This is a genomic window from Corallococcus terminator (genome assembly GCF_049194865.1).
Lineage (GTDB): Bacteria > Myxococcota > Myxococcia > Myxococcales > Myxococcaceae > Myxococcus > Myxococcus terminator_A.
This window is the reverse complement of sequence record NZ_JBLZWL010000117.1, coordinates 1-57,671: the sequence shown is the minus strand read 5'-3', so window position 1 is coordinate 57,671 and position 57,671 is coordinate 1. Positions and strand designations below refer to the sequence as shown.

33 protein-coding genes (1 of these 33 running past the window's edge) are annotated in these 57,671 nt (G+C 69.8%); 20 read left to right on the top strand and 13 right to left on the bottom strand.

Going from position 1 to position 57,671, the window contains the following annotated elements:
* Both ACN469_RS35795 and ACN469_RS35790 read right to left on the bottom strand, forming a co-directional pair.
* Positions 1-67, bottom strand: the start of a protein-coding gene (locus ACN469_RS35795) for a glutamine--tRNA ligase/YqeY domain fusion protein (protein ID WP_498775540.1). 1,622 nt of this gene lie to the left of the window's left edge; only the first 67 of its 1,689 coding nucleotides appear in the window; its start codon is at positions 65-67; the stop codon falls past the left edge of the window.
* Between the two features lie 153 nt (positions 68-220).
* Entirely contained in the window at positions 221-1,375 is a 1,155-nt protein-coding gene (locus ACN469_RS35790; protein WP_498775538.1) for a glycosyltransferase, read from the bottom strand.
* 160 nt (positions 1,376-1,535) lie between these two features.
* Between ACN469_RS35790 and ACN469_RS35785 the strand changes: the two genes are divergently transcribed.
* A complete protein-coding gene (locus ACN469_RS35785; RefSeq protein ID WP_498775536.1) occupies positions 1,536-2,435 on the top strand; it encodes an alpha/beta hydrolase in 900 nt (299 codons plus the stop codon).
* A gap of 10 nt (positions 2,436-2,445) precedes the next feature.
* Here ACN469_RS35785 and ACN469_RS35780 read toward each other — a convergent pair whose 3' ends face one another.
* Complete coding sequence (locus tag ACN469_RS35780) at positions 2,446-3,222, bottom strand: arginyltransferase (protein WP_498775535.1); 777 nt, start codon at positions 3,220-3,222, stop codon at positions 2,446-2,448.
* A gap of 189 nt (positions 3,223-3,411) precedes the next feature.
* On the opposite strand from ACN469_RS35780, the gene ACN469_RS35775 reads away from it, so the two are divergent.
* The 3 genes from ACN469_RS35775 to ACN469_RS35765 all read left to right on the top strand — a co-directional run bounded on the left by ACN469_RS35775 (position 3,412) and on the right by ACN469_RS35765 (position 6,107).
* A complete protein-coding gene (locus ACN469_RS35775) occupies positions 3,412-3,660 on the top strand; it encodes a hypothetical protein (protein ID WP_498775533.1) in 249 nt (82 codons plus the stop codon).
* A gap of 144 nt (positions 3,661-3,804) precedes the next feature.
* Positions 3,805-4,656, top strand: coding sequence for a glycosyltransferase family 2 protein (locus ACN469_RS35770; RefSeq protein WP_498775531.1), 852 nt, complete (start codon positions 3,805-3,807; stop codon positions 4,654-4,656).
* Positions 4,653-6,107: a type III PLP-dependent enzyme domain-containing protein gene (locus tag ACN469_RS35765; protein WP_498775529.1), complete on the top strand. Its 1,455-nt coding sequence runs from the start codon at positions 4,653-4,655 to the stop codon at positions 6,105-6,107. The genes ACN469_RS35770 and ACN469_RS35765 overlap by 4 nt, the downstream gene beginning before the upstream one ends.
* 51 nt (positions 6,108-6,158) lie before the next feature.
* Here ACN469_RS35765 and ACN469_RS35760 read toward each other — a convergent pair whose 3' ends face one another.
* Entirely contained in the window at positions 6,159-7,643 is a 1,485-nt protein-coding gene (locus tag ACN469_RS35760; protein WP_498775527.1) for a carboxylate--amine ligase, read from the bottom strand.
* A gap of 199 nt (positions 7,644-7,842) precedes the next feature.
* Positions 7,843-8,661 carry a methylase gene (locus ACN469_RS35755; protein ID WP_498775525.1) on the bottom strand — a complete coding sequence of 273 codons (819 nt, stop codon included), beginning with the start codon at positions 8,659-8,661 and terminating at the stop codon, positions 7,843-7,845.
* Positions 8,662-8,745: 84 nt separating this feature from the next.
* Between ACN469_RS35755 and ACN469_RS35750 the strand changes: the two genes are divergently transcribed.
* The 5 genes from ACN469_RS35750 (at position 8,746) to thrS (ending at position 16,448) form a co-directional block, all read left to right on the top strand.
* Entirely contained in the window at positions 8,746-9,768 is a 1,023-nt protein-coding gene (locus tag ACN469_RS35750) for a hypothetical protein (RefSeq protein ID WP_498775523.1), read from the top strand.
* Between the two features lie 105 nt (positions 9,769-9,873).
* Entirely contained in the window at positions 9,874-11,685 is a 1,812-nt protein-coding gene (locus tag ACN469_RS35745; protein ID WP_498775521.1) for an OPT/YSL family transporter, read from the top strand.
* 114 nt (positions 11,686-11,799) lie between these two features.
* Positions 11,800-12,180, top strand: coding sequence for a hypothetical protein (locus tag ACN469_RS35740; RefSeq protein ID WP_498775519.1), 381 nt, complete (start codon positions 11,800-11,802; stop codon positions 12,178-12,180).
* A gap of 162 nt (positions 12,181-12,342) precedes the next feature.
* On the top strand, positions 12,343-14,901 hold the full coding sequence (locus ACN469_RS35735) for a hypothetical protein (RefSeq protein WP_498775517.1): 2,559 nt from the start codon (positions 12,343-12,345) through the stop codon (positions 14,899-14,901).
* A gap of 344 nt (positions 14,902-15,245) precedes the next feature.
* A complete protein-coding gene (gene thrS / locus ACN469_RS35730; protein WP_498775515.1) occupies positions 15,246-16,448 on the top strand; it encodes a threonine--tRNA ligase in 1,203 nt (400 codons plus the stop codon).
* Between the two features lie 54 nt (positions 16,449-16,502).
* On the opposite strand, the gene ACN469_RS35725 is transcribed toward thrS, so the two are convergent.
* On the bottom strand, positions 16,503-16,919 hold the full coding sequence (locus ACN469_RS35725) for a CBS domain-containing protein (RefSeq protein ID WP_498775513.1): 417 nt from the start codon (positions 16,917-16,919) through the stop codon (positions 16,503-16,505).
* 211 nt (positions 16,920-17,130) lie between these two features.
* Here ACN469_RS35725 and msrB point away from each other — a divergent pair, with 211 nt between their 5' ends.
* Positions 17,131-17,553, top strand: coding sequence for a peptide-methionine (R)-S-oxide reductase MsrB (gene msrB / locus ACN469_RS35720; protein ID WP_498775511.1), 423 nt, complete (start codon positions 17,131-17,133; stop codon positions 17,551-17,553).
* A gap of 60 nt (positions 17,554-17,613) precedes the next feature.
* On the opposite strand, the gene purL is transcribed toward msrB, so the two are convergent.
* The 5 genes from purL to ACN469_RS35695 form a co-directional block, all read right to left on the bottom strand.
* Positions 17,614-21,525 carry a phosphoribosylformylglycinamidine synthase gene (gene purL, locus ACN469_RS35715; RefSeq protein ID WP_498775509.1) on the bottom strand — a complete coding sequence of 1,304 codons (3,912 nt, stop codon included), beginning with the start codon at positions 21,523-21,525 and terminating at the stop codon, positions 17,614-17,616.
* Positions 21,526-21,808: 283 nt separating this feature from the next.
* Positions 21,809-22,987, bottom strand: coding sequence for an NAD-dependent epimerase/dehydratase family protein (locus ACN469_RS35710; protein ID WP_498775507.1), 1,179 nt, complete (start codon positions 22,985-22,987; stop codon positions 21,809-21,811).
* A gap of 89 nt (positions 22,988-23,076) precedes the next feature.
* Complete coding sequence (locus ACN469_RS35705; RefSeq protein WP_498775505.1) at positions 23,077-24,381, bottom strand: phospholipase C/P1 nuclease family protein; 1,305 nt, start codon at positions 24,379-24,381, stop codon at positions 23,077-23,079.
* Positions 24,382-24,452: 71 nt separating this feature from the next.
* Complete coding sequence (locus ACN469_RS35700; RefSeq protein WP_498775503.1) at positions 24,453-25,295, bottom strand: metal-dependent hydrolase; 843 nt, start codon at positions 25,293-25,295, stop codon at positions 24,453-24,455.
* Between the two features lie 39 nt (positions 25,296-25,334).
* Positions 25,335-26,840 carry a hypothetical protein gene (locus ACN469_RS35695; protein ID WP_498775501.1) on the bottom strand — a complete coding sequence of 502 codons (1,506 nt, stop codon included), beginning with the start codon at positions 26,838-26,840 and terminating at the stop codon, positions 25,335-25,337.
* A 913-nt stretch (positions 26,841-27,753) separates the two neighbouring features.
* On the opposite strand from ACN469_RS35695, the gene ACN469_RS35690 reads away from it, so the two are divergent.
* The 8 genes from ACN469_RS35690 to ACN469_RS35655 all read left to right on the top strand — a co-directional run bounded on the left by ACN469_RS35690 (position 27,754) and on the right by ACN469_RS35655 (position 36,523).
* Positions 27,754-29,019: a hypothetical protein gene (locus tag ACN469_RS35690; RefSeq protein WP_498775499.1), complete on the top strand. Its 1,266-nt coding sequence runs from the start codon at positions 27,754-27,756 to the stop codon at positions 29,017-29,019.
* 87 nt (positions 29,020-29,106) lie between these two features.
* The gene (locus ACN469_RS35685; RefSeq protein ID WP_498775497.1) at positions 29,107-29,934 is read left to right on the top strand and encodes a hypothetical protein; all 828 of its coding nucleotides are present in this window, start codon (positions 29,107-29,109) and stop codon (positions 29,932-29,934) included.
* Between the two features lie 95 nt (positions 29,935-30,029).
* Positions 30,030-30,362 (top strand): hypothetical protein, encoded by a 333-nt coding sequence (locus tag ACN469_RS35680; RefSeq protein ID WP_498775495.1) that lies wholly within the window; start codon positions 30,030-30,032, stop codon positions 30,360-30,362.
* Positions 30,359-31,507, top strand: coding sequence for a hypothetical protein (locus tag ACN469_RS35675; RefSeq protein ID WP_498775493.1), 1,149 nt, complete (start codon positions 30,359-30,361; stop codon positions 31,505-31,507). The genes ACN469_RS35680 and ACN469_RS35675 overlap by 4 nt, the downstream gene beginning before the upstream one ends.
* A 25-nt stretch (positions 31,508-31,532) precedes the next feature.
* Positions 31,533-33,770 (top strand): RCC1 domain-containing protein, encoded by a 2,238-nt coding sequence (locus tag ACN469_RS35670; RefSeq protein ID WP_498775491.1) that lies wholly within the window; start codon positions 31,533-31,535, stop codon positions 33,768-33,770.
* Between the two features lie 23 nt (positions 33,771-33,793).
* Positions 33,794-34,744, top strand: coding sequence for a VWA domain-containing protein (locus ACN469_RS35665; RefSeq protein WP_498775489.1), 951 nt, complete (start codon positions 33,794-33,796; stop codon positions 34,742-34,744).
* Between the two features lie 93 nt (positions 34,745-34,837).
* Entirely contained in the window at positions 34,838-35,398 is a 561-nt protein-coding gene (locus tag ACN469_RS35660) for a DUF2378 family protein (protein WP_498775487.1), read from the top strand.
* A 27-nt stretch (positions 35,399-35,425) separates the two neighbouring features.
* Positions 35,426-36,523: a hypothetical protein gene (locus tag ACN469_RS35655; RefSeq protein ID WP_498775485.1), complete on the top strand. Its 1,098-nt coding sequence runs from the start codon at positions 35,426-35,428 to the stop codon at positions 36,521-36,523.
* 9 nt (positions 36,524-36,532) lie between these two features.
* On the opposite strand, the gene ACN469_RS35650 is transcribed toward ACN469_RS35655, so the two are convergent.
* Entirely contained in the window at positions 36,533-37,333 is an 801-nt protein-coding gene (locus tag ACN469_RS35650; protein ID WP_498775483.1) for a hypothetical protein, read from the bottom strand.
* A gap of 236 nt (positions 37,334-37,569) precedes the next feature.
* Positions 37,570-38,007, bottom strand: a complete 438-nt coding sequence (locus ACN469_RS35645; RefSeq protein WP_498775481.1) for a DUF2383 domain-containing protein — start codon at positions 38,005-38,007, stop codon at positions 37,570-37,572.
* A gap of 268 nt (positions 38,008-38,275) precedes the next feature.
* On the opposite strand from ACN469_RS35645, the gene ACN469_RS35640 reads away from it, so the two are divergent.
* On the top strand, positions 38,276-39,703 hold the full coding sequence (locus tag ACN469_RS35640; protein ID WP_498775479.1) for an MFS transporter: 1,428 nt from the start codon (positions 38,276-38,278) through the stop codon (positions 39,701-39,703).
* A 46-nt stretch (positions 39,704-39,749) separates the two neighbouring features.
* Positions 39,750-57,671 (top strand): non-ribosomal peptide synthase/polyketide synthase (locus tag ACN469_RS35635; RefSeq protein WP_498775477.1); only part of this gene is annotated, 17,922 nt, incomplete at its 3' end.

The window sequence follows — 57,671 nt, the reverse complement described above, 5'->3', positions numbered from 1 at the left end:
CGCGCCGGTCTTCCTCGATGATCTCCTGGAGGAAGTTCAGGCCCTGCGTTTCGTTCGTCGTCGTCATGATGGGGGCGAATCCTCGTGAAGCCGCCCGGGGCCGGCAAGCGATTCCTTGCACCCTCGCCGTTCCCAGCGGGCCTCGAAGCAGAACACCCGGGCCGGGCCACCCCTTCCGCCCCCCAGAGCGGAGAGGCGCCCAGGTGCCCTCCCGGGCCCTCTAGAGGGACGCCAGCAGGTCTTCCCAGGCCCCCAGGGCCTTGGACGCGGACAGCTCGTCGGCACGGGCCCGGGCCCGGCGGGACAAATCCTTGCGGTGTACCTCGTCGGTGACGACGCGCCCCAGCGCCTCCGCCAGCGCCTGGGGGTCCTCCATGGGCACCAGGATGCCATGGCGGCCATGCTCCAGGACCTCCGCCGGCCCGGAGGGACAGTCGGTGCTGACCACCGGGCACCCCAGGGCGAGCGCCTCCAGGAGCACCATGGGCAGGCCCTCGAAGCGCGAGGACAGGGCGAACACGGCGGCCCGGCGCATCAGCGCGTGCGGGTTGGTGGCGAACCCCGGCATGAAGACGGTGGACTCCACGCCCAGCGAGCGCGTCAGGGCCTTCAGCTCGGCCTCCAGCGAGCCCACCCCGAGGATGAGCAGGTGCTGGTCCACGCCCCGCTGACGCGCCAGGGCATGGCTCCGGATGAGCACGTCGAAGCCCTTCTGGGGCTCCAGCCGTCCCACGGCGATGACCACGGGCTTCTCGAAGACGGGCGGGGCCCAGTCCGGCAGCGGCCCCTCCGCGGCGGCGCGCACGGTGTCGCCGTCCACGAAGTTGGGGATGACCTGGAGCCGCTCCTCGGGCACGGGCACGAGCGACCGGAAGGAGCGCGCGGTGTCATGGCCGCAGGCGACGATGCGGTTCATGCGCGGATACAGCAGGCGCAGGCCCCACAGCTGACGGCGCGGCTGCTCGCGGTGGAAGGCGCCCCAGTCGAAGTGGATCATCCCCACCACGGGCTTGTCGAGCAGCTTGCCCGCCAGGCAGGCCAGCAGCGCGGCGCGGCCCTCCTGGCCCGCGACGATGACGTCGGCCTCTCGCGCGTGGCGCAGCAGGTGCCAGAGGTACACCGGCAGGCTCTGCCGGTGGTAGTCGTAGGAGTCCGTGGCCCAGGAGATTTCGGTGTTCCGGGGCAGCCGGTCCTCGCGTCCCGGCGGGGGCCGGTGGTGGAAGAACAAGCGGGTGGCGAAGCGGCGCGGGTCCAGCCCCTCCAGGATGTTGCACACCGAGCGCTCGATACCCCCACCGCCCAGGAACACGAGCGTGAAGAGCACTCGCTTCCGGCTGGGGTCTTTCGAGGCTTCTCGTGGCACCGGTTGCAGCATCAGCCCTCCACTCCCCAGAAGGCGGATGCACCGTAACCCAAGGAGCCCTACCCGCCAACAGAAGGCACCGGAGGTCTGTCCGCTCGCGACCCGAGCCGCCGGCCTGACGCAGGCCGCCGGGAGTCTGGACTAGGCTGGCACGTCCTCGCGCCCTCCTCCCGTGAAAATCCCACGCCGCCCGCGCCGTGTCCTCTTCCAGATGTCCCTGCTCGGCCTGGTCGCCATCGCCGGCGCCCTGGCGGTGCGAGGCCACCGCATTGGCCAGGGCCTGCTGCACCCGCCGCACGTGCCGGTGGAGCGGCCCGCTGCATCACCGGACCTCACGGGCATGGAGGACGTGGCCTTCTCCAGCGCGGACGGGTTGACGCTGCGCGGCTGGTACGTGCCGTCGCGCAACCGGGCCGCGGTGGTGCTGGTGCATGGCTTCGCGGACAACCGCGCGCAGCTGCTCTTCGAGGCGCGCGCGCTGGCCCGCGCCGGCTACGGCGTGTTGCTGTTCGACTTGCGCGCGCATGGCGAGAGCGGTGGAGACCACGTGACGTGGGGTGACAGCGAGCGGCGCGACGTGACGGCCGCGCTGGACTTCGTCTCCACGCGGCGGGACGTGGACCCGGCGCGGCTGGGCCTCTTCGGCTTCTCCATGGGCGGCACCACCGCGCTGCTGGTGGCGGAGCAGGACGCCCGCGTGAAGGCGGTGGCCGCGGCGGGCGCGTATCCCGCGCTGGAGGCGGACGTGTACTCGGGCTACGGCCGGTGGGGCGCCTTCAGCGCGGAGCCGGTGCTGTGGACGCTGCGCCACGCGGGCGTGGATGTGGAGGCGGTGCGCCCCATCGACGGCATGTGCCGGCTCCAGGGCCGGCCCCTGCTGCTCGTCAACGGCGACGTGGACCCGGACGCGCCCGCCAAGCTCCAGGCCAGCCTCTTCCGCGCTGCCTGCGAGCCCAAGTCCCTGTGGGTCGTGGAAGGCGCGGGCCATGGCGAGTACGCGCGCGTCGCGCCGGAGGAGTACGCACGCCGGCTGCGTGAGCACTTCGACCGGGCCCTCCTGAGCGCGGGCTGACACGCGGGACCTACGAGGTCCCGCCCGGCTCGGAGGCCGGCTCGGGCACTGCGGGGGGTTCCCACGCGGGAGGCGCATTCAGCGCGGGCCGCCCCACGAGCAGCTCGTGCGGACGAAAGCCGCCCTTGTACCGCAGCGACGCGCACGCCTGGACGCGGTAGCCCAGGTACACGTGGGGGATTCCGCGCGCGCGCGCCAGCTCCACCTGGAACACCACGTTCGCCGTGCCTGGGGACAGGGCCGCGTAGGCCGGGTCGTAGAAGAAGTACACCGCGCTCCAGGCGCGCGGCGTCTCGTCGCAGATGCCCAGCGCCACCAGCCGGGGGCCGCCCTCCGCGCCATCATCGTAGAAGGCGACCTCGCGCGCGGACGGGTGCGGGAAGGAGAACTGGAGCGAGTACTCGCGCGGGGTCAGCGGCGAAGCCTCCCACTCTCGCGAGGACTCGCGCTCCGCATGCCAGGCCCGGTAGAGCGCCAGCCGCTCGTCGTCCACGCGGGGCACGCCCACCTCCACGCGCAGGTGCGCGCAGGCCGCCCGCGCCCGGCGCTGGCTGCGGTTGGGGCGGAAGGACTCCACAGGCAGGCGCAGCGAGACACACTCGCCACACGAGGCGCACGCGGGCCGGAAGTACAGCGGGCCGAAGCGGCGCCACCCGCGCAGCAAGAGGTGTTCGTACTCCTCCGGTGAGACCTCCTGCATCACCAGGTTCTCCAGCGACGCCTGCTGCTCGGGCAGGTAGCTGCAGGGGCGAGGGGCTTCGACTTCATGTGCCAGCAGGAGGGCCATGTCCGTCCACGTTCCTCTCCGGCGGCCCGCCCGGCGTCAAGTCGGCCGCGGGCGTCAGGGTGCCCCGCGGCCAGGGAGCCACGCCCCGCCAGTGTCTCATGTCGAGCCTCCGGCGCATCCCCGACGCGAGGGCATGGCATGGCGACTGCAATCATTCTCCGGTGACTCCCACGCGAAGGCGGTTAGCACATGGCCCGAGACTGCCTGCAGCCCTGGATGGACCGGCTCGCCCACGCCCAACTGGAGACCGAGGCCTTCGAGCCCCACGCCAGCTTCGGATGGGAGTCGTGGGATGACCAGCGGCTGGGAGCTCGGATGCTGGCCACGCTCCCCTCGAACCCGGACAGTCGTGTCCTGCCGGCCGAGCTTTCCCGACAGGTCGTCGAGGACCCCGGGTGGGAGCCGGACGACTCCGATTTCTCGGTGGCGAGCTACTGAGGGACGCCGCTTCTCAACCTCATCCAGTTTGAGAACACGCGGCCCGCACACCTTGCGCGTCGGGCGGGCAGCCGCGCAAGCCGCGCGCGGGCTGGAATGCGAGGTGTCTTCCCGGCCCCCGGCGCCAGCGCGTATAAGTCTGACATGTCCGCAATCGATGTCTCGGTGGTGATGCCCACCCACCGACGAGAGAAGGAAGTGCTGGAGGCCATCCGCTCGGTGCTTTGCCAGGAGGGGGTCCAGGTCGAGGTCATCGTGTTGGATGACACGCCGGAGGGCACGGCTCGGGCGTCGGTGGAGGGGCTGGGTGACGAGCGCGTGCGCTACGTGGTGAACGACCCGCCCTCCAAGGGCCGTCCGGCGGTGGTGCGCAACCACGGCGTGACGCTGGCGCGCGGGCGCTACCTGCACTTCCTGGATGACGACGACATGCTGGCGGACGGCTCGCTGCACGCCATGGTGAGCGCGCTGGACGCGCGCCCCGACGCGGGCGTGGCGGTGGGCTGGGTGGTGCCCTTCGGCGACGACGCGGACTGGCTCAAGGACAAGAGCGAGTACTTCGAGTGGGCCGCCAAGGTGGGCGCCTCCACGCCCAACAGCGCGTGGACGGTGGCGCACATCCTCTTCCGCGGCACGCTGTACGTGAACTCGGCCTGCATGGTGCGCCGGGAGCACTTCTCCGCGCTGGGCGGCTTCGACGCGTCCATCCCCGTCTACGAGGACGTGGACTTCTACCTGCGCGGCATCCGCGCCTTCGGCCACGTCTACGTCAACCGGCCCATCCTGCACTACCGCACCGGCCGGCCCTCGCTGATGCACAACCTGGGCAAGGACGGCACGCTGGTGATGCAGTCCAACGAGATGATTCACGGCAAGTATCGCAAGACGAACGGCGTGCTGGAGTATCGCGCGCTGCAGTTGTTGATGCGCGCGCTGCCTTTTGATGTCGCCAAGCGGCTGCCGCTGCGGTTGCCGAAGCAGGGCCGGGTCTCATGAGCTTGAAGAATCGCCTTGTCGGGACGGCCAAGCGTCAGATGAAGCAGACGCTGCGGCCAGTGCTCCAGCGGGCCATGGCGCCCGCGCGCACGGAGATTCCCGCGTCGTACTGGGGGCTGGAGCACCGCGCCAGCCAGGGCCTGTGCCTGGAGGGCGTGCCGCTCAAGGAGCTGGTGAAGCGCTGGGGCTCGCCGCTGCACGTGGTGCACCTGGCGGCGCTGCGGCGCAACGTGGAGCGCTTCCTGGCCGTGCCTCATGGACGGGCGGGCGGCTGCGAGGTGTTCTACTCGTACAAGACGAACCCGATTCCCGGCGTGCTGGAGGTGCTGCACGGCCTGGGCGTGGGCGCGGAAATCATCTCCGCCTATGAGCTGTGGCTCGCGCTGAAGCTGGGCGTCGCGCCCGAGCGCATCGTCTACAACGGCCCGGTGAAGTCGGAGGCCTCGGTGCGCGAGGCCATCTCCCGGGGCATCCAGCTCCTGGCCGCCAATCACGCGGAGGAGCTGGGCACCTTCGCGCGCATCGCCTCGGAGGTCGGCAAGCGTCCGCGCGTGGCGGTGCGAGTCACGACGGACAGTGGCTGGGCGGCGCAGTTCGGCACGCCCATCGCCGGGGGCGCGGCGCTGCGGGCGTATGCGCAGGCGCGGGCGTCGTCACATCTGGACGTGGTGGGCCTGCATGCGCACCGGGGCGCCACCATCCGCACCGAGGGCGAGTTCACCGCCTTCGTGGAGGCGGTGCTCGCCTTCACGGACACGCTGCACCAGGAGCTGGGGCTCGATTTGGAGGTGCTGGATTTGGGCGGCAGCCTCTGCACCCCGTCGGTGGAGCACATCGCCGAGCGCGACTGGCGGCTCAACCTCACCTTCTTCCGCGACGTGCCCGCGCCGGACCCGGAAGGGGCGCTGGGCATCTCCCGCTACGTGGCGCTCGCGGTGGAGCTGGTGGAGACGCACTACGCGCGGCGGGGCCGCGAGCGTCCGCGCATCTTCCTGGAGCCGGGCCGCGCCATGACGGGCGACACGCAGCTGCTCCTGGGCCGCGTGCACACGCTGAAGGAAGGCGATGACCGGACGTGGGCGGTGCTCGACGCGGGCGTGAATCATGCCGAGTGCGTGCGCAACGAGTACCACCAGCTCTTCCACGTGGACCGGCCGGACGCGCCCGCGTCTCGCGTGTACACGGTGGTGGGGCCCATCTGCACGCCGGGCGACACGCTGTACCACGCGAAGCGGCTGCCGGAGCTGGCCGAAGGCGACACGCTGGCCATCATGGACGCGGGCGCCTACTTCGTGCCGTTCGCCACGTCCTTCTCGTATCCCCAGCCCGCCATCATCGCGCTGGACGACGGGCAGGAGCGCCTCTTGCGCCGGGCGGAGACGTTCGAGGACCAGATTGCCCTCGACACGGCGGGCGGGGCCACGACGCCGGGCAAGCCCGAGGCCGCCTGAGGCGCCTGGCCGCCCGCGCCTTCAGCGGGCGGCCCAGGCTCCGAGCGGGACCTACCGGTTGAGCACCATCATCCGGAGGAACGCGCGAGGGTGGCGCGCGGAGCCGTAGAGAATCTGGGCGACCTCCACCGCGGTGGGCATCATGTCATCCGAGTCGATGAGCGGATCCACCGCCACGTCCCGGTGCTCCCCCAGCCAGCGTCGCCACTGGCGAGCCTCATCGACGGGGAGCGCGCCGGACAGGCGCTGGAGGTTGAGCAGCATCTCCAACGCAATCCGGTTGCAGAACACCTCGCCCTTCCCCGTCCACTCGCGCGCCGCCTTCACCACGCCCTCGAGCGCGGGCTTGTCGCCCAGCGCCGCGTGGTAGGCCATCAGCGGCAGCGGCAGGCCCCGGGCGATATCGAAGCCCATCTGCCCGTAGTAGCGCGGGTTGAAGTCGATGAGCAGGAAGTCGTCCTTCGTCTGGATGAACTCCACCTCGAAGACACCGTGATAGTTCAGCCGCTGGCACAGCCGCTTGAGCCCGTCCGCCAGGTCCTGTCGCACCGGCGCGGACTCGAAGCACACGCCCACGCCCAGCCGGCGCGGACGCTGGAGCACCTTCATGGCGCCTCGCACCTCGAACAGCTCGCCGGACTCGTCCACGAAGCCCGACAGGCTGTAGATGCCCTCCGCAGCCTCCGGATGGAACTCCTGCACCATCGGCCGCGCCACCGCCGGGTCGAACTTCACCAGCATGGGCGCGTAGCCATCACGCGCGAAGGACCGGTACTCCTCCACCAGCTGCGACGGCTCCGCCACCGGCAGGCCCTTGACGTGCGTGGAGTAGAGAATCTGCGTCGTCGGCTTGATGAGGACCGGGAAGCGCGCCTCGCGGGCGATGGCCTCCAGGTCCGCCTCGGACTCGGGGAACCAGGTGCGCGGCAACGTCAGCCCCACCGCCTGGCCCGCCTCGAAGAGCTTGCGCTTGTTGAGCAGCCCGTACACGGCCTCCACGCCCGGGTCATAGAGGTGGAAGTACTTCGACAGCTCCTCCGCATGGACCGACACCAGCCACGCCAGCTCGTCGCTCGTCGGGTACAGCACGTGCCGGCCCGGCTCCCTCCGGCCGAAGTCCAGCAGCCACTCCATGAACGCCTCGGGCTGGGACTCGGGAGGACACTGCACGCGCCGCCCGACGAAGCGGGACCAGCTCGCGGGCCCCAGACGGCCGGGGTCCGCCACCGTGACGTCAATGCCATTGCGCCCGAAGCAGCGCGCGGCGGCGAGCGTGCCGTAGAAGCTCGCGGAGAAGAGCAACGCGGACGGCCGCCCCTCCACGCGCTGGCGCGCCGCCTGTTCCACCTTCACGTCTTCTGCCTCCACCTGAGCCGTCTCCAGTCTCTCCACTTCCTCCAGCCTGCGGGGACGCGGGGGCGTCCTGCGGGCCGTTGCCTGGGCTTGCGCGCCGACACCTGAAGCCTGCGTCGGAGCGGGAATCGAGAGACCCGCGGCGAGCCCGGCGGTGAGGAGTGAGAGGATGTGTCGTTTCATGCCTTGGGGACTCAACATAGCCGCCCCCCCCACCATTTGCCCCTGTCCACTTCGAGTCCCTTGTTCTGAGAACCAACGAACTCGCCACTTCCCGCCCATGAGACCCAGCCGGGTCCGACGCGACGACCCACCCGCGCGTGGCGACCCATGGCGTGAGAAAACCACCTCGGGCCATGGCGCGAGCGGCTGGCCACACGCGTCAGGGACTCACGCCACCCTCCGGCCGCCACACGAGGTAACCCGAGTCGAGCAGCCACGGCTCCGTGGCCACCCCGCTCAGGCGCGCACCCAGGCGTGTGACGGACTCGTGGAACGCATCAGGAGGCGAGGTGTGTCCCGCCTCGCGCGCCTGTCTCCAGGCTTCTGTCCACTCCTGGAAGAAGGTGTGCATGGGCTCGCCAGGACGCACGCGTCGGCGCAAGTCCCGGGGCAGCCAGTCACGGAACAGCAAGGGCGCGAACCCGTTGCGGAAGTCGGTGTGGAACAGCAGCGCCTCGCGCGTGGGAGGGGCCTCCCGGTCCGCCGACTCCCGACGCAGCAGGTGCGCGGTGAGCACTGAACCCTCCGGGTCCGAGCTTCCCTCCACGAGCAGCCCCGACGGCAGCAGGAAGCGACCCAGGGCGTGGTGCACCTCGGAGACGCGCTCGGCGGGCCCCTGACGCAGCAGGTTCATGGCCCGCATGAGCCGGACGGGCTCGTCTTCCGAGAGCGGCAGCTCGAAGCCCCCCTGCCGGAAGGAGGTGCGGGGCCCCGCGTGGGCCTGGGCCGCCAGGGCGCGCGCCTCCTCCAGCTCCACGCCGATGACGGTGAGGTCCGGCTGGAGCGCGCGAAACGCCTCCGCGCTCTCCAGCGTCGTCCACGGGTGCTCGCCGAAGCCCACGTCCACGAAGGAGGCCCGGGCCCAGGCGCCGTCGACGCGCGACAGCAGCTCGCGCTCGAAGCGGCACAGGTAGACATCGAGCGCGCGCAGGCGCCCTGGCGCGGTGCGTCCTCGTGTCTTCGCATCCAGCGTGGACATGGCTCCCACTTCGTCGAGGCGCGGCTCGCGCGTCAAGCCTCTCCCTGTTCCCTCCCGCCCGCACGGGCCGGTAGGCTCCTTCGCGTGCGTCCTGCTTCCGCCCTCACCTGCCCCGGCTGTCAGGCGCCCCGCGTGGAGGGGCCGGAGTGTCCTCGCTGCGGCATCATCTACGCCCGCGCGGAGGCCCGGGCGGCGCGCAAGGCCGAGCAGGAACGCGCGGCGGCGGCATCAGCGCCGCCTCCCGAGCCCGAGGCCTTCGAGGTGGACCCCGCCTGGCTCGTGCCGCCGCCGGACCTGCGCTCGGACGTGCACCCGCCGGAGACGGCCGCGTTCGACGCCGCCGACGAGCAGGCCGTGCACGAGCTGCGGCTGCGCCTCATCGTCGTCCCCGTGGCGCTGTTCGTGGGCTACCTGGGGGCCACCGGCTCGCTGCGCTTCATCGTCCGCCTGTTCACCATGCTCGTGCACGAGGCGGGGCACGCCATCACCGCGTGGCTGTGCGGCATCCCCGCCGTGCCGTCACTCTGGGTGACCTCCATGGGCTCGGAGCGCTGGTACTCGCTGGCGCTGCTGCTCGCGGGTGCGCTCGGAGCGCTCACGTGGCTGGGATGGAAGCTGCGTCGCCCGGCGTGGGTGACCTGGGGCGTGGTGCTGCTCACCGCCCAGCTCGTCTGCACGCTGCTCTTGCCCATGGCGAGCACGACGCCGCTCATCATCTTCGGCGGCGACGCGGGGATGCTGGTGCTGGGCACGGTGCTGATGGGGTGCTTCTACGTGCGGCCCGGCAGCTACCTCCACGTGCGGGGACTGCGCTGGGGCCTGGTGCCCATTGGCGCATTGGCCTTCTGGGACTGCTTCGTCACCTGGTGGGCGGCGAGGACGAACGCGGAGGAGATTCCCTTCGGACGCATGGAGGGCGTGGGCCTGAGCGACCCGAGCCGTCTGGTGGACGAGCACGGCTGGCAGGAGGGCGACCTCATCCGCCGCTATGTGATGCTGGGCGTGCTCTGCCTCGTGGCACTGGCGGTGTTTCACGGCCTGCACCTCTACCGGGGGCGGAGCCGGCTTCGAGACGCCGTGCGAGCGAGGCGCTACCAGGACCCGTGACGCGACGTCGCGGGTTGTGACAGCGGTGGAGGATGCCGGTACCCTTCGCGGCACATGGCCCACTCCGTCCCGCCGCTCCCCTCTCCGGAGCACGCCCCGTCCCCGATGTCCGACGCCCCCGAGCAGGTGCAGCCGCGCTTCGGGTGGCTGCCTCCGGTGGGGACCTGGAAGTACCACCTGCTGTTGAGCGCGGTGGCCCTCTTCATCCTCGGGCCCCTGGGTGGCATCGCCGCGTCGTACATGAACTTCAGCGTGGGCTTCTTCGTCGGCGGGCAGGTGCTGGCGGGCATCCTCGGCAGCGCCGTCACGTACGGCTACGGCGCGGAGGGCAAGCACGGCGCCAACTACATGCAGACGATGGCCGCGTCGGTGGCCTCGCTGTGCGCCATGTCCGTGCTCATCCAGGCCATGGTGTGGCTGGGCATGGAGCTGCCCCCCGCGTGGCACCTGATGCTCTTCGTGGGCTGCGTGGGCATGTTCGCGGTGGGCGTGGGCATGCTCTACACGCCGCTGCTCGTGGACCGGCTCCAGCTCGACTACCCGTCGGGCTTCGCGGTGGCCAACATCCTGCGCGCGCTGACGGACAAGCGGCTGCTCAAGGCGTCCATCTCCAAGCTGGGCGGCGGCACGTTGCTGGGCGCCATCGCCGCGTGGATGACGGAGAAGATTGCCTTCGTCGGCGCCATCGGGACGAGCGCCGCCACGCTGGGCGCGGGCATGATTGTCGGCAGTCGCATCACCGTGCCCGCGGTGCTGATGGCCGTCATCGGCGCGTGGCAGCTGCCCTACCTGCGCGAGCTTGGCTGGCTGGGCGCGGCGGACCCGTTCCGCAAGGTGGGCTTCCTCATCGGTCTGGCCATGATTTGCGGCGCGGCGGCGGTGGACCTCTCGCTGCTCGCGGTCCAGGCCGTCGCGCGCATGCGTGCCCATGCGGACGCCGCGCCGGGCGAGGAGCCGGCGTGGAAGAAGGTCAACATGCCCCGGCTGCTGGCCTGGGTGGTGGGCTGGGGCGCGGCGACGCTGCTGGTGGGCACGCTCGTGCTGGGTCAGCCCCTGGCGTGGCTCGCGTTCGGCCTCGCGCTGGCGCTCCTGTTCGTGCTCATCAACGGCATCTCCTACGGCATCACCGACCAGAACCCCATCTCCAGCGCGTTCGTCATCTCCATCATGTTGATGTCGCTGATGGGCCTGAAGAACCCGCTGGTGGGGTTGATGGCGGCGACCATCCTGCTCATCTCCACGTCCGTGGGCTGCGACATGCAGCAGGACCGCTCCACCGGCTGGCGCCTGGGCACCAACCGCGTCATCCAGTTCCGCTACCAGGTGATGGGCGTCGTCATGGGCGCGCTCCTGTGCGTGGGGTTGGCGAAGGTCTTCATGACGGCCTACCCCGCGCTGACCGTCAACCAGCTCGACAACCCCAACGTCCCGGTGGGCCAGTGGGGCTCCGCCATGACCTACAAGCTGGTGGGCGCCATCCGGGATTTGGGCTCGCTGTCGGACGCCAAGATTCAGGCGATGTTCTTCGGCCTGGGGCTCGGCTTCGGCATCCAGGTGCTGCGCAAGCTGCTCCAGCGCAACCAGGGCTACCAGCGCTACATCAAGAGCTCGCGCGAGGGCTTCGCGCTGGGCTGGACCATGGACTCGCTGGTGCTGGCCAGCCCCTACGCGTCGTCCTTCGGCGCCTTCGTGTCCTTCCCGGTGGCGCTGTGGTTCGGCGCGGGCGGCGTCATCGCGTCCGTGTGGAACACCGTGACGAAGAAGCGCGCCCCCGCCGCCGCGGGCAGCCCTGGACAAGGAGAGGCGCTCCCCGAGGACATGAGCACCATGTCCCTGGCGGGCGGTGGCCTCATCGCGGGCGAGTCCCTCTTCTTCCTCATCGCCGGCTTGATTGGCCTGGCCTCGCTGCTGGCGTGACTTGACAGTTTCGGCCAGAGGGCTGCTGTTGCGCACGAAAGCGCACTCATGAAAGAACCCGCACGGAGCGTCTGAGAACAGACGTTTCACACAAGACTCGAAGCGGGGGTTTCCATGAAGCGCGCAATCGTGATGATGGCAGCGGTCCTCGGTGTCTCGTTGATGGGCTGTGGCGGAGCGGACGTCGGTGCGGAGCCCGCGGAGGTCCAGGAAGACGTCTTGCTGGTTTCGGACGTCAGCCAGGAGCTCACCACGTGTACCGCCACCTGCTTCGACGGACAGTCCGTCTCCTGCTCGGGCGCGACCTGTTCCGCGGCGAATCAGAGCGGGGTGACGTGTGATGGCGTCTTCACTGCTTGCCCTCCAGCGGCCTGTCCGGGGACCTATCCGGCGTGCGCCGATTTGGAAGGAATGCTGTGCAACCGCACGGGGAATTGCTGTGAGGGCACGGTCAAGGCCATATGCCCGTGCTTCAACAAGCGATATCGCTGCTAGTACGACTTGAGCATCTGCTTCTTCAGCGCCAGCCGCTGCCTCAGCTACGAGTCGCTCCAACAGCCGACCAGACATGGCTAGCTTGAAAAAGCTGGAAAGCTGTGAGACACGGGTTCACTGACAGTGATGTTCGTGACCCGTGGTCAGGTGAGGAGTTCATCGATGAGACACCAGGCATTTCGAGCGCTTTTGATAGCAGCGGCCCTTGGCTGGGTGGGGTGTGGAGGAGAGGGGGGCGAGGCCCTGGAAGGGGAGAAGCCGGCGCCCCTCTCGGAGACGAAGTCGGAGGCGCTGGCCAGCAGCGGCCCGGCCGTCCCCTGGGTGGCCCCGACGCTCGTCGTCGACAGCAACTTCCCGACGGGGACGCTCCAGTTCAACTCCGAGACGGACTTCACCAGGTTCCTGCGCGCGTTCGATGCCGCGGAGGCTCCCTCCACCGGCTCCATCACCGGCACGCACGCCTACAGCGCCGCCAATACCAACAGCGCCAGCCAGAACTACGTCACCTTCACCGTCTACCTGCTGGCGGGCCAGGACTTCGACGTCGGTACGTGCGGTGTCGAGGGCTCGGTGGCCTCGGGCGACACCTACCTGCGCGTCCATGATGGCGCCAACAACCAGGTCGCCTACAGCGACGACGCCTGCGGCGGCTCGGGCAGCCGCGCGACCTTCACCGCTCCCTCCACGGGCACGTATCAGGTCCGGATGGGCTGTTACTCCGGCAACTCGTGCAGCGGGACGACGGCCTATGTCGTCAACGACGCCATCGGCGCCGGGGGGACCTCGAGCGGCTTCGTCTCCTACAACACCGCGAACACCAACAGCGCGACCCAGAACTACGCAACCCTGTCATTGCGGCTCGAGCAGGGGCAGACCTTCAGCCTCGGGACGTGTGGCCTCGTGGGGTCTGCCTTCACGGGTGACACCTACCTGAGCGTCCTCAACGGCAGCAACGCGGTGGTCGCCAGCGGCGACGATGCCTGTGGTGGCCGGGGCAGTCGCATCGACTTCACCGCCAGCACCAGCGGGACGTACGAGGTCCGCCTGGGGTGCTACGCGGCGGTCGCCTGCACCGGCACCCTCGCCTACACCGTCACCGCGCCGCTGACGCAGGCGCAGATGATGCCGGTGGGCTTCAACAGCGCGTACGCGGCGCTCAAGGCCGCTTCGTTCAGCGACCCCGCGGGTGATGCCATCGTCGACGTCACCGAGGCCGAGTACCTGAACGACCTCAAGCTCTACCTCACCGACGACGACTCCATCCGCAAGCTCGTCGACCCCGAGCTGCAGGTCGTCGTGGGCAGCACGCTGCGCCACATCACGAACCTGGGTGTCTTCACTGTCGAGCTGTCTCAGCTCGCGGCGTACCGGAGCTGGTACAACGCGAACAAGTACGCCATCAACGTCGACCCGAACTACACCTCGGTGCCGGGCGAGACGTCCCTGGGCAATGGCAGGTATCAGGTCATGCCGGGCGTCACGCGCGCGGTGGGCCGGGACTACGGCGTGCCCGACATGAAGCTGCTGGGCAATGACGAGGAGGGCGGCGGCGCCCAGACCCTCACCCAGAAGCGCGAGGCCCAGGAGGGGGAGCCGTCCGGGTCCGACACCCTGGCTGAGAAGAGCGAGGTCCAGGAGTCGAAGACGTCCTGCTCCGACGCCCTGACGGAGAAGGGCAACAAGGGCACGGAGTACGGCCGCATCGCGTACTGGTGGGGCAAGGTCAACCTGCACACGACGTCGTCCGGGGCCTGGACCCACGACACCGACTGCACCTCGGGCGCGAACCTCGACCCGCTCGCCTACTGCCGCAAGTTCTGGCCGGGCACGGCCTCGGTGCTGGAGGTCCCTGTGACGCAGAAGCCGGGGGCCCCCTGGCTGTCCGCGGGTTGCACGGGCCCCACCGCCTACAACGGGCTGCGCGAGTTCCTCTGCCAGGACACCCTTGCGTGCAACACGACTCCGCCCGCCAACCTCAACTATTCGTCCTTCCCCGTGGGCTCCAACTTCCGGCGCTCGGAGGACGTGGGTGTCACCGACAACCGGCGCTTCGTCTTCAAGGCGCAGCACACCTGGCAGCCGCTCAGCATCGTCTACGAGCGCATTGGCGTGAAGGCGAAGCTCCAGCGCAAGAAGCGCTTCCTGTTCGTCAGCTACTGGGGCCCCTCGAACGCCGACGAGATGGTGATTTCCATCGACAACATGTACCTCTGGACGGACTACATCTTCCCGGCTCCGCAGCAGTTCAACAATCTTGCCCAGCCGAAGTTCGATGGCCTGGCGGACTACAAGATTGGCAACTGGGTCGTGAAGACGATGAACATCAAGGTCAACGCGAGCGCCCTGGGCTACCGGGTGACGACGGCCCAGGTGGGGCAGTGGCTCAACAGCCTGTTCAACTCGCTCATCGGCAACACGTACCAGAACCTCTATGAGAGCATCGTCAAGAACATGATCGACTCGATCGATTCAACGTTCAGCCAGCGCTACAAGGAGTACGCCAAGCGCGTGATGCAGCTCGCCGAACAAAATCGTCTCAAGTGGACCATCGGCGAGGCCCGCAAGCCGCAGTGTTATGGAGAGTCCAACCGCTGGACCTTCGACTGGAACATCGGGTTCGGTGACGCCACGTACGACTACCAGATGAAGACAGGCGCCTTCTCCGCGCGCGCCCGCGTCGGCAACAACTGGTACGGCATCCGTTTCGTGCGCCAGGATTAGAACCGATTTCGGTAGGGCAGAAACCGGCACCGAACGGGGCGCCGACGCTCGATTCATCTGACCGGGTAGTACGAGGCCGACAACGCATCGGCTGACAGGCTGTCCGGCGGGTCCGGTTGACAATCATCGGGCCCGCCTGCATTTTAGTCCTCGTGAGCTTCGTCAACTTCTCCACGACCACCGGCACCACGACTCGCTACGGCGGGTGTGGAGCGGTGCGCGTCGCGAAGTAAGCAGACGACCGCACGGCTTTCCGCCCCGCCTTTTCGGCCGGGGCAGCCGTGCACTCGCTCAGTGCTCCGTCCGGCAAGGCATTCAACCCTTCCGTCTCTGGAGTCACTGCAATGCTCGACGAACAAGACCACCGCTCCCTGGGCCATCGCATGGACCTCTTCCATTTGCAGGAAGAGGCACCGGGAATGGTCTTCTGGCACCCGCGTGGCTGGAAGCTGTACCAACTGCTGGAGGAGCGCGTCCGCCAGCGCATGAAGCGCGAGGGCTACCTCGAAGTCCGTACGCCGCAAATCTACGCGCAGCCCCTGTGGGAGCGCAGCGGCCACTGGGAGAACTTCCGCGAGAACATGTTCCTGCTCGAGGACGGCGACCGCCACCTCGCCGTGAAGCCAGTGAGCTGCCCGGGCCACATCGAGCTCGTGCAGCGCATGGCGCCCAGCTACAGGGACTTGCCCCTGCGGCTGGGTGAGTTCGGGCTGGTGCACCGCAGTGAGCCGGGAGGCGCGCTGCATGGCCTGTTCCGGCTGCGCCAGTTCACGCAAGACGACGGGCACATCTTCTGTGCCCCGGAGCAGGTGGTGGACGAAGTCGTCCACTTCGCGCGCTCCCTGAAGGAGTTCTACGCGAGCTTCGGCTTCGACGAGGTCCAGGTGGCCTTCTCCGGCCGACCGGCGTCCCGAGCAGGAAGCGACGAGGTCTGGGACCAGGCCGAGTCGTGGCTGGCCGCCGCGGCGAAGCAGGCTGGACTGGACTGCAAGCTCCAGCCGGGCCAGGGCGCCTTCTACGGGCCCAAGCTGGAGTTCGTCCTGAAGGACAGGCTGGGGCGCGAGTGGCAGTGCGGGACGATTCAGCTCGACCTCGTCCTGCCCGAGCGCTTCGACCTGCGCTACCAGGATGGCTCGGGTGCGCGGGTCCGTCCGGTGATGCTTCACCGCGCGCTGCTGGGCAGCCTGGAGCGCTTCATCGGCGTGTTGCTGGAGCAGCACGGGGGCGCGCTGCCCGCGTGGCTCTCGCCGGAGCAGGTGGTGGTGGTGCCCGTGGGCGAGGCGGCGGTGGACTACGCGGAGCGCTTCGCGGCCAGCCTGCGCCGAGCGGGCTGCCGCGCACGGGTGGATGCGCGCAACGAGTCGCTGTCGCGCAAGGTGCTGGACTCGCACCAGGCGGGAGTCCCGTGGCTCGTCGTGGTGGGCGGGCGTGAAGTGCAGGCGAACGGCGTCAGGCTGCGCCAGCGGGACGGGGCGCAGCGGGACGTGTCGTGGGACGCGGGGCTGGCGGAGCTGGTGGCCGCCTGCGGGCCTGCGTCGGACGCCTGATGAAAGCCCGAGGGGTGGGGCCGGACCTCCCGGCGTCCCGCCCCTCGGGGGTGCCTATCCGCGCATCAGGTGCTCCAGCACCGCGCCTGCGCGCACCACCTCCGCGGGCACGGTGGCCAGGTCATCCAGGCTGAGGATGCCCAGGGGCCGGCGGGCCTCGTCCACGACGACGAGCCGCCGCACCATCTTGTCCTCCATGAGCTGCTCGGCGGCGCTCAGTGACGCGCCCGGCTCGCAGGTGATGAGCGCGGTCGTCATGACCTCGCGCACCCGCGTCTCGTTGGGGTCCTGTCCCAGGGCCGTGGAGCGGACGGTGATGTCCCGGTCCGTCAACATGCCCACCAGCTGCCCCTTCTCGGTGACGGGCAGCGAGCCGATGTTGCACGTGCGCATCCTCAGGGCCGCGACGCGCAGCGACTCGTCGGCCTCGATGGTCTCCACATTCTTCGTCATCAGCTCGTCAATCCGCATGGCGTCCTCCGCTGATGGGGTGAACGATGGGCTACAGCCTAACGTGGCGTCAGCGGGGACATCCTGCTCGCCCCGCCCCTGGGCCCGGAGGAGGGGCGGACGAGCGGACAGGGGGCACCATTCCGGGTTGGCCAGCAGGCGCGACGATTGGGCAGGATGAGCATCCAAGAGAAACCCCGGGCGTGGACCCGGGCAAAAGGAGCGTGATGGCATGGTCGACAAGCTCACCCTCAGCGATGCCCAGTGGCGCGAGCGCCTGACCCCGGAGGAGTACGACGTCCTGCGCAAGCACGGCACGGAGCGCGCGGGGACGGGGTGTTTCCTGGGAACCAAGACGCCGGGCACCTACGTGTGCGCCGGCTGTGGCAATCCCCTCTTCAAGTCGGGGACGAAGTTCGAGTCCGGCACGGGCTGGCCCTCCTTCACCCAGCCGGTGAGCGCGGACTCGGTGGCGGAGATCAGCGACCGCTCCTACGGCATGGTGCGCACCGAGGTGCGCTGCGCCCGCTGTGATGGCCACCTGGGCCACGTCTTCCCGGATGGACCACCGCCCACCGGGCAGCGCTACTGCATGAACTCGGCGGCGATGAAGCACGTGGAAGAAGGCCAGCCGCTGGAGCTGGTCCGCGCGTAGGCGGCACGTGTTGCCCCGGCCTCGGCTGAGTCTCCGAGGTCGGGGCACCGCCCGCGTCGCTCAGCCCAGCCAGGCGCGAGCGTTGCGGAACATCCGCATCCACGGGCCGTCGTCGCCGGTCCACTCCCGGGGCCGCCACGAGTGCTGCACGGTGCGGTGGACGCGCTCGGGATGCGGCATCGTCACGGTGAAGCGGCCATCCCGCGTCGTCACCCCGGCGATGCCATGGGGCGAGCCGTTGGGGTTGGCGGGGTACGTCGCCGCCACCTGGCCCCGGTTGTCCACCCAGCGCGTGGTGATGTAGCCCTGCGCGTTGACGCGCGCGGCCTCGGCGACGTCGGAGAACTCCGCGCGGCCCTCACCGTGCGCCACGGCGATGAGCATCCGGCTGCCCTCCATGCCCTGGTAGAAGAGCGAAGGCGTGCGGGCAATCTCCACCGTCCCCAGGCGCGCCTCGTACTGCTCGGAGGCGTTGCGCACGAAGCGCGGGAAGTGCTCCGCGCCCGGGATGATGTCCTTCAAGCCGGACATCATCTGGCAGCCGTTGCAGATGCCCAGGCCAAAGCTGTCGGAGCGCGCGAAGAAGCCCGCGAACTCATCGCGTGCGCGCGGGTTGAAGAGGATGGACTTCGCCCAGCCTCCGCCCGCGCCCAGCACGTCTCCGTAGGAGAAGCCGCCGCAGGCCAGCACGCCGTGGAAGTCCTTCAGCGACACGCGCCCGGCGAGGATGTCGCTCATGTGCACGTCCACCGCCAGGAAGCCCGCGCGGGTGAAGGCCGCCGCCATCTCCTGCTGGCTGTTGACGCCCTGCTCGCGCAGCACCGCCACGCGAGGACGGGCGCCCTTCGCCACGAACGGCGCGGCGACGTCCAGCCTCACGTCGAACGTCAGCTTCGGCGAGAGGCCCGGGTCCGCCGCGTCGCACTTGGCCGCGTACTCCTGCTCCGCGCACACGGGGTTGTCGCGGCGCTTCTGCAGCTCGTGGCTCACGCGGGACCAGATGCGCCTCAGGTCCATGGTGCCCTCGGAGAGCAGCGCCTGCGCGCCATGGCGCACGCGGACCTCCAGCGCGGCCGTCGGCCGCCCCAGCTCGTGGCAGGACGTCGCGAGGCCGTGCTGCCCCAACACCTCACGCACTCGAGCCACGTCCGCCGAGCGCACCTGCACCACCGCGCCCAGCTCCTCGTTGAAGAGGGCCGCCGTCGGGTCTCCGCCCAGGGCCGCGACGTCCACGTCCACGCCGCAGTGGCCCGCGAAGGCCATCTCGCACAGCGTGGCCCACAAGCCGCCGTCGGAGCGGTCGTGGTAGGCCAGGAACCGGCCCTCCGCGTTGAGTGACTGCATCGCCGCGAAGAAGCCGCTCAGGAGCGCCGGGTCCTCCACGTCGGGGACCTCGGGGCCCACCTGCGAGTGCGTCTGCGCGACGATGGAGCCGCCCAGCCGCTGCTTCCCCTTCGCCAGGTCGATGAAGAGCAGCCGCGTGTCCTGCTCCAGCTCCACCAACTGCGGCGTGAGCGACTGGCGCACGTCCAGCACCGGGGCGAAGGCGGAGATGATGAGCGACACCGGCGACGTCACGGCCTTGCGCGCGCCGCCCTCCTCCCAGACGGTGCGCATGGACATGGAGTCCTTGCCCACGGGGATGGTGAGGCCCAGCGCCGGGCACAGCTCCATGCCCACCGCGTGCACGGCGGCGTAGAGCTGTGCGTCCTCGCCAGGGCTGCCGGCCGCCGCCATCCAGTTCGCGGAGAGCTTCACGTCGGACAGCTTGTCGATGCGCGCCGAGGCGATGTTGGTGAGCGCCTCGCCCACCGCCATCCGCGCGGAGGCCGCCGCGTCCACCACCGCCAGCGGCGTGCGCTCGCCCATGGACATCGCCTCGCCCGTGGTGCTCGTCACCGTGGACAGCGTCACCGCGCAGTCGGCCACCGCCACCTGCCACGGTCCCACCATCTGGTCTCTCGCCACCTGGCCCGACACCGAGCGGTCGCCGATGGTGATGAGGAAGGACTTGTCCGCCACCGTGGGGTGGCTCAGCACGCGCTCGGCCAGCACCTTGACGTCACTGGACAGCACCAGCGGCGCGTGGGTCAGCGGACGCGACGTCGCGTCGCGGTGCATGCGCGGCGCCTTGCCGAACAACACGTCCATCGGCAGGTCGATGGGCGGCGTGCCCAGGCGCGCGTCGGACAGCTTGAGCACCTGGGCCTCGGTCGCATCTCCCAGCACGGAGAAGGGCGCGCGCTCGCGCTCGCAGAAAGCGGCGAAGCGCGGCAGGTCCTCCGGTGCCACGCCCAACACGTAGCGCTCCTGGGCCTCGTTGCACCAGATCTCCAGCGGAGACATGCCCGGCTCCGCGTTGGGCACCGCGCGCAGCTCCAGCCGGCCACCCAGCTCGTTGTCGTGCGCCAGCTCCGGCAGCGCGTTGGACAGGCCGCCCGCGCCCACGTCGTGGATGGAGCGGATGGGGCTCTTCTCGCCGAGCGCGCAGCACTGGTCGATGACCTGCTGGCAGCGCCGCTCCATCTCCGCGTTGTCGCGCTGCACGGAGGCGAAGTCGAGGTCCGCCGCGCTCGTGCCCTGCGCCATGGAGGACGCCGCGCCGCCACCCAGGCCGATGAGCATGGAGGGGCCGCCCAGGACGATGAGCTTGTCTCCCGGCCGCAGCTTGCCCTTCTGCACGTGCGGCGCGCGGATGTTGCCGAGCCCGCCGGCGATCATGATGGGCTTGTGGTAGCCGCGCACCTCCACGCCCTCGGGCGTGGCGACCTGCGACTCGTAGCTGCGGAAGTAGCCGCACAGGTTGGGACGGCCGAACTCGTTGTTGAAGGCGGCCCCGCCCAGCGGACCCTCAATCATGATGTCCAGCGCGGAGACGATGCGGTCCGGCTTGCCGTAGGGCTGCTCCCAGGGCTGCTCGTAGCCAGGGATGCGCAGGTGGCTGACGGTGAAGCCCGTCAGGCCCGCCTTGGGCTTCGCGCCGCGTCCGGTGGCGCCCTCGTCGCGAATCTCTCCGCCCGCGCCAGTGGCCGCGCCGGGGTACGGCGAAATCGCCGTCGGGTGATTGTGCGTCTCCACCTTCACCATGATGTGAGACGGCTCGCGCACCGTCCCCCACTCGCCCGTGTCCGCGTCCGGGAAGAAGCGGTCCACCTCGAAGCCCGCGATGACGGCCGCGTTGTCCTTGTAGGCGGAGAGCACGCCCTCCTTGTGCTGGGCGTAGGTGTTCTTGATGGCCTGGAAGAGCGAGCGCTCCTTCGGCTTGCCATCCACCGTCCAGCTCGCGTTGAAGATCTTGTGTCGGCAGTGCTCGCTGTTGGCCTGCGCGAACATCATCAACTCGACGTCGGTGGGGTTGCGCTTCAGCTCCAGGAAGCGCGCCACCAGGTAGTCGATTTCGTCCTCCGCCAGCGCCAGGCCCAGCATGCGATTCGCCGTCACCAGCGCCGCGCGTCCACCGCCCAGGATGTCCACGGTGGTGAGGGGACGGGGCGCGTGCTCGGAGAAGAGGACGGCGGCGTCCTCCATGCGCTTGAGCACCGCCTGCGTCATCCGGTCATGCAGCACCGGCGCGAGGCGCTCCACCTGAGCGGGCTCCAGCGCGCGGCCCTCGGGGCCGGCCACGTAGTACGCGAGGCCGCGCTCCAGGCGCTTGAGCTTCGCCCCCAGGCCGCAGTTCTGGACGATGTCCGTCGCCTTCGAGGACCAGGGGGAGATGGTTCCCGGACGAGGCACCACGAGCAGCAGGCTGCCCGCCCGCTCTCCCGAGGGCACCTTGGGGCCGTACTCCAGGAGGCGACCGAGCATCGCCTGCTCGTCCTCGGAGAGGGCGCTCGGGGCGTCGAGGAAGTGCACGTGCTCCGCGTAGACGGACGACACGCCGGGCACCTGCTCGCGGCACTGCGCGAGCAGCTTGGCGAGCCGGAATTCAGAGAGGACAGGAGCGCCGCGCAGGAAGTGCATGCTGGACATGGGGAGTAGGTGTGGCCCTGGGTAACAGCCGGGGCGTCCTTATCACCGTGCGTCGCGTGGGCGAGGACAGACTTCGCCGCGGCCCGCTCGCTGTCCAGGCGGACAGGGGCCACGGTGGGAGCCGCTCACACGTCAGAGCTTGCGCGGCGCTCGTGACAGGCGGGGAAACTCGGCAACCCCACGGAGGGCTCCGCACGGCGCGCGAACGCCCCCGGGAACGACGGCCCGGGGTGCGTCCAGCGTGCGGGGAGTCATCCCCCGTGCACGCCATCAACGAAGGGCGCTACCCGTCCTTGCCAGAAGCCGAGGGGACCGGAGTCGCGGCGGGCTTCTCCTCCGGGGCCTGGGCCTTGCGCCACAGCGCCAGCAGCTCCGCCTCACGCTCGGCGGGCAGTCCCGCGCGTGGCTTCTTCCGGCGCTCCTCGGGCAGCCCCTTGAAGTACGCCAGCGTGTCGCGCACGGTGACGTCCACGGGGCGGAACTTCAGCCCGGCCTTCACCGCCTTCGCGTTGCTACGCAGGTGCGTGCCCAGGCTGGTGCCCGTGGGCGGCATGTAGATGGGGAGGCGGACATCGCCTGTCTCGCCGTGCTTCTCCAGGAACTCCGCCGGCACCCACGTCACCTTCGTGTCCCGTCCCGTCACCTGCCGGCACGTGTCCAGCATCGCGCCCATCGACCACGGCTCCGCGGGGCCCACCGCGTTGAAGACGCCGTTCACCTGGCCCTCGATGAGCAACACCAGCCACTCGGCCAGGTCTCGCACGTCGATGATCTGCAGCGGGTCCTTGGCCGTCCCGGGCGCGAGCATCTCCCCACCCTGGTCGAAGCGCACCGGCCAGTACGTGAAGCGGTCCGAGCGGTCATCCGGCCCGACGATGTAACCGGGACGGATGTTGGCCACGCGCCCCGGCAGCGCGGCCTCGGCCGCCTCCTCGCACGCGCGCTTGAGGCCTCCGTAGAACTCGAAGTCCTTGCCCATCGTCTCCACGGCGGGGTCCGCCAGCGTCGCAGTGGGGCCGCTCTCGTCCTCGCGAGGCGTCTTGTCGCTGGCGTACGCGGACACGCTGGAGATGAAGACATACTGCTTCACGTTCGGCGCCAGCAGCGCGGCCGAGGCGCGGACCATGCGCGGGTAGTAGCCGGACGTGTCCACGACGGCGTCCCACTTCTTGCCCTTCAGCGCCTTGAGTCCCTCGTCCTTGTCCGGGTCTCTGTCCCCGCGCAGCTTCTCCACGTCGGGGAAGAGCTCGGGGCGCGTCTTGCCCCGGTTGAAGAGCGTCAGTGAATGGCCCCGCGCTCGCGCGGCCTCCACCACGGCGGGGCCCAGGAACCCCGTGCCGCCCAGGATGAGGATGCGCTTCTTCACGCCCTTCTTCGGCGCGGCCATCACCTCGGGTCCGAGCGCGAGCAGCGACGCACCCGTAGCGGTGTACTGCAGGAACTTCCTTCGCGAAGTCTTCATGACAACGGCTCCAGGGGCCGTGGTGCACTCGGGGGGGACGCGCGCGAGAACGCGGCGTCTGGCGTTTCATTCCCGAGACAACCCGCTGCTCAGCGGTCACCCAGCGCGACACCGAAGCCGAGTGTCCACGCGAACCCATGGGTCCACTCCTGGGTGAACGGGTGCACTCCCTGGTAGCGCAGCTCGGTGCTCGCGATGAAGGGCCCACCGAGCAGGGCACTCGCGCGCAGTCCCACCGGGACGCCGAAGCGAGTCCCCTCCTCCCGCGAGAACAACCCCACGCCCAGCGAGGCCCGCACATCCACGCCCACCGCATAGGCGGGACGCCACGCCCACAGCGGCGGCGACAGCACCGCCAGGCTCCACCCACCCGCTGGCAGCGGCCTGTTCCCCAGCCCCAGGCCCCGCGTCCACTCCACCGACAGGCGCAGCGCATGGGGCAAGGGCAGCCCCGCACGCAGCCCGGCGACGGGCGTCGCGCCTCGCGAGTCCCGGGCCATTCCTCCCAGCGCCTGGAGCGACAGCTCCGGTGACGGGATGAAACCTCGCGCCGTGGAAGGAGGTGCGTCGGGCGCCGAGAGGGCCTCGAAGCGCGAGCCCGCCCACGTCAGGAAGGCCTGCGTATATGCCACCGCGGCGGCGGCCCGCTCCGCCATGAAGGCGTCATACGTCTCGGGCGACACGCGGTGCGCGCCGTCCTTCCAGCGAGGCTCGGCCTGACCGAAGGCATTGCCCACGCTTCCGTAGACGCCGAAGGAGCCAGGACGCCGCGCATCCGGCTCCGCCCAGAACGTGCTCCACGGAAGCTCGACGCCGTCCTCCGCGCGCAGGAACTGGGAGCGCACCACCTCCAGCGTCTCGCGCGCGAGCGCATGCTGCGCCGCGGGCCCCGGCAGCGGCTCGACCTCCCGCGAAGGCAGCCGCGTCAGCACGTCGCGCAGGCCCCACCGCTCGAAGCCATCCGCGAAGCTGTGATTCACCGGCACGACATGCGGCGGCGAGGCCACGTCCTGGATGTGGTGCGCCAGGTGCCCGGCCCTGTCCCACGCCCGCCCCAGGTCTCCCCCGCGCGCGGCGTCGAGGGCCTCCTCCCACAGCATCTTCACCCGCGCGTCGGAGCCCGCGCGCAAGGAGGAGTCCAGCGAGCCCTCCGGCCGGTAGAAGTGGTGCCACCCCGTCCACTTCACGTGGAGGTTGAGGTCCTCCGCGGTGGCGCCGTGCAGCACCGCGTCCCGGTGCGCGGCCAGGGAGCTCGGGCCTCCCGCCACCAGGGTCCGCTCGAGCGCGGCCTCGGTCAGCGCGTGGTGGTCCTTCACCCAGAAGGCGCTCGCGTCCGACGGAGCGGCCACGGACAGCAAGGCGGCGGCGAGCGCGAGGCGCGGCGGGGTCGGCATCGTGAGCAGCCTCAACCGGCGAGGACGCCCGTTGCTTCCAGGAGTCCTCGCGGCGGGCGCGACGTCACGTCTCAGGCGGCCTCCGCCCGGGGAGGCTCGTCGAGCGTCGCCAGGTGGGCGCGGGCGATGTGCAGGTTGTCATTGTCCAGCGGATGGAAGGAGGGCCGCAGGTACTCCTTGAGGCCTCGCCAGAGCACGCGCACCAGCACCGGGTCCTTCTTGTGGGCGCTGCGCAGCTCCCGCCACATCCCCCTCCAACCCAACCCGGGCTCCTGGCGCAGCAGCGTCACGGTGGCCGCGAACCACAGGCCGTACAGCGCGATGATGCCCGCGAACATCCCCGTCACCCGCAGCGCGTAGCCGGGCGCCACCTTCCGCAGCACGTCGAAGGCCACGGCCTTGTGCTCAATCTCCTCGGCGGCGTGCCACTCGATGAGCTGGCGCATGGCCGGGTGGCCATCCGCGAACACGCCGAGCGTCAGCGTGTTCTCCCCCATGATGGCCGTGTAGTGCTCCAGCGCGGCGGTGATGGCCAGCCGCACGGACGGCGGGAAGTACTTGTCGATGTAACCCCAGACGATGCGCTGGTAGGCGCGCATGAAGCCGGTGATGACATACCCCTGGGACTCCAGCAGCTCGATGTAGTCCTGGTGCTCCCGCGCGTGTTGGCCTTCCTGGGCGAAGAACGCCTTCACCTGCGCGCGCAACACCGGCGCGTCATCCAGGTCATGAAGGTAGTGATTGACGCTGCGGACGAAGAAACGCTCACCCTGGGGGAAGAGCATGTTGAGCCCGTTCCACAGGTGCGTGGAACCCAGCCCGTTGTGATGCCACACCCGGGGGAACGTGGCGTCGAAGTGAAACTTCAGGTGCGGTCGCGGGACGATTCTGCGGGGGTCGGGGGGATTGACCATGAGTGGGGGGAACTCGCTTTCGCCGGAGGGGACGGCGGGTCAGGGGGAACAGGAAACCGGGGAGCGGAGCGATACCTCGCGCTGGAGCTCCGTGCGAAAAGCCGTGAGTCGCTCGCGGGAGGTGAAGGGGCCGCTGCCAGCGATAGCGCCAAAGAAGCGCTTGCGCACGCCCTTGCGCGTCGCGCACAGCACCTCCGTCACGCAGAGCGCCACGCCGCCCCCCACGGCGGGCAACGGCCGCATGGTGTTGAAGTAGAGGGGGAGGTGCCGCTCCAGGGCCGCCTCGTCCTCCACCTCGATGGTGATCTTCGACAAGAGCGCATTGCCACACAACGCCGTGGCCACCTGTCTCAATCCCGGCGTGAAGGCGAAGCCATGGGTGGTGAGCGACGGCATCCACCAGGGCAGCGCGGGCGAATACAAGGTGGAGAAGACATCCTCCAGCACCCCACCCTCCCCCCGCGTGCGCGCCAGCAGCGCGGAGACCTGCTCGGGCGTCACCGGCCCCTGGCTCGTCCGCGAGGGAATCACCGCGATGCGGATGCGCCGCCAGGGCCTCGCCACGGACGAGGGCGCATCCGGCAACACGGGCACCAGCATGGTGGGGTTGTCACCGCGCAGCAGGCCCGCGCCGGAGCGCTCCAGCGCCAGCAGCGAGGCGCACGCGAGGTTTCGGAAGTCCAGCCGCTCCGGAAGCTCCACGTGCAACAGCGGCGTGGGCTCCTCCGCCCCCGTGAGCCACTCGTCGGTGGCCGGGCCGCCCCGCCGGGGCATGGCGGCGGCGATGGCGCGCGACACCTCCATCATCGCGGTGCCATCCATCACCAGATGGTCGAACGCCAGCTCCAGCGAGCCCGTCCCCGGGTCCACCCGGGCCCCCATCCAGGTGCTCGTCGTCAACAGATGCGAGGTCCAGGCGCTGCGCCCCCGCCCCGCCGCGTCCACCACCACCTGGGGGTGCAGCCCGGCCCGGCGCGCCTCGGAGAGCGTGCACGGCGCGGACGCGGCCAGCAGCCCCGCCACCGCCGCCGGGTTCAGGTGCGAGTCCTCCAGGGGCAGCCGCGCGATGCGAAACCCGCCGCCCTCGTGGGTGACGGCCACGATGAGCACGCTGTCATCGGAGACGCGCTGTCGGGCGTCCAGCCCCTCGCGGCCCAGCCCCGCCAACCAGACATCCGTGGGCTGGTTGTAGCGGCGGCCCCGCGTGTCACGGTGCCATCGGGCCACCTGGGCGAGCAGCGCGGGCCCCCAGGCCCCCGCCGCCGTGTCGACGCCCAGGGGCTGCACCGTCAACATGATGCGGCGCGAGCGAGGCTCGGTGGAGAGGAAGCGCTCCCACGTCGTCAGCTCCCGCACCACGCCCGAGGCCCGGCTCGCCGGGAAGGTGCGCTGCCAGCCATCACAAAAGCCCACCAAGGCGGAGAGCGACTGGCGCGCCACCGGCAGGAAGTGGGGAAACTTGTGCGCCATCGAATCCCGCACGCGAGACAGCACGTCCTCGCCACGGCGCACAGCGAAGGAAGGAAAGGAAACAGAGCCGTCCATGGCACGTGTCCCGCGCAAGCCCACCGGTGAGGTGACCCACAGCATTGGCCGTGCAGTGTACCGGACACTTCTCCGTCGCGGTGACGCTGTTGTGCCCTTCCAGACGCAGGCCCCACGCACTCATACGGGTGGTGAACGACTCACGCTCCCATCCACACCCACCTGTCGCCCAGGTGCACCGTGAATCACCGCACCGAGTCGTAGGATCACGCACGCGGAGCGAGAGTCTCCCCCGGTGAGGATGGCTGGACAGCAGACTTCCACTCCCAGCGGCCCTACCTCCTGGAGCGTGCCCGGTCAGCAGCCGGCGAGGCACGGCGCCACCGGGACTTCCCGCCGCTCCGGACAAGGCCCCGCCCGCTGGAGCCCTTCAGCGCCCGTGTCCAGGTGCTCGCGTCGCGACGCATGCCGACGTGCGGTTTCCACGCAGTCCTTCGCGTGACAAGGCTTCAACCCTTGCAAGATTGCGCCACGTGGTCCCAATTCGTGGCGCCGTAATGACAACCAGCGCGCGCCATCGCCGTGACGTGACTGCCATCACCCGGGGCGAGCACGCTTTCATTGATACGCATGCGTCACGAAACGACGGGTGATTCAACAAGACCCCTCGGGAACCCCCAAACAAAATCAAACCAGATTTCACCGACAGAATAACCTTTCAAGACAAAGTCGATTTGACCTGACCCGCACTGGCAGTCTGGCCCGCAATCGGTAGGATGGAACTGTCCAAGTTCAATCATCGCCCTTGGACGCATGAGGGGGAGTCCAGCCACACAGCACACGGAACGGCCCACGGTACCCACGCTTCTTCGGTGGGGAACCTGGACGCCGGTATGCGTTCGCGAGCCCTCGGCTCGTGGGCACGGGAAGAGTGCGCCCTCCAGTCATCACGCCACGCAAAGGAATGCAACTCATGAAGAAGTTCCTGTCTGCTACCGCCGCGGCCGCGCTGTCGCTCACCGCGACGCAGGCCCTCGCCGCGCCGATGTCCCCGTCCGCCAAGCCCATGGCGCAGCACTTCACGCCCACCGTGCAGGATGCCTTCACGCTGATGGGCGACACGGACAACAACAACCTCGTCTATTACGTCCCGCGCCGCGGCGGCATCGCCGTCCAGTCGCCCGCGTCGGCCCAACCCATCCCCCGCTTCCAGATCTCCGGCTTCACCCCCATCTACGGATGGTTCGCGGGCCTGGAGCTGGCGAACCTGGGTGGCTCGTTCTCCACCACCAGCGACCTGGGCGCGCTCAACCGGCTGTCCACCGAGGCCGCCGCGAAGGGCTTCCAGATCGCCCCGGCGCCCGCCGCCCGCTCCACCACCCAGTTCCTGCTCTCCGGCTTCGCGCCGGTCAACGGCCGCGTGGAGATCGACTGCGAGTTTGAAATCCTCGTCGTCAACGGCCGCGAGGTGAAGGTCCCCAACTGCTTCACGCACCTGGACCCGACCGCGCCGTACAACCTCGACACGAACGTGATGTACAAGTTCAACACGCTGCCCACCCTGGGTGGCAGCGTCGTGGCGCAGGACATCGCGTTCCAGGCCACCACCCTGCCGACGTGGAGCAACCAGCTCCGCGCCCTGATGGCCACGGGCGCCCAGTGGGACAGCATCATGACGGCGCAGGTGGACTGGGACATCAAGACCCACAACCTGACCCGCCAGGCGCGCTTCACGGTGAACTGGCGCTCGCTGTTCGAGCAGGCCAGCGCCTTCGCGGCCTTCCACCTGAGCTCCTGCGTGGACATCGAAGTTCGCGCCTTCTTCCAGCGCCTGGTCACCTGTTCCTCCGAGAACGCCTGCGGCATCCGCATCGAGTACCTCGGCGCCAACGGCGTCTGGGGCCCCACGGCGCCCAACGACGCCAACTTCATCAACGTCGTGAACGCCGTCCAGGCCCGCCTCCAGGACGAGCTGTTCAACGAGGTCCGCCGCTACACGACGCCGGTGAACGGCCAGGTCTCCAACCAGACCAACTCCATCTTCACCATGCGCGCCAACTACGAGAAGCTCATCCTGGAGCGCAACGAGGTCACCTACATCCAGTACAACCCGGGCCCCACCGACTTCCAGGTCAAGACCAACCTGAACGTCACGTGCCTCATGGACGGCTTCGAGCTGGGCCGCGTCAACTGGAACATGAATGACGCGGGCTGCAGGGCGCTGCTGGGCCAGCCGTAATCCCACCTCGCTTTGATTTCAGGGCGGAGGCCATCTTCTGGATGGCTTCCGCCCTTCCTTTCCTTTCTCGAACCAGGCCCTCTCTCCATGCGATTGCTCTCGCTCTGCCTCGCCGTCGTGTCATGTCTCGCCGCTGTTCCCGCCCAGGCCCAGTCAGACACGCCGCCTCTCGACTATGCGCGCACCATCCGCGAGTCTGAGATGGTATTCGTTCCCTACATGGGGATGAATCGCGGTCCCGTCTTCTATACCCAGTACCAGCAGGTCCCGACCGACTCCGCCGCCTCCGTGGCTGGCATGAGGCGGTTCTTCGTCAACCTGTACCCCACGGCCCACCAGCAGGACCTGTACAACGGCTTCATCTCCCGCCACGGCATCACCGACGCGCGGCTGCTCCCGCTTCCCTCGGCCGGCTCGTGCCAGCCCTCGGCGGGAATCGCGGACCTGCTGCGCACCATGCCGACCAACTACCGGCCGACCGTCGTCGGCGGCAACTATCCGTTCGTCTGCGGCCTCAGCGTCTACGTCTTCCCCGCGGAGGAGGCGGCGGTGCGTGCCTATATCGCCGCGAACTCCGTCATCACCCTGCGCGCCTCGGTGCCGCTGTGCGCGACGAACAGCCCCCTGCTGAACGTCCCCGCCATCAACCAGCGGCTGGTGACGGACGGCGTGCTCCAGACGGCGCCCAACCTGGGCCTCCAGGGCAACAGCTGGGACGTGCTCTTCGAGTCGGCCAAGCTCGCGCAGCTCAGCCCCTCCTTGTTCGTCTCGTCCGACCCGCAGGTCGGCTGGGAGACGTACATCAAGTCCTTCACGCTGAACCTGACGGCGCAGACCGCGACGATGTCTCCCGCCGCGGCCAGCAACTCCGCCGCCATCTGCACGCCCACGCCGCTGGTCATCAACTTCGGCTGAGCCGGCCCGCGTCGCGAAGACGAACCCTCACACATCAGCAGCCGGGGGCGACCATGGCGACGGCCATGACGCTCCCGGCTCGGGAGTTTCATCAGATGAAGCCAAGGGTCTGGGTCCTGGCGGGACTCGTGGGATGGACGGCCTGTGCCTGCTCGGGCGAAGACCCGGACGAGCCAGGCCAGACACCGGAGCAGCGCAAAAAGCAGGTCCAGGAGTGCATCGTCACCCGCGTGCCACCTCCGGCCGGCTCCACCGAGGCGGGGTGGTCGGTGTCGGGGTATGCCCTGGTGAGCGCCTATCGGGCCTGTCAGGCGAAGCAGGAGGACGCGACGTCCGAAGACTTCCGCCACGTGCTCCAGGGCCTCGCCGAACCCGAGGAGGACCCCTCGCGCGTGAGACTCACCCCGCCTGGCGGGAGCACGCCGTGAGGTGGCTCGCCTTCCTCGTCCTCGTGCTGGGGGGCCTCGCCTCCGCCAAGGGCGTCGTGGCCCAGGAGTGCACCGGCTGCCACACGCCCAAGCGAACCGAACCCCAGACGCGCTTCGCCAACGGCCTGGGCCGGTGGACGGACAGCCAGTGCTATGGCTGCCACGCCGAAATCAACGACGTCGCGGTGAAGCGACAGAAGCGCGAGCCGGACCCGCGCTACTTCGCCATCCCCGTGCGCGAGGACAAGCTGGCGCACCTGGCCAAGAAGCCGCTGGCCTACATGAACGCCCCGGAAGTTTTCGAGCATCCGGGACAGAAGACTCCCCGCATCTCCGCGCGCGGGCTGGCCGCCTTCCTCAAGCGCCCCAGCACCCTCTCCCACCACGAGGGCAGCCGCGCGCCCCGGATGATGGCCTATCCCAACCTCCAGTCGGGCGACTTGAAGGACGTGGCCGCGCTCCTGTCGGTGCGGCTGCCCGCGCGCGCGGCCCCCGCCGCGAAGCTGACCCCCGCCGAGCGCAGGGACGCCGACGGGCTCTGGAAGGCGCGCTGCGCCAGCTGTCACGCGGGAGAAAGGCCCCTCTCCGGACGGGACGCGGTGTCGCTGGGGCTCTACACGCCCGAGTGGACGTATGAGTACTCCCGCGAGCAGATGCCCTACGCGCGCGAGGACCGGCGGATGCCGGAGGTGCCCCTGTCGCTGGACGAGGCGAAGCTCCTGCACCGCCTGTTCGACGAGCTGCGCGTGGAGAAGGAGCGCGAGCTGGACGCGCGCGTGACGAAGCTCGCGCTGAAGGACGCCGCCCTGCCCGGCGCGGTGCCTCCCGCGATGCTCGCCTATCTCTGGGGCCCCTTCTTCCGGGACGCCACCTGCGTGCACTGCCACGCGACGAGCCCTCGGGCGGCCAGCGCCTTCACCGCGGACGCGGAGGGCTTGAAGAAGTACCTCACGAAGAAGTCCGGCGAGGAGTACTGGCGCAGGCTGGAGACGCGCGCGCTGGAGGCCGAGCACGGCCTGGTCGCCGCGAAGCCCGGCATGCCCATGGCGGGCCTGGAGCTGCCCGTGGAGCTGCGACGGCTCATCGCCCGGTGGGTGATGGACGGCTGCGAGGATGCCGAAGGCAAGGCCTGGTGCCGTCGCTGACGGCTCACACCCAAGGGGGATGTCCATGAGCCGGAATGTGTCTCACCTGTCGTCGAGGATTGGCTGGACGTGGGCGCTCTTCGTCGGCCTCTGGCTTTGGACGGGCTGCGGCGGCCAGGGCCCTGCCTCCGAGGACAAGGCCCTGCGACAGGCGCTCGCGGGCCGCGCCTCCGCCACCCGGTTGTCGATGGGCCAGTACCACTCCGTGGGCGTCCACTCGGACGGCTCGGTGTGGGCCTGGGGCTACAACCGGCAGGGCCAGCTGGGCAATGGCCTCTTCACCGACAGCCCCACGCCGGTGAAGGTGAGGAACCTGGAGGACGCGGTGGCGGTGGCCTCGGGTGACTACCACTCGATGGCGCTGCGCTCGGATGGCACCGTCTGGTCCTGGGGGGACAACTACTCGGGGCAGCTCGGCAACGGCACCGTGCTGGCCAGCAACGAGCCGGTGCGCGTCCAGAACCTGTTTGGCGTGCTCTCGGTGGGCTCGGGCTTCTCCCACTCGGTGGCGCTGCGCTCGGACGGCACCGTGTGGGCCTGGGGCGACAACCGCTCCAAGCAGCTCGGCACGCTCGCGGCCACCAGCAGCACCCTGCCCGTCCAGGTGCCGGGCCTCAGCGGCGTCATCGCGGTGGCGGCGGGCGGCAACACCTCGCTGGCGCTGCGCGCGGACGGCACCGTGTGGGCCTGGGGCGACAACCGCAGCGGCCAGCTTGGCGACGGCACGACGACGACGCGCGGCACGCCCGCGCAGGTGCAGTCGCTGGCGGGCGTGGTGACCCTCTCCGCGGGCGCGTCCCACTGCGTGGCGCTGCGCTCGAATGGCACCGCGTGGACGTGGGGGCTCAACTCCACGGGCCAGCTGGGCGACGGGACGAAGATCAACCGGCCTTACCCGGTGCAGGCGGTGCTGACGGACGTGCTGGCCGCAGTCGCCGGCAACTACCACTCGCTGGCGGTGCGCTCGGACGGCGCGGTGTGGGCCTGGGGCGACAACCGCTATCGCCAGCTCGGCAACGGCACGCTGACGAGCAGCGCGCTGCCGATTCAAGCGGGCCTCAGCGGCGGCGTCACGCTGGTGGCGGGCTTCAAGCACTCGCTGACGCTGCGCGCGGACGGCACCGTGTGGGCCTGGGGTGACAACGCCTTCGGCCAGCTGGGTGACGGTACGTTCCAGCCGCGCATGTCGCCGGTGCGCGTGGGCAATATGACGCTGGGCAACCCCGGGGTGGCGTCCGGCCAGTTGCACTCCGTCTACCTGGACGCGGCGGGGAACCTGTGGAGCTGGGGTGACAACGAGGACGGCCAGCTGGGCAACGGCCTGGGCGCGGACCGGCTCGTGCCCGCGCGCACGGGGCTGACGTCCAGCGTGGCCGTGGCCGCCGGACACCGCCACACCGTCGTCCTGAAGGGCGACACCACCGTGTGGTCCTGGGGCGTCAACACGCGGGGCGAGGTGGGGGATGGCTCCAACACCAACCGCACCCAGCCCGTGGCGGTGTCGGGCCTGGCTGGCATCTCCGCCATCTCCGCGGGGGCCTACCACTCGCTCGCACTGCACCACGACGGCACGGTGTGGGCCTGGGGCTTCAACCGCTACGGGCAGCTGGGTGACGGGACGACGGTGGACCGCAACCAGCCCGTGCAGGTGACGGGCCTGGCGGGGGTGACGGCGATTGCCGCGGGGCACAGCCACTCGCTGGCGCTGCGCTCCGACGGCACGGTGTGGGCGTGGGGCTACAACTTCGATGGCCAGATTGGCAGCGGGACGAACTCCTGGCACATCCTGCCGGTGCAGGTGGTGGGGCTGTCGGCGATGACGGCCATCACCGCCGGGGGCTACCACTCCATGGCGCTGCGCTCGGACGGCTCGGTGTGGTCCTGGGGCTACAACGGCTCGGGACAGCTGGGCAACAACTCCACGCTGAGCCAGAACGCGCCGGTGCTCGTGTCGAACCTGAGCGGCATCGTCTCCATCACCGCCGGGGACTACCACTCGCTGGCGCTGCGCTCGGACGGCACGGTGCGCGCGTGGGGCTTCAACTTCGACGGACAGATTGGGGATGGCTTCCTGGAGAACCGCCACGTGCCGGTGATGGTCGCGGGCATGACGAACGTCGTGGCCGTCATCGCCGGAGACCACCACTCCATGGCCTTGCGCTCGGATGGCACGACGTGGGCCTGGGGCGCCAACGCGGAAGGCCAGCTCGGCGACGGCACGCGCGACGACAGCGTCATCCCCGTGAAGGTGGAGCTGTTCTGATGCAACTCGACAAGGAGACACCCATGTTCGCTCGTACCCTGAATCGCTGGGCCCCCCGTGCTGTCGCGGGCGCCGCCCTCGCGCTCGCCCTGCTGTCCGGCACCGCCGCCCACGCCTTCACCGAAGAGCACGTCATCATCCTGATTGACCGCAGCGGCTCCATGAAGACGACGCGCGCCAACGGGCAGACGCGCTTCGCGGATGCGCTCGTGCGTGGCCGCGACTTCGTGAACATGACGAACCCGCTCCCGCGCCTGTTCGCCATCTGGACGTTCGAGGGCGGCAGCTACCGCCGCGAGCAGGGCTTCGAGGACGCCCCGACGACGGTGGCGAGCCTGGGCCGGTTGAGCCCCGGTGTGGGCGCGACGCCCCTGGCGCTCGCCGTCTGTGATGCCGCCGACGAGCTGCTCCAGTTCGGCCCCGGCATCGACGCCCGCAAGGTCGTCCGCCTCATCTCCGACGGCGAGGAGAACAGCACGCCGGAGACCACGCTCTGCTTCGGCCCTCCGAGCGCCACGCGCTTCCCCACCCTGGAGGAGGGCTCGTGGGAGTGGAAGGTCCGCAACATGCTCAAGACGGGCGACCCGCTGCGCGACAGCCCCAACCCCTTCCAGCTCATCCTCGACGCGGATGTCTTCTTCAACCACGTCACGCTGGCGGCACCCGAGCCCTTCTTCATCTCGTTCGTCCAGGGAGTCGCCAAGGCGTCGGGAGGCCGCTACACGCCCATTGACGACGTGCGCCCGCTCCCCATCCCCGGCGACGCGGATGGGAACGGCTGCGTCGACTCCGTGGACTACCGCCTCATGCTCGCCAACTACGGGCTGAGCGTTCCCCCGGCCAACCCGGCGGCGGACTTCAACGGGGACCGCGTCGTCGACTTCACGGACTACGCCATCGTCCTCGGCAACCTGGGCCGGGGCTGCAACGCGGTGCTTCCGCCCCTGCTGCCCGTACACGAAGTCCGCGAGTAGTCGTCAACGGGACTGGCCTCCGGAGGTCGGCTCCGGGGAGAATGCGCGTCCGCCGGCCTGGGTAGGCCGGCGACACTCGGGGGGCACGAGCGCATGAGCCAGGAGCGCGTCATCTTCGGCAACACGGTGGACAGCCTCTACCTGAAGACGCTCGACAGGGACCTGTCCTACGAGCTGCGCAACCAACTGCGCGCGCTGGGCATGGACCTGGACGCCCCCCTCCAGGCCGCCTATCCCCACACCGTCTGGGTGAGCTGCCTGGACGAGGTGGGCCGCGCGCTCTACCCGGAGAAGCCCCTGGAAGAAGCCCGGCGGCGGCTCGCCCGGCGGATGATTGAGGGCTACGCGCAGACCGTCATGGGCTCGGCGGTGCTCACGCTGGCGCGCGTGCTGGGCCCCATGCGCTCGCTGGGCCGCATGACGCACAACTTCCGCAGCGGCAACAACTTCACGCAGACGCGGGTCACGGTGGTGAACCCCACCACCGCGGAGCTGTGGTTCAACGAGCCGGAGGTCACCGAGGGCTTCGTCGAGGGCGTGCTGGAAGAGGGCCTGCACCGCATCGGTGTCCGGGGCCTCACCATTTCCCGCACCCGTCACGACGCGGAGTCCTGTACCTATCGCATCGAGTGGTACGACCCCTCCGCGCGCTGACCCCACCTCAGAGAGCCCCCGAGCCCCATGACCCGCCTCCTCGACAGCCTGCCCGAGCTCTACCGCGACGTCCTCCCGGACTTCTTCCGCCAGGACGTCGTCCCCGAGGAGACCAAGGCCACATGCTCCAAGTGCGCCATGTGCAAGGAGAACGCGGAGGGCGCCGTCGACTCCGTGGACGGCGTCAGCCGCTTCTTCCGTCCCGACACCAAGTGCTGCACGTACTTCCCGCGCCTGCCCAACTACCTCGTCGGCGCGCTGCTGTCGGATGACCGCCCGGAGCTGGCCGAGGGGCGCCGGCGCATGGAGGCGCGCATCGCCGGCCGCATCGGCGTGACGCCGCAGTGGGTGAAGCCTCCGGCGAAGTTCAACTTCCTCTACAAGAACGGGCACCAGTTCTTCGGCCGGGCCGCGTCGCTGCGCTGCCCCTACTACGGCGAGGAGAGCGGCGGCTGCACCATCTGGCCGTACCGCGAGGCCGTCTGCTCCACCTTCTTCTGCAAGTACGTCGCGGGCGCCGACGGCCGCAAGTTCTGGATGTCCCTCAAGACGTACCTGACGCTGACGGAGATCCAGCTGTCGCGCTGGACGTCGCTCCAGCTGCTGCCCGACTACGTCCTGTCCGGCAAGGACCGCCCCGAGCTGAACCCCGTGCCGCTGGGCGTGGAGGACCTGGACGACGCGCCGCCTCCCGCGAAGGCCTACGCCGAGCTCTGGAAGGAGCACGTGGGCCGCGAGGTGGAGTACTTCCGCGCCTGCTACCAGCTGGTGCGCGGGCTGACGGCGGAGGGGCTCGACAAGCTGCTCGGCCTGGACGGCATCATCGAGCTGAAGGCGGTGGAGAAGCTGCTCGCGACGTCCACCTCACCCAAGCTGCCGGCCACGCTGCGCTTCAACCCGGACGCCACCGTGCAGTGGCTGCCCGACGGCGGCGTGGCCCTGGGTGCGTACAGCGACTTCGACGCGATTGCCCTGCCCGGAGAGGCCTACGGCCTGCTCGTGGAGTTCACCGGCCGGCAGCCCGTGGAGGCCGTGCGCCACCACCTGCGCGAGCACAAGCAGGCGGACCTGTCCGAGGACATCCTCGCGGAGTTGTACCGGCACCGCATCCTCGTGGAGGCCTGAGGGCCCCGCCTACGGAGGACCGGACAGCGCGCCCAGCTCCTGGAGGAGCCGGCTGGAGGCATGCGCGTCGCGCCAGGCGGGCACCGACGCGGAGAGGTGCTCAGCCAGCCACGCGCAGAAGCCGGGGTCACCCGCGCCCAGCCACTCGGCGGACTCGGACAGCTCCGCCTGCGTGGCCTCCCAGGCGCGACGGTACGCGCTCGCCGCGGCCATCACCTGCGTCACCGAGTGGGTGAAGGCGTCCAGCGCGGCCCGCAGCTCCAGCGCGGCGGAGGGCTCCATGCCCCGCGACTCGCGCAGGCGCCCCAGGTGCAGGAGCAACCCCTGCTCCAGCGCGGCCGTCGTCCCCAGCCGCGCCTGCGCGCCACGCAGCAGCAGCTGCAGGTCTCCGTTCAGCTCGCGCAGCAGCTCCTCCGTGGAGCGCGCCACCGGGCGCCCCAGTCGGGTGCAGACGGCCTGCCACAGGTTGCTGAACGCGAGCAGCTCGCTGACGCCCCGGCGCACGTGCGGAGGAATGCGGTCCAGGAACTCCAGCGCGGCGCCGCGCGCCTCGGCGGACAGCACCCCGGCGCCCTTGGCCAGCTGCAGCAGCTTCCACGCCCAGGGGAGGGCCTGCTCGGTGCAGCGGAAGAGCGCCTCACAGCTCGCGCTCAGCGCGCCCGCATGGCTGCTTTCCTTCAACGCGGAGGGAGCCTGGGACATCTTCTCGCGCTCCGGTTCTCCTGGCTCGGACACCACGGCCCGCTCGTCACCGCGCCGCGCATCACCGGAGACCTCGTCGCGTTCCGAAGAGCTGTCGTCCAGCCACATTCATCTCCTCCAGCCTCGTCGGCGGACCCCCGGTTATCGCACGCCGCACCCTCAACCTCCAGGCCCCATCCGTCCGCCGTGAAACCCCCGACGTCCGGACCCCTCCCTGGCGTTCTATTTACGCCTCGCCATTCACGCCGCGCTCATTCCCGGAGTTTGAGAGTCCCAACACGAGCGGCCCGGAGCCACGACGCGCGCGGCCCGGGCCCCGGGAGCTTCCCACCTGTCACGTCACCTCAGTGGAGGGTGTGCTTCAGGTGGCTGAGCTTCTTGTGGGTGCTCTTCTGCGCGGGCAGCAGCTCCATGCGCACGAAGCGCCGCAGGTCGCCGTTGACCTTGTCAGCGTCGCGCTCATAGTCGCGCAGGCCGTGGTCCTCGCCTTCCTCCAGCGCGGAGATGGCGGCCTTCTCGCCCAGCACGTCCGCGCCCGCTTGGACGATCTTGGAGAAGGCGCCCCAGACCCCGGAGCCCTCCGCCGGTTTGCCTTCGAGCTTGAGGATGCGTTCGCGCAGCTTCTCCACGCGACCCTCATGGTCCAGCCGACACTCCTCCAGCGTGCGCCGTCTCACGTCATCTTCGATGTGCCCAATCGCCTGCCGGTAGGTCTCCACCGCTGAAATCTCGCCCCGGAGGAAAGAATTGAGCGTCTCGACGTCCTTGTCGGTTTGCGCCATGAAGGCCTCCTGGAAGTGGTGAACGGGTTGCTGAGCAAGAAGGTGCGACGTCCCCGCCCACCCGCAACGAGGGCTCCCTCCCCCGCCACCTCCCTTGGGACACACCCACCGTCCGTGTTTCAGCAGGTATCAGCGCGACTGTCCGGGTAGTCTGTTTGCAAGAATGCGTCAGGGCTGTGAAGCTGATCTGGGAGTGCCCCAGTTCCTGTGCCGTGCCCCTGGCCAGTGGGAAGCTCGCCAGCCAACCCAGCTCGCACCTTCACGACGAATGACCGCCCCGTCGCCTGCTTCGCCGTCGCGCCCGCTTTTCACCTTCGGCCTCGTGTGGCTGGGGCAGTTCATCTCCCTGTTCGGTTCGGGGCTGACGTCGTTCGCGCTGGGCGCGCACGTCTACCAGCTCACCGGCTCCACGACGCGCTTCGTGCTCATCTCCTTCTGCGCGACGCTGCCCTTGGCGGTGCTGTCGCCGTTCGCCGGCGTGCTGGTGGACCGGTGGGACCGCAGGAAGGCGATGTTGTGGAGCGACGTGGGCTCCGGCGTCACCACCGCGCTCATCTGGCTGCTCCTGGTGGCGGACGACACGGGACGGCTGGAGTTCAAGGCCTGGTACCTGTACCCCATCGTCCTGTTGGGGGGCTGTTGCACGGCGTTTCGCTGGCCGGCATGGACGGCCACGACGCCGCTGCTCATCCCCAAGCGGCACCTGGGGCGGGCCAGCGGCATGGCGGAGCTGGGCGCGGCGCTCAGCCAGATTGCGTCGCCGGTCTTCGCCGGGGTGCTGGTGGGCAGCATCGGCCTGCACGGCGTGCTCTTCATCGACGTCATCAGCTTCCTGTTCGCCGCGGGCGTGCTGGTGGCCGTGCGCTTCCCGCCGACGCCGGGCGCCTCCGCGCGGAGCACGGGGCCGCGCTCCATGCGCAAGGAGCTGGCGGAGGGGTGGCGCTTCCTGAGGGAGCGGCGGGGCCTGTCGTACATCCTGGCCTTCACCACCTTCACCAACGCGAGCCTCGCGCTGGTGCTGCTGCTCTTCACGCCGTTGGTGCTGGCCTTCACGGACCTGAAGAACCTGGGTGTCATCGGCTCCATCTCCGGCATGGGCATGCTGGCCGGAGGCATCCTCACCAGCGCGTGGGGAGGCCCCAAGCGGCGCATCCTCGGCATCGCGGGCTTCCCGGCCATCGCCTCGCTGATGCTGCTGCTGGCCGCGCTGCCGCCCAGCGTGCCGTTGCTCGCCACGGCGGCGGCGCTGTTCCTGTTCTCCATGCCGCTCACCACGGCCAACGCCCAGGTCCTCTGGCAGCTCAAGGTGCCGCTGGAAATCCAGGGCCGGGTGTCCGCGCTGCGCAAGACGGTGGGGCAGTCCGCGGTGTTGCTCGTCACGCTGGTGGCGGGTCCGCTGGCGGACCGGGTCTTCGAGCCGTGGATGGCGCCAGGCGGCGCGTTCGCCGGCAGCGTGGGCCGCGTGCTGGGCACGGGCACCGGGCGCGGCATCGCCTTTCTCTTCGTCGTCCTGGGGCTCACGGTGCTGGGCGCCGTCTGTCTCCTTCTGCTGTCTCCTCGCGCGCGGCGCGTCCAGGAAGAGCATCCGGACGTGATTCCCTCCCATCCGCTCGCCATCCCTCTTTCCTCAGAACCGCCCCCGGCAGGCGCCGTGTCCGGGAGTCCGCTCCCGGCGACGGGAAACTCCCCGTCCTGAACACGCAGCGCCCCGGCCCCGCGCAATGAATTGACTGGAGTACCTCGTGAGCAAGCGCAACGACTCCCCGACGTCCGTCGGCCCCGTCACCCCATCCGAGGCGAGCCCGTCCGCCTCGCCTCTGGTGCCCCTGCGAAAGGGGAACGACACGACCCGCCCGCTCTATCTGGTGCATCCGATGGATGGCGGCCTGGACTGCTACGCGGAGCTGGTCCGGCGGGCCCCCGCGACCCAGCCCGTGGTCGGCATCCAGGCGCGCGGCGTGGACGACGGGCGCGCGCCCATGGAGTCGCTGGAGGCGATGGCCGTCGTCTACGTCGAGGCCCTCCGCGCCGAGCGCTCCGAGGGGCCGTATCACCTGGTGGGCTGGGCACTGGGCGCGGTCATCGCGTGGGAGATGGCGCGCCTGCTCCAGCGCGATGGTCATGTCGCGAGGCTCACGCTGCTCGAGCCTCCGCCCGCCTCGCCCGACCGGAGCGTCTCCGCCACGGCGCTGGCCGCGCATGCCGCGCTCTTCGCGAAGGAGCTGGCGCTGCAGGCGGGCCTGGCCCCGCTGGAGCTGCCCGCCGCGCTCACCACGGGCAAGGACCCCGAGCCCCTCCTGCTGCACCTGCACACCGAGGGCACGCGACAGGGGCTGCTGTCTGAGTCCATGACACTCGAGCTGCTGCGCGCGCGCTTCAAGGTCTTCTCCGCGCACGTGCGCGCCGCGCGTCGCTACGTCCCCGAGGCGTTTGCCTGCACCGCGCGCATCGTCCGCGCCGCCGAAGTCGTCGACGCCGAAGGCGTGGAGAAGGACAAGGGCTGGGCGGTGCTCGCGGAAGCAGGCGCCCAGGTGGAGGACGCGCCCGGAGACGGGCACTCGCTCTTGCGCGAGCCCCACGTGAAGGAGCTGGCGGCGCGACTCTTCGAGTCCGCACTGGAGAAGAAGCTCGCCGCGCTCTTCGCCGATCTCCTGCGCGTGCCGAGCGTGAGCGTCACCGACAACATCTTCGCGCTCGGGGGGCAGTCGCTGCTCGCCACCCAGGTCGTGTCGCTCGTGCGGGCCGCGCTCGGCGTGGAGCTGCCGCTGCGCACCGTCTTCAGCGCGCCCACCGTGGCCGCGCTCGCGGCGAGCATCGACACCCTGATGTCGAGGTCGCGGGACCGGCAACCGCCCGCGCTGACTCCGGTGCCGCGCACGGGACCGCTGCCGCTGTCCTACGCGCAGCAGCGCCTCTGGTTCCTGGACCAGCTCCAGCCCGGGAGCGCGACGTACAACATGCCCTCCTTCGTCCGGCTGGACGGGCAGATCCATGTGTCCGCGCTCCAGCGGGCGTTCGATGAACTGGTGCGGCGCCACGAGGCCCTGCGCACCACGTTCCTCGAGCAGAACGACGAGCCCGTCCAGGTCATCGCCCCGCACGCGGAGCTGCCTGTGGGCGTGGTGAAGCTTCAGGGCCTGGAGCCAGACGCCAGACGCGCGGAGGTGGAGCGGCTGCTGAACGAGGAGTACCTGCGCCCGTTCAACCTCTCCACCGGCCCGCTCATCCGCGCCATGCTGCTGGAGCTGTCCCCCACCGAGAACATCCTCGCGCTCAACATGCACCACATCGTCTCCGACGGTTGGTCCATGGGCGTGCTCATCCAGGAGGTCGCCACGCTGTACGCGGCCTTCTCGGCGGGAGCGCCGTCGCCGCTTGCTCCCATGTCCCTCCAGTACGCCGACTACGCCGTCTGGCAACGTGACTGGCTTCAGGGCGACGTGCTGGAGCAGCAGCTCGCGTGGTGGCGCGGCCGACTCACGGGCGTCGCCACGCTGGACCTGCCGCTCGACAAGCCGCGCCCTCCGGTGCAGACCTTCATCGGCGCCCAGGTGCCCATCACCTTGAAGCCGGAGGTCTCCAGGCGACTCAAGACGCTGTGCCAGCACGAGGCCACCACGCCCTTCATGGCGCTGCTCGCCGCGTGGCAGTTGCTCCTGTCCCGACACAGCGGCCAGGACGACATCGCCGTCGGTTCGCCCATCGCGGGTCGTCAGCGAGCGGAGCTGGAAGGGCTCATCGGCTTCTTCGTCAACACCCTCGTCTTCCGGGCGCGCATCGACCCGAGCGCGACGTTCCTCCAACTCTTGCGACAGGTGAAGGAGACCTCCCTGGGTGCCTATGCGCATCAGGACGTCCCCTTCGAGCGGTTGGTGGAAGAGCTTCAGATTCGTCGAGACCTGAGCCGCGGTCCGCTGTTCCAGGTCCTCTTCGCGCTTCAGAGCACGACCGCGTCGGCCCTCGAGAAGCAGGACCAGGCACTCAAGCCGGTGGAGATGGAAAACACCGTCATCAAGTTCGAGCTGGAGCTGAACTTCGTGGACGGGCCCGACGGCCTCTTCGGCGCGCTGACCTACAACACGGCCCTGTTCGAGCGAGCCTCCATCCAGCGGATGACGCGACACTTCGAGCTGCTCGTCGAAGCCGTCGTCGCTCGGCCCGACGCCCCGCTCACGGCTCACTCCATGCTGACGGAGCAGGAGCAGCGGCAGGTCCTCCTCGACTGGAACGCGACGCGCATGGACGTCGCCACCGAGCCCTTCGTCCATCGCCTCGTCGAGCACCAGGCCCGCCTCACGCCCGAGGCCCTCGCCGTCCTCTCCGACGACGAGTGGCTCTCCTACGGACAGCTCGACGCGCGCGCAAATCAGCTCGCGCGGTTGCTGGCTTCTCGCGGCGTGCGTCCCGGCGACTTCGTTGCCCTGCTCACGCACCGCACGGCCCAGCTCCCGGTTGCCCTGCTCGCCATCCTCAAGGCCGGCGCCGCGTACCTGCCGCTCTCGCCCGACTACCCCCGTGAGCGCCTCGCGTTCATGGTGCGCGACAGCGGTGCGCGCCTCGTGCTGTCCCAGGAGGCGCTCGTCTCTCTCCTGCCGGAGGGACTGGACGTCGTGTGCCTCGACTCCGCCTCCCACGCGGAGGCACTCGCTCGCGTCTCGACGGAGCCACTCGCGTCGACGCCGGAGCCCGAGGCTCCCGCCTACGTCATCTACACCTCCGGCTCCACGGGGCAGCCCAAGGGCGTCCTCATCCCCCACCGGGCACTCGCCAACCACATGGCCTGGTTCCTCCAGGCCTTCCCGCTCACTCCCCAGGACAGGGTCCTCCTCAAGACGCCGCTCGCCTTCGACGCGTCCGTCTGGGAGTGCTGGGCGCCTCTGCTCGCCGGTGCGCCGCTCGTGCTCGCGCCCACCGACGCACACCGCGACGCCGCGATGCTGCTCGACTGCGTCGTCCGGCACGGCATCACCGTCCTCCAGCTCGTGCCGTCCATGCTGCGCTTCGTCCTCGACGAGCCTTCGGCGGCACGCGCCACGTCCCTGAAGTGGTTGTTCTGCGGTGGTGAGGCGCTCTCCGCTTCGCTCGCGTCCCTCGCCCGCGAGCGACTCCCCGAGGCCCGCCTCGTCAACCTCTACGGCCCCACCGAAGTCACCATCGATTCGACGTTCACCGTCGTCGAGGCCGACTCCTCGGGCGTCTCCATTCCCATTGGCCGCCCCGTCGCCAACACGCGCGCCTACGTGCTCGACGACACCCTGCGGCCCGTCCCGCCGGGTGTCCCGGGAGAGCTGTACCTGGGCGGTGCGCAGGTGGCATTGGGCTACCTCGGCAGGCCCGCGCTCACCGCGGAGCGCTTCATCCCAGACCCGTTCTCCTCCACGCCCGGAGCGCGTCTGTATCGCACCGGTGACAAGGCCCGGTGGCTGGCGGAAGGGCGCCTGGAGTACCTCGGCCGCACCGACTTCCAGGTGAAGCTGCGCGGTCTGCGCATCGAGCTTGGGGAGATTGAAGCCGCCCTCCGCGCGCAGCCGGGAGTACGTGACACCATCGTCCTCGTTCGCGAGGACGTCCCCGGCCAGCACCGCCTCGTCGCCTACCTCGTCACCGCGCCGCTCGACGCTTCTTCAGTCTCCGCGCCGCCCGACACCGATGCGCTGCTCGCCTCGCTTCGGGAGCGGCTGCCTGAGTACATGCTGCCCACGGTCTTCGTGCGGCTCGACGCGCTGCCGCTGACGCCCAACGGCAAGGTCGACCGTCAGGCGCTCCCTGTCCCCGAGCAAGGCGCGGAGGAGGCCCCCTTCGTCGCCCCTCGGAACGCCACCGAAGAGTCTCTCGCCGCCATCTGGGCGGAGGTGCTCCAGCTCGCCAAGGTCAGCGTCACCGAGAACTTCTTCTCCCTCGGCGGCCACTCCCTGCTCGCCACGCAGGTCGTCTCCCGCGTGCGCAGGATTCTGGACGTGGAGCTGCCGCTCCGCGCTCTCTTCGAGACACCCACCATCGCCTCGCTCGCCTCCCGCATCGGTGAGGCTGGAGGCACCTCTCCGCGCACCCGTGCGCCCGCGCTCGTTCCCGTGCCTCGCACGAGCGAGCTGCCGCTGTCCTTCGCCCAGCAGCGCCTCTGGCTCATTGATCAGCTCGAGCCTGGAAGCGCCACCTACAACATCCCCCTCGCTCTGATGCTCCAAGGGCCGCTCGATGTGATCGCGCTCGAAGGCGCCTTCACGTCGCTCATCGAGCGCCACGAGTCGCTGCGCACGACGTTCGTGACGCGCGACGGAGAGCCGCGTCAGCACATCCACGCGCCCGCGCCGGTGAAGGTGTCGGTGAGGGAGCTCCAGTCTCTCTCCGAGGACACGAAGCTCGCCGAGGCTCAGCGCCTGGTGAGCGAGGAGGCCGCTCGGCCCTTCGACCTGGAGCACGGCCCCATCTTCCGCGTGCTCCTCTTGCGGCTGGATGAGCAGCGCCATGTCCTCGTCGGCACCGTCCACCACATCGCCTCCGACGGCTGGTCCATGGGCGTCCTGCTCCGCGAGCTGGCGGAGTTCTATTCCGCGCACGCCGCCGGGCAGACGCCCCGGATGGAAGCGCTTCCCGTGCAGTACGCGGACTACGCCGTGTGGCAGCGCGCATGGCTGAGTGACGAGGCGTTGGAGCAGCAGCTCTCCTATTGGAAGCAGCAGCTCTCCGGGGCGCCTCCCTTCCTGGATCTGTCCACCGACCGGCCGCGTCCTCCCGTCCAGTCCAACCGGGGTGGGTCCTTCCCCGTCCACCTGCCTCGCTCCTTGAACGAGCGGCTCCTCGCCCTCTGCCAGCGCGAGGGCGTGACGCCCTTCATGGCGTTGCTCGCCGTCTGGCAGCTCCTCCTCTCCCGCTACTCGGGTCAGGACGACATCTCCGTCGGCTCTCCTATCGCGGGACGCACGCGCTCGGAGACCGAGGGCCTCATCGGCTTCTTCGTGAACACGCTCGTGCTGCGCACGCACGTCCAGCCGGGACTGCGCTTCCGCGAGCTGCTCGCCCAGGTGAAGCGCACCACGCTCTCGGCCTACGAGCATCAGGACGTCCCCTTCGAGAAGCTCGTCGAGGAGCTCAACCCGCAGCGCACCCTGAGTCACTCGCCCCTGTTCCAGGTGATGTTCGTCCTTCAGAACGCGCCCACGACGAGCATGGAAGTGCCTGGGAGCACGGTGGAGACGTCCCCGCTGCGCCTGGAGCCCTTCGACTCGGGAGCCCCGAGCGCGAAGTTCGACCTCGCCCTGTCGCTGGGCGAGGGACTGGAAGGCGAGCTGGGCTACCGCACGGACTTGTTTGACGAGTCCACCATCGCCCGGATGGTCGAGCACTTCTCCAGGCTGCTCGAAGCCGTCGTCACCACACCGGAGTCGCGGCTGAGCGAGCTGCCGATGCTGTCGGCCGAGGAGCGCCGTCAGGTCCTCGTCGAGTGGAATGACACCCGCGCGGACTACCCGTCCGAAGCCACCCTGCCCCAGTTGTTCGCCGAGCAGGTCCAGCGCACGCCCGAGGCCATCGCCCTCCAGTTCGAGGGACAGCGCCTCACGTACGCGGAGCTCGACGCGCGCTCGAACCAGCTCGCCCGACATCTGCTGGCCCTGGGCTTGAGACAGGAGTCGCGAATCGCCGTGTGCATCCCGCGCGGCCTGGAGCTGTACGTGGCGCTGCTCGGCATCCTCAAGGCGGGCGGCTGCTACGTCCCGCTCGACGCGGCCCACCCGTCGCGGCGAATCGCCTTCATGCTCGAGGACTCCAGCGTCGCCGGTGTCCTCACCGTGAGCGCGGTCGAGGACGTGCTGCCCTCAGGCCCTTGGCCCGTGGTGGCGCTCGACACCGACATGGCGAGCATCACGAGCCTGTCCGCGGAGCCGCTCTCCGTACCGCTCGGCTCGGACAACCTCGCCTACATCACGTACACGTCAGGCTCCACGGGGACGCCCAAGGGCGTGGCCATTCCCCACCGGGGCGTGCTGCGACTCGTCTTCGGCGTGGGCTTCGCGTCCCGCGAACCGGGCGAGGTCATCCTCCAGGTGGCTCCGCTGACGTTCGACCCCTCCGCGATGGAGATCTGGAGCGCGCTGCTCACGGGGGCTCGGCTCGCCGTGTATCCGCCAGGTACGCCGGAGGTGACGGAGCTGGGCCGTGTCATCGCCGAGCACGGCGTCACCACCGCGCAGCTCGCCACCGCCCTCTTCGACGTCATGCAGCAGCATGAGCCGCGGGCCCTGTCCCGACTGCCCCGGCTGTGGGTGGGTGGCGACGTGCTGCCCGTCCCAACGGCTCGCGAACGGCTGGCGCGAGGGCTCCCGCTCACCAACGCGTATGGCCCCACGGAAACCACCGTGGTGGCGGCGCAGCAGATGCTGCCACCGGGCACGCCCCTGGGCGACTCCATCCCCATCGGCCGCCCCATCGCGAACACCCAGGTCTATGTCCTGGATGCATCGCTGCGGCCCGTCCCGGTGGGTGTGCCGGGCGAGTTGTTCATCGGAGGCGCGGGGCTCGCGCGGGGCTACCAGGGACGTCCGGCGCTCACCGCCGAGCGCTTCGTGCCCCATCCCTTCGCCACCACGCCGGGCGAGCGCCTCTATCGCACGGGCGACCGCGTGTGCTGGACGGCGGACGGTGTGCTCCGCTTCCTCGGACGCATCGACCTTCAGGTGAAGTTGCGAGGCTTCCGCATCGAGCTGGGCGAAGTCGAGTCCTCCCTGCGCACGCATCACGAGGTGCGCGAGGTGGTCGTCGTCATCCGGGAGGACGTGCCCGGCGACAAGCGACTGGTGGCCTATGTCGTCACGGCTGACGGAAACGCCCCCACGGGCGAGGACCCGAGAGCGTGGCTGCGGCAGCGGCTGCCCGAGTACATGGTGCCCGCGCACGTGATGTACCTGTCCGCGCTGCCCATCAACACCCACGGCAAGCTCGACAGGAAGGCGCTCCCGGCTCCCGACTCCGGCCCTACCGCCTCCTTCGTCGCGCCTCGCAACCCCACCGAGGCTCGCCTCGCCGCCATCTGGGCCGAGGTCCTCCACGTCCCCCAGGTCGGCGTCTCCGACGACTTCTTCGCGCTCGGCGGTCACTCGCTGCTCGCCACGCAGCTCGTCTCGCGCATCCGCGACACCTTCCAGGTGGAGCTGGCGCTGCGGGAATTGTTCGAGGCGCCCACTGTCGAAGCGCTGGCCCGGCGACTGGATGCGGCGACCCTCGCGGGCAAGGGCTCGGTGCGGCCTCCGCTCGTCCTGGTGCCTCGTGACGGCACGCCGCTGCCACTGTCCTTCGCGCAGCAGCGCCTCTGGTTCCTGGACCGCTTCCAGCCCGACAGCCCGTTCTACAACGTGCCTTCCGCGATGCCGCTCGACGGCGCCATGGACACTGGCGCGCTCGAGCGGAGCATCCAGGTGCTCGTCCAGCGCCACGAGGCCCTGCGCACCACCTTCCACGCCCAGCCCGACGGCGTGCCCTTCCAGCGCATCCATGCGGAGGCGGAGCTGACGGTTCCCGTGGTGGACCTGAGCGCGCTGCCCGAGAGTGAGCGTGAGCAGGAAGCGCGGCGACTGGCCGGCATCGAGGCCCAGAAGCCCTTCGACCTGAGCCGCGCCCCGCTGCTGCGAGCCTCCGTGCTGCGTCTCTCCGAGCAGCGCCACGTCCTGCTCGTCACCGTCCACCACATCGTCTCCGACGCCTGGTCGCACGGCATCATCTCGCGCGAGATTGGGGCGCTCTACGACGCGTTCGCGCGCGGACAGCCGTCGACGCTGCCGCCGCTCGCGTTGCAGTACGCGGACTACGCCGTGTGGCAGCGCGGCTGGCTGCAGGGCACGGTGCTCGCGACGCAGGTGGACTGGTGGCGCGAACAGCTCGCCGGTGCGCCCCAGGTGCTGGAGTTGCCCACGGACCGCCCTCGACCGCCCGTGCAGACCTCCCACGGTGCCACGCTCTCCCTCAGCCTGGGGCGCGAGCTCACCGCGCGGTTGCAGGCCGCGTGCAAGCGAGAGGGCGTCACGCCGTTCATGGCGCTGCTCGCCTCGTTCCAGGTCCTCCTCGCCCGGTACTCCGGCCAGGACGACATCGTGGTGGGCTCGCCCATCGCCAACCGCCACCAGTCCGAGGTGGAGGGCATCGTCGGCTTCTTCGTCAACACGCTCGCCCTGCGTGCCCGGCTCACGCCCGGAATGACCTTCCGGGAGCTGCTGGCGCAGGTCCGGAACAGCACGCTCGGCGCCTACGCCCACCAGGACGTCCCGTTCGAGAAGCTGGTGGAGGAGCTGCGTCCCGAGCGCGACCTGAGCCGCTCGCCCCTCTTCCAGGTCCTGCTCGCGCTCCAGACGTCCGAGCGCGCCGCCCCCTCCGACGGTGACCAGAGCGACTCCGACTCCTTCGACGTGGGCAGCGGCACCGCCAAGTACGACCTGTCGTTCCTGCTCTTCGATTCCGGGAATGACATCGGCGGAATGCTCGAGTTCAACACCGACCTCTTCGACCGAGCCACCATGGAGCGGATGCGCGCGCACTGGACGCGCCTGCTCGCCTCCGTCGTGGAGTCGCCTGAGCAGCCCCTTTGGAGCGCTCCCCTGCTGGCGGAGGACGAGCGCAAGCAGCTCCTCGTCGGATGGAACAGCACCGCGCGCGAGCCGCACACCGCCACGCCCATCCACGTCCCCGTGGAGGCCCAGGCCGCACGCACGCCGGATGCCATCGCCGTCACCGACGGGACGCACGCGCTGACCTACTCGCTGCTCGACGCGCGCGCCAACCAGCTCGCCCGTCACCTCCTTGCCCTGGGTGTCTCGTCTGGTGCGCCGGTCGGCATCTGCCTGGACAAGTCACTCGACATGGCCGTCGCGGTCCTCGCCACGCTCAAGGCGGGCGCGTCGTACCTCCCGCTCGACCCGACCTATCCGGCCGAGCGCCTCGCGTTCATGCTCGAGGACTCCGCGGCGCCCGTCGTCCTCTCGCACTCATCCCTGCGCGCGGCGATTCCCGCGTCGGGAGCGCGGCTCGTCCTGATGGATGAGCAGACCGAAGCGTTGGCGGCGCTGCCCACGCAGGCGCCCGGTGTCTCCGTCTCGCCCGAGTCTCCCGCGTACATCATCTACACCTCCGGCAGCACCGGCCGGCCCAAGGGCGTCGCGCTGCCGCACCGCGCGCTGAGCCACCTGATGACGTGGCAGTTGCATCAGTCGGAGAAGCCCGCGGCCACGACGCTCCAGTTCGCGTCGCTCAGCTTCGACGTCTCCTGCCAGGAGCTCTTCTCCACCTGGTGGGCCGGAGGCACCCTGGTGCTCCCCACCGGGGGTCTGCGCCAGGACATCTCCGCGCTGCTCGACTTCATGCACCAGCAGCACGTCGAGCGGCTCTTCCTGCCCTTCGTCGCGCTCCAGGCCATCGCCGACGCCGTCGCTCACGGCGCCACCCTGCCTGGCTCCTTGCGCGAAGTCGTCACGGCCGGTGAGCAGCTCCAGGTCACCGCCGCGCTCGTCGCCCTCTTCGAGAAGCTCCCGGGCTGCGTCCTGGAGAATCAGTACGGCCCCTCGGAGACGCACGTCGTCTCCGCCCACAGACTCCAGGGCCCTCCCGCGTCCTGGCCCCGGCTGCCGTCCATCGGCGGCCCCTTGCCGCACACGCAGCTCTTCGTGCTGGATGCGCTGGGCCAGCCGGCCCCCATCGGCGTGCCGGGAGAGCTGCTCATCGGCGGCGCGCACCTGGCCCTCGGCTACGCGGGCCGGCCCGAGCTGACGGCCGAGAAGTTCGTCCCCCATCCCTTCAGCACCACGCCCGGCGCGCGCGTCTACCGCACTGGCGACTCCGCGCGCTGGAAGGCCGACGGCACCGTCGAGTTCCTCGGTCGCCTGGACGGACAGGTGAAGCTGCGCGGCTTCCGCGTCGAGCTGGGCGAGGTCGAGGCCGCTCTGCGCGCCATCCCCGGCATCCGCGATGCCGCCGCGACGGTGCGCGAGGACGTCCCCGGGCTCAAGCGCCTCGTCGGCTACCTCGTCCCGGTGTCCGAGTCGGAGACGCCGGGGACGGAGAGCCTGCGGGCCCTCCTGCTCCAGCGCCTGCCCGAGTACATGGTGCCCACGGCCTTCGTCTCTCTGGAGACGTTGCCGCTGACGCCCAGCGGAAAAGTCGCGCGCCGCATGCTGCCCGCGCCCGACGTGCGTGACGAGGAGCGCGAAGACTCGTTCATCGCACCCAGGACGCCGAAGGAAGAGAAGCTGGCCAAGGTGTTCTGCGGCGTCCTGCACCTGCCGCGCGTGAGTGTCACCGACAACTTCTTCGCGCTCGGTGGACATTCGCTGCTCGCGACCCAGGTCATCTCCCGCCTGCGCTCCGACTTCTCCGTCGAGCTGCCGCTGCGCGCGCTCTTCGAGTCGCCCACCGTCGCCGCGCTCGCGGCCCGCATCGAAGACGAGGGACACGCGGAGCTCCTCGCGCCGCCCATCGTCCCCGTGCCTCGTGAAGGCCTGGTGCCCCTGTCGTTCGCGCAGCTCCGGCTCTGGTTCATCGACCAGTTCCAGCCCGGCGCCGCCGCGTACCACATGCCGTCCTTCGTGCGCCTGGAGGGAGCGCTCGACACGGCGGCGCTCCAGCGGGCCTTCGACGAGCTGGTGCGTCGTCACGAGGCGCTGCGAACCACCTTCTTCCAGCAGGACGACCAGCCCTACCAGCGCATCGCGCCGCACGGCGAGCTGCCCCTGGTGCGGGTGGGCCTGCGGCACCTGGAGCCCTCCGCCGCGCGAGACGAAGTGAAGCGACTGCTCCTGGAGGAGCTGGCCCGCCCCTTCAATCTTTCCACGGGACCGCTCATCCGCGCGCAGCTCCTGGAGCTGAGCGACACCGAGCACGTGCTCGCGCTCAACATGCACCACATCGTCTCCGACGGTTGGTCCATGGGCGTACTCATCCAGGAAGTCGCCGCGCTCTATGACGCCTTCGCCCACGGCAGGCCGTCACCGCTTCCCGCCCTTGGCATCCAGTACGCCGACTACTCCGTCTGGCAGCGCACCTGGTTCCAGGGTGAGGTCATCGAACGTCAGCTCACCTTCTGGCGCAATCAGCTCTCCGGCGTCGCGCCGCTGGAGCTGGCCATCGACCGCCCTCGTCCGCCCGTCATGTCCTCGCGCGGCGGCAACGTCGGAGTGTTCCTCCCCTCGGCCACCGCCGAGAAGCTCAAGGCGCTCTGCCAGCAGGAGGGCGCCACGCCCTTCATGGCGCTGCTCGCGGCGTGGCAGGTGCTCCTCTCGCGCTACTCCGGGCAGGACGACCTCACCGTCGGCTCACCCATCGCGGGTCGCCAGCGCGCGGAGCTCGAAGGCCTCATCGGCTTCTTCGTCAACACGCTCGTCTTCCGGGCGCGCATCGACGGACAGGCCTCCTTCCAGCACCTGCTGCGACAGGTGAAGGAGACGGCGCTCGGCGCCTACGCGCATCAGGACGTGCCCTTCGAGCGACTGGTCGAGGTCCTCCAGCCCGCGCGTGACTTGAGCCGCAGCCCGCTGTTCCAGGTCCTGTTCTCCCTCCAGAACACGCCCGCCTCCGCCATCCAGAAGCAGGAGCTGACCCTCAGCCCCGTCGACGTCGACGACGTCACGTCCAAGTTCGAGCTCAACCTCAACCTCGTGGAGCTGCCGGACGGCTACGCGGGCTCGCTCGGCTACAACTCCGACCTGTTCGAGCACGCCACCGCCGAGCGGCTCGCCCTCCACTTCGCCACCCTGGTCGAAGCCCTCGTCTCGCGGCCCCAGGCCTCCATCGCTTCCGCCTCGCTGCTGACCGAGCAGGAGCAGCGGCAGGTCCTCCTCGACTGGAACGCGACGGACGCGGACTTCGCCACCGAGCCCTTCGTCCATCGCCTCGTCGAGCACCAGGCCCGCCTCACGCCCGAGGCCCTCGCCGTCCTCTCCGACGACGAGTGGCTCTCCTACGGACAGCTCGACGCGCGCGCCAATCAGCTCGCGTGGGTGCTGGCTTCTCGCGGCGTGCGCCCCGGCGACTTCGTTGCCCTGCTCACGCACCGCACGGCTCACCTCCCCGTCGCCTTGCTCGCCATCCTCAAGGCCGGCGCCGCCTACCTCCCGCTCTCACCCGACTACCCCCGTGAGCGCCTCGCGTTCATGGTGCAAGACAGCGGGGCCCGCCTCGTCCTGTCCCAGGAGGCGCTTGTCTCTCTCCTGCCGGAGGGACTGGACGTCGTGTGCCTCGACTCCGCCTCCCACGCGGAGGCACTCGCTCGCGTCTCGACGGAGCCACTCGCGTCGACGCCGGAGCCCGAGGCTCCCGCCTACGTCATCTACACCTCCGGCTCCACGGGGCAGCCCAAGGGCGTCCTCATCCCCCACCGGGCCCTCGCCAACCACATGGCCTGGTTCCTCCAGGCCTTCCCGCTCACTCCCCAGGACAGGGTCCTCCTCAAGACGCCGCTCGCCTTCGACGCGTCCGTCTGGGAGTGCTGGGCGCCTCTGCTCGCCGGTGCGCCGCTCGTGCTCGCGCCCACCGACGCACACCGCGACGCCGCGATGCTGCTCGACTGCGTCGTCCGGCACGGCATCACCGTCCTCCAGCTCGTGCCGTCCCTGCTGCGCTTCGTCCTCGACGAGCCTTCGGCGGCACGCGCCACGTCCCTGAGGTGGCTGTTCTGCGGCGGTGAGGCGCTCTCCGCCTCGCTCGCGTCCCTCGCCCGCGAGCGACTCCCCGAGGCCCGCCTCGTCAACCTCTACGGCCCCACCGAAGTCACCATCGACTCGACCTACACCGTCGTCGAGGCCGACTCCTCGGGCGTCTCCATTCCCATTGGCCGCCCCGTCGCCAACACGCGCGCCTACGTCCTCGACGACTCCCTGCGGCCCGTCCCGCCGGGTGTCCCGGGAGAGCTGTACCTGGGCGGTGCGCAGGTGGCATTGGGCTACCTCGGCAGGCCCGCGCTCACCTCGGAGCGCTTCATCCCAGACCCGTTCTCCTCCACGCCCGGAGCGCGGCTGTATCGCACCGGTGACAAGGCTCGATGGCTGACGGACGGGCGACTGGAGTACCTCGGCCGCACCGACTTCCAGGTGAAGCTGCGCGGTCTGCGCATCGAGCTTGGGGAGATTGAAGCCGCCCTCCGCGCGCAGCCAGGGGTGCGTGACAGCATCGTCCTTGTTCGCGAGGACGTCCCCGGCCAGCACCGCCTCGTCGCCTATCTGGTCTCCGAGCCGCTCGACACCGACACGTTGCTCGTCGCGCTGCGGGAGCGACTGCCCGAGTACATGCTGCCCACGGTCTTCGTGAGGCTGGATGCGCTGCCGCTGACGCCCAACGGCAAGGTCGACCGTCAGGCGCTCCCTGTTCCCGAGCAGGGCGCGGAAGACGCTCCCTTCGTCGCTCCTCGGAGCGCGACCGAAGAGGCGCTCGCCGCCATCTGGGCGGAGGTGCTCCAGCTCGCCAAGGTCAGCGTCACCGCCAACTTCTTCTCCCTCGGCGGCCACTCCCTGCTCGCCACGCAGGTCGTCTCCCGCGTGCGCAGGACGTTGGACGTGGAGCTGCCGCTTCGCGCCCTCTTCGAGACGCCCACCATCGCCGCGCTCGCCACCCGCATCGGCGAGTCCGGAGGCACCTCTTCGCGTGCTCGTGCGCCCGCACTCGTCCCGGCGCCTCGGACTGGCGAGCTGCCGCTGTCCTTCGCCCAGCAGCGCCTCTGGCTCATTGATCAGCTCGAGCCTGGGAGTTCCACGTACAACATCCCCCTCGCCCTGATGCTCCAAGGGCCGCTGGATGTGGCCGCGCTCGAGGGTGCCTTCACGTCGCTCGCCGAGCGCCACGAATCTCTGCGCACGACGTTCCTGACGCGCGACGGAGAGCCGTACCAGCACATCCATGCGCCCGCGCCGGTGAGTGTGTCGGTGAGGGAACTCCAGTCCCTCTCCGAGGACACGAAGCTCGCAGAGGCGCAGCGCCTGGTGAGCGAGGAGGCCACTCGGCCCTTCGACCTGGAGCACGGCCCCATCTTCCGCGTGCTCCTCTTGCGGCTGGATGAGCAGCGCCATGTCCTGGTCGGAACGGTTCATCACATCGCGTCCGACGGCTGGTCCATGGGCGTCCTGCTCCGTGAGCTGGCGGAGTTCTATTCCGCGCACGCCACCGGGCAGACGCCCCGGATGGAAGCGCTTCCCGTGCAGTACGCGGACTACGCCGCGTGGCAGCGCTCGTGGCTGCGTGACGAGGCCTTGGAGCAGCAGCTTACCTATTGGAAGCAGCAGCTCACGGGAGCGCCTCCCTTCCTGGAGCTGTCCACCGACCGGCCGCGTCCGCCCGTCCAGTCGAACCGGGGTGGGTCCTTCCCCATCCGCCTGCCTCGCTCCGTGAACGAGCGGTTCGTCGCGCTCTGCCAGCGCGAAGGCGTGACGCCCTTCATGGCGTTGCTCGCCGTCTGGCAGCTCCTCCTCTCCCGCTACTCGGGTCAGGACGACATCTCCGTCGGCTCGCCCATCGCGGGACGCACGCGCTCGGAGACGGAGGGGCTCATCGGCTTCTTCGTGAACACGCTCGTGCTGCGCACGCACGTCCGACCGGGACTCCGCTTCCGCGAGCTGCTCGCGCAGGTGAAGCGCACGACGCTCGCGGGTTACGAGCATCAGGACGTCCCCTTCGAGAAGCTCGTCGAGGAGCTGAACCCGCAGCGCACCCTCAGTCACTCGCCCCTGTTCCAGGTGATGCTCGTCCTGCAGAACGCACCGACGACGAGCATGGAAGTGCCTGGGAGCACGGTGGAGACGTCCCCGCTGCGCCTGGAGGCCTTCGATTCGGGAGCGCCGAGCGCGAAGTTCGACCTCACCCTGTCGTTGGGCGAGGGGCTGGAAGGCGCGCTGGGCTACCGCACGGACTTGTTCGATGAGTCCACCATCGCCCGGATGGTCGAGCACTTCTCCACGCTGCTCGAAGCCGTCGTCACCACACCGGAGTCGCGGCTGAGTGACCTGCCGATGCTGCCGGCGGAGGAGCGCCGGCAGGTGCTCGTCGAGTGGAACGACACCCGCCGCGAGCTGCCGTGGGCTGGCGCCTTCCACGAGCTCTTCGAGGCCCAGGTCGCCCTCACTCCCGACGCCCTCGCCGTCCTCGACGACTCCTCGTCCCTCTCCTTCCTCCAGCTCAATCAGCGCGCCAACCAACTCGCCCACCTGCTGCGCTCGCGCGGCGTCGGGCCTGAAGTCCGCGTCGCCTTCTGCTTGGAGCGCTCCGTCGACTCCCTCGTCGCCCTCCTCGCAATCCTCAAGGCTGGCGCCGCCTACGTCCCTCTCGACTCCGCCTACCCCCGCGAGCGCCTGGCTTTCATGCTCCAGGACTCCGGCTCTCCCTTCGTCCTCACCCAGTCCCACCTGCTGCCTCGTCTCGACTCGGCCTCCTCCACGCCGCTCTGCCTTGATGACGCCGCACTGCGCGCTTCTCTCGCCGCCCTCCCGGACTCCAACCCTCCTCACGTCACCCTCCCTTCTCACCTCGCCTACGTCATCTACACCTCCGGCTCCACCGGGCGTCCCAAGGGCGTCATGGTCCACCACTCCTCCGTGGTGAATCTCCTCGCCGCCCTCTCCTCCTCCGTCTACTCCGACGTCCAGGGGCCGCTGCGCATCTCGCTCAACGCGCCGCTCTCCTTCGACGCTTCCGTCAAGCAGCTCGTCTTCCTCTCCCTGGGCCACTGCCTCTGCTTCGTCCCACAGGCCGCTCGCGAAGACGTCCCCCTGCTTCTCTCCTGGATTCGGAAGCACCAGCTCGACGTCCTCGACTGCGCTCCTTCCCACCTCCGCCTCCTCCTCGACGAAGGCCTCGCGGACTCCGGCCGTCCCCTCCGCGTCCTCATCGGAGGTGAGGCCATCGACGACTCCCTCTGGGCCACCCTTGCGTCCGCGCCCTCGCTGAGCGCCTTCAACGTCTACGGCCCCACCGAGGCCACCGTCGACACCACCGCGCTCGCCATCCGCGCCTCCGCGCGTCCCGCTCTCGGTGGGCCGCTCTCCAACGTCTCCACCTTCATCCTCGACGCTTCCCTCCAGCCCACCCCCATCGGCGTCCCTGGTGAGCTCTTCATCGGTGGTGACGGACTGGCTCGCGGTTACCACCTGCGTCCGGACCTCACCGCCGAGCGCTTCGTCCCCAACCCCTTCTCCCCGGTGCCTGGCGCTCGCCTCTACCGCACCGGTGACAAGGCCCGGTGGCTCGCGCACGGCCACCTCGAGTACCTCGGCCGCATCGACTTCCAGGTGAAGCTGCGCGGCTTCCGCATCGAGTTGGGCGAAGTCGAGGCCGCTCTCGAGGCCCTGCCTTCCGTCCACCATGCCGCCGCCCTCGTCCGTGAGGACGTCCCAGGCCTCAAGCGTCTCGTCGCCTACGTCACCCCGGCCTCCGTCGACACCTCGGCTTTGCGCGCGGAGCTGCTGCTCTCCCTTCCCGAGTACATGGTGCCCTCGGCCTTCGTCGCCCTGGACGCCCTGCCCATCAACACTCACGGCAAGCTCGACAGGAAGGCGCTGCCGGCTCCCGACTCCGGCCCCACCGACTCCTTCGTCGCTCCTCGTACTCCCTCCGAGATGCGCCTCGCCGCCATCTGGGCCGAGGTTCTCCACCTCGACTTCGTCAGCGTCACCGACGACTTCTTCGCGCTCGGTGGACACTCCCTCCTCGCCACCCAGGTCGTCTCTCGCGTCCGCAAGTCCTTCGACGTCGAGCTGCCTCTGCGCGCGCTCTTCGAGGCGCCGACAGTCGCGACGCTCGCGGCTCGCGTCGATGCCGTGGGTCATGGAGACCTGTCGCTCCAGCGGCCTCCGCTCGTGGCGGTGCCTCGCACCGGGCCGATTCCGCTGTCCTTCGCGCAGCAGCGCCTGTGGTTCCTCGACAGGCTCCAGCCGGGCAGTCCGTTCTACAACATCCCCTCGGCCATCCTGCTCCACGGCGGGCTGAACCTCGCCGCGTTGGAGCGCGCGATTCAGGAGCTCGTGCAGCGCCATGAAGCGCTGCGCACCTCGTTCCACGACCAGGCGGATGGCGAGGCGGTGCAGCACATCCATCCTCGCGTGGAGATGTCCGTTCCGGTGACGGACCTGGAGGGCGTGCCCGAGGCCACGCGTGAGACCGAAGCGCTGCGGCTGGCCCAGCTCGAAGCGCAGAAGCCGTTCGACCTTTCTCAAGCCCCACTGCTCCGTGCGTCCGTGCTTCGCCTCTCCGAGCAACGGCACATCCTGCTCGTCACCGTCCATCACATCGTCTCGGATGGTTGGTCCAACGGCATCCTCACGCGGGAAGTCGGCGCGCTCTACGATGCGTTCTCCCAGGGACGTCCGTCCCCGCTCGCGCCGCTGGAGCTCCAGTACGCGGACTACGCGGCGTGGCAGCGAGGCTGGCTGCGCGACGAAGCCCTTGCCCAGCAGGTGAGCTGGTGGCGAGGTCAGCTCTCCGGGGCTCCGCACGCCCTGGAGCTGCCCACCGACAGGCCGCGTCCTCCGGTCCAGACGGCGAACGGCGGCACGTTGGCCATCGACCTGGGCGCGCAGCTCACCGCCGAACTGCGCGCGCTGTGCCTGCGCGAAGGCGTCACGCCCTTCATGGCGCTGCTGTCCGCGTTCCAGGTGCTGCTCGCGCGGTACTCGGGCCAGGATGACATCGTCGTCGGCTCGCCCATCGCG

Coding starts and splice junctions, on each gene's coding strand:
- ACN469_RS35790 (WP_498775538.1), bottom strand. CDS start 1,375: ATGCTGCAACCGGTGCCACGAGAAGCCTCGAAAGACCCCAGCCGGAAG.
- ACN469_RS35780 (WP_498775535.1), bottom strand. CDS start 3,222: ATGGCCCTCCTGCTGGCACATGAAGTCGAAGCCCCTCGCCCCTGCAGC.
- ACN469_RS35775 (WP_498775533.1), top strand. CDS start 3,412: ATGGCCCGAGACTGCCTGCAGCCCTGGATGGACCGGCTCGCCCACGCC.
- ACN469_RS35770 (WP_498775531.1), top strand. CDS start 3,805: ATGTCCGCAATCGATGTCTCGGTGGTGATGCCCACCCACCGACGAGAG.
- ACN469_RS35765 (WP_498775529.1), top strand. CDS start 4,653: ATGAGCTTGAAGAATCGCCTTGTCGGGACGGCCAAGCGTCAGATGAAG.
- ACN469_RS35760 (WP_498775527.1), bottom strand. CDS start 7,643: ATGAAACGACACATCCTCTCACTCCTCACCGCCGGGCTCGCCGCGGGT.
- ACN469_RS35755 (WP_498775525.1), bottom strand. CDS start 8,661: ATGTCCACGCTGGATGCGAAGACACGAGGACGCACCGCGCCAGGGCGC.
- ACN469_RS35745 (WP_498775521.1), top strand. CDS start 9,874: ATGTCCGACGCCCCCGAGCAGGTGCAGCCGCGCTTCGGGTGGCTGCCT.
- ACN469_RS35740 (WP_498775519.1), top strand. CDS start 11,800: ATGAAGCGCGCAATCGTGATGATGGCAGCGGTCCTCGGTGTCTCGTTG.
- ACN469_RS35735 (WP_498775517.1), top strand. CDS start 12,343: ATGAGACACCAGGCATTTCGAGCGCTTTTGATAGCAGCGGCCCTTGGC.
- thrS (WP_498775515.1), top strand. CDS start 15,246: ATGCTCGACGAACAAGACCACCGCTCCCTGGGCCATCGCATGGACCTC.
- ACN469_RS35725 (WP_498775513.1), bottom strand. CDS start 16,919: ATGCGGATTGACGAGCTGATGACGAAGAATGTGGAGACCATCGAGGCC.
- msrB (WP_498775511.1), top strand. CDS start 17,131: ATGGTCGACAAGCTCACCCTCAGCGATGCCCAGTGGCGCGAGCGCCTG.
- purL (WP_498775509.1), bottom strand. CDS start 21,525: ATGTCCAGCATGCACTTCCTGCGCGGCGCTCCTGTCCTCTCTGAATTC.
- ACN469_RS35710 (WP_498775507.1), bottom strand. CDS start 22,987: ATGAAGACTTCGCGAAGGAAGTTCCTGCAGTACACCGCTACGGGTGCG.
- ACN469_RS35705 (WP_498775505.1), bottom strand. CDS start 24,381: ATGCCGACCCCGCCGCGCCTCGCGCTCGCCGCCGCCTTGCTGTCCGTG.
- ACN469_RS35700 (WP_498775503.1), bottom strand. CDS start 25,295: ATGGTCAATCCCCCCGACCCCCGCAGAATCGTCCCGCGACCGCACCTG.
- ACN469_RS35695 (WP_498775501.1), bottom strand. CDS start 26,840: ATGGACGGCTCTGTTTCCTTTCCTTCCTTCGCTGTGCGCCGTGGCGAG.
- ACN469_RS35690 (WP_498775499.1), top strand. CDS start 27,754: ATGAAGAAGTTCCTGTCTGCTACCGCCGCGGCCGCGCTGTCGCTCACC.
- ACN469_RS35685 (WP_498775497.1), top strand. CDS start 29,107: ATGCGATTGCTCTCGCTCTGCCTCGCCGTCGTGTCATGTCTCGCCGCT.
- ACN469_RS35680 (WP_498775495.1), top strand. CDS start 30,030: ATGAAGCCAAGGGTCTGGGTCCTGGCGGGACTCGTGGGATGGACGGCC.
- ACN469_RS35670 (WP_498775491.1), top strand. CDS start 31,533: ATGAGCCGGAATGTGTCTCACCTGTCGTCGAGGATTGGCTGGACGTGG.
- ACN469_RS35665 (WP_498775489.1), top strand. CDS start 33,794: ATGTTCGCTCGTACCCTGAATCGCTGGGCCCCCCGTGCTGTCGCGGGC.
- ACN469_RS35660 (WP_498775487.1), top strand. CDS start 34,838: ATGAGCCAGGAGCGCGTCATCTTCGGCAACACGGTGGACAGCCTCTAC.
- ACN469_RS35655 (WP_498775485.1), top strand. CDS start 35,426: ATGACCCGCCTCCTCGACAGCCTGCCCGAGCTCTACCGCGACGTCCTC.
- ACN469_RS35650 (WP_498775483.1), bottom strand. CDS start 37,333: ATGTGGCTGGACGACAGCTCTTCGGAACGCGACGAGGTCTCCGGTGAT.
- ACN469_RS35645 (WP_498775481.1), bottom strand. CDS start 38,007: ATGGCGCAAACCGACAAGGACGTCGAGACGCTCAATTCTTTCCTCCGG.
- ACN469_RS35640 (WP_498775479.1), top strand. CDS start 38,276: ATGACCGCCCCGTCGCCTGCTTCGCCGTCGCGCCCGCTTTTCACCTTC.